This is a genomic window from Microbacterium sp. (assembly GCF_035687345.1).
Classification (GTDB): Bacteria; Actinomycetota; Actinomycetes; order Actinomycetales; family Microbacteriaceae; genus Microbacterium.
Genome location: NZ_DASRXZ010000004.1, coordinates 1 through 44398, shown reverse-complemented (window position 1 = coordinate 44398; position 44398 = coordinate 1). Strand labels below are relative to the sequence as shown.

37 protein-coding genes and 1 pseudogene are annotated in these 44398 nt (G+C 71.9%); 15 read left to right on the top strand and 23 right to left on the bottom strand.

Features of this window, described 5'->3' with window-relative positions; genetic code table 11:
• The 3 genes from VFF97_RS00580 to VFF97_RS00570 form a co-directional block, all read right to left on the bottom strand.
• Positions 1–611: histidine kinase N-terminal domain-containing protein (locus VFF97_RS00580; RefSeq protein ID WP_325031546.1), on the bottom strand; the 611-nt coding region annotated here is incomplete at its 3' end.
• A gap of 66 nt (positions 612–677) precedes the next feature.
• Positions 678–2063, bottom strand: coding sequence for an AAA family ATPase (locus VFF97_RS00575; protein WP_325031545.1), 1386 nt, complete (start codon positions 2061–2063; stop codon positions 678–680).
• On the bottom strand, positions 2060–2686 hold the full coding sequence (locus tag VFF97_RS00570; protein ID WP_325031544.1) for an SAF domain-containing protein: 627 nt from the start codon (positions 2684–2686) through the stop codon (positions 2060–2062). The genes VFF97_RS00575 and VFF97_RS00570 overlap by 4 nt, the downstream gene beginning before the upstream one ends.
• A gap of 100 nt (positions 2687–2786) precedes the next feature.
• Here VFF97_RS00570 and VFF97_RS00565 point away from each other — a divergent pair, with 100 nt between their 5' ends.
• Entirely contained in the window at positions 2787–3065 is a 279-nt protein-coding gene (locus VFF97_RS00565; protein ID WP_325031543.1) for a helix-turn-helix domain-containing protein, read from the top strand.
• A 13-nt stretch (positions 3066–3078) separates the two neighbouring features.
• On the opposite strand, the gene VFF97_RS00560 is transcribed toward VFF97_RS00565, so the two are convergent.
• Complete coding sequence (locus tag VFF97_RS00560) at positions 3079–3684, bottom strand: hypothetical protein (protein ID WP_325031542.1); 606 nt, start codon at positions 3682–3684, stop codon at positions 3079–3081.
• Between the two features lie 153 nt (positions 3685–3837).
• On the opposite strand from VFF97_RS00560, the gene VFF97_RS00555 reads away from it, so the two are divergent.
• Entirely contained in the window at positions 3838–4266 is a 429-nt protein-coding gene (locus VFF97_RS00555) for an Rv3235 family protein (protein WP_414684205.1), read from the top strand.
• A 43-nt stretch (positions 4267–4309) separates the two neighbouring features.
• On the opposite strand, the gene VFF97_RS00550 is transcribed toward VFF97_RS00555, so the two are convergent.
• The 3 genes from VFF97_RS00550 to secA form a co-directional block, all read right to left on the bottom strand.
• Complete coding sequence (locus VFF97_RS00550) at positions 4310–4657, bottom strand: hypothetical protein (protein WP_325031540.1); 348 nt, start codon at positions 4655–4657, stop codon at positions 4310–4312.
• 88 nt (positions 4658–4745) lie between these two features.
• Positions 4746–5969 carry a pyridoxal phosphate-dependent aminotransferase gene (locus VFF97_RS00545; protein ID WP_325031539.1) on the bottom strand — a complete coding sequence of 408 codons (1224 nt, stop codon included), beginning with the start codon at positions 5967–5969 and terminating at the stop codon, positions 4746–4748.
• A gap of 87 nt (positions 5970–6056) precedes the next feature.
• Positions 6057–8888 (bottom strand): preprotein translocase subunit SecA, encoded by a 2832-nt coding sequence (gene secA / locus VFF97_RS00540; RefSeq protein WP_325031538.1) that lies wholly within the window; start codon positions 8886–8888, stop codon positions 6057–6059.
• A gap of 188 nt (positions 8889–9076) precedes the next feature.
• Between secA and VFF97_RS00535 the strand changes: the two genes are divergently transcribed.
• The 3 genes from VFF97_RS00535 to VFF97_RS00525 all read left to right on the top strand — a co-directional run bounded on the left by VFF97_RS00535 (position 9077) and on the right by VFF97_RS00525 (position 13004).
• A complete protein-coding gene (locus VFF97_RS00535) occupies positions 9077–9673 on the top strand; it encodes a PadR family transcriptional regulator (RefSeq protein ID WP_325031537.1) in 597 nt (198 codons plus the stop codon).
• A 58-nt stretch (positions 9674–9731) separates the two neighbouring features.
• Positions 9732–11573, top strand: a complete 1842-nt coding sequence (locus VFF97_RS00530) for a DEAD/DEAH box helicase (RefSeq protein WP_414684204.1) — start codon at positions 9732–9734, stop codon at positions 11571–11573.
• Between the two features lie 81 nt (positions 11574–11654).
• Positions 11655–13004 (top strand): hypothetical protein, encoded by a 1350-nt coding sequence (locus VFF97_RS00525; protein WP_325031536.1) that lies wholly within the window; start codon positions 11655–11657, stop codon positions 13002–13004.
• Positions 13005–13042: 38 nt separating this feature from the next.
• Here the strand turns inward: VFF97_RS00525 and VFF97_RS00520 are convergent, their stop codons facing one another.
• From VFF97_RS00520 to mtrA, 6 genes are all read right to left on the bottom strand, one after another.
• A complete protein-coding gene (locus tag VFF97_RS00520; RefSeq protein ID WP_325031535.1) occupies positions 13043–14263 on the bottom strand; it encodes an MFS transporter in 1221 nt (406 codons plus the stop codon).
• An 8-nt stretch (positions 14264–14271) separates the two neighbouring features.
• Positions 14272–14925 carry a ribosome hibernation-promoting factor, HPF/YfiA family gene (gene hpf, locus VFF97_RS00515; RefSeq protein WP_325031534.1) on the bottom strand — a complete coding sequence of 218 codons (654 nt, stop codon included), beginning with the start codon at positions 14923–14925 and terminating at the stop codon, positions 14272–14274.
• A gap of 117 nt (positions 14926–15042) precedes the next feature.
• Positions 15043–15711: a ComF family protein gene (locus VFF97_RS00510; protein ID WP_325031533.1), complete on the bottom strand. Its 669-nt coding sequence runs from the start codon at positions 15709–15711 to the stop codon at positions 15043–15045.
• 113 nt (positions 15712–15824) lie between these two features.
• A complete protein-coding gene (locus VFF97_RS00505) occupies positions 15825–17537 on the bottom strand; it encodes an LpqB family beta-propeller domain-containing protein (RefSeq protein WP_325031532.1) in 1713 nt (570 codons plus the stop codon).
• Positions 17534–19285 carry an MtrAB system histidine kinase MtrB gene (mtrB, locus tag VFF97_RS00500; RefSeq protein WP_414684203.1) on the bottom strand — a complete coding sequence of 584 codons (1752 nt, stop codon included), beginning with the start codon at positions 19283–19285 and terminating at the stop codon, positions 17534–17536. Before mtrB ends, VFF97_RS00505 begins: the two co-directional genes overlap by 4 nt.
• A 7-nt stretch (positions 19286–19292) precedes the next feature.
• Positions 19293–19973, bottom strand: coding sequence for an MtrAB system response regulator MtrA (gene mtrA / locus VFF97_RS00495; protein WP_325031531.1), 681 nt, complete (start codon positions 19971–19973; stop codon positions 19293–19295).
• Positions 19974–20154: 181 nt separating this feature from the next.
• Between mtrA and VFF97_RS00490 the strand changes: the two genes are divergently transcribed.
• From VFF97_RS00490 to aqpZ, 6 genes are all read left to right on the top strand, one after another.
• Complete coding sequence (locus VFF97_RS00490) at positions 20155–21618, top strand: hypothetical protein (protein ID WP_325031530.1); 1464 nt, start codon at positions 20155–20157, stop codon at positions 21616–21618.
• On the top strand, positions 21609–22301 hold the full coding sequence (locus tag VFF97_RS00485) for a DUF4129 domain-containing protein (RefSeq protein ID WP_325031529.1): 693 nt from the start codon (positions 21609–21611) through the stop codon (positions 22299–22301). Before VFF97_RS00490 ends, VFF97_RS00485 begins: the two co-directional genes overlap by 10 nt.
• Entirely contained in the window at positions 22298–23497 is a 1200-nt protein-coding gene (locus tag VFF97_RS00480; protein ID WP_325031528.1) for a DUF4350 domain-containing protein, read from the top strand. Before VFF97_RS00485 ends, VFF97_RS00480 begins: the two co-directional genes overlap by 4 nt.
• On the top strand, positions 23494–24474 hold the full coding sequence (locus tag VFF97_RS00475; RefSeq protein WP_325031527.1) for an AAA family ATPase: 981 nt from the start codon (positions 23494–23496) through the stop codon (positions 24472–24474). Before VFF97_RS00480 ends, VFF97_RS00475 begins: the two co-directional genes overlap by 4 nt.
• A 20-nt stretch (positions 24475–24494) precedes the next feature.
• The gene (locus VFF97_RS00470) at positions 24495–25808 is read left to right on the top strand and encodes a DUF58 domain-containing protein (protein WP_325031526.1); all 1314 of its coding nucleotides are present in this window, start codon (positions 24495–24497) and stop codon (positions 25806–25808) included.
• A 121-nt stretch (positions 25809–25929) separates the two neighbouring features.
• Positions 25930–26718 carry an aquaporin Z gene (gene aqpZ, locus VFF97_RS00465; protein WP_325031525.1) on the top strand — a complete coding sequence of 263 codons (789 nt, stop codon included), beginning with the start codon at positions 25930–25932 and terminating at the stop codon, positions 26716–26718.
• Between the two features lie 88 nt (positions 26719–26806).
• On the opposite strand, the gene katG is transcribed toward aqpZ, so the two are convergent.
• From katG to VFF97_RS00450, 3 genes are all read right to left on the bottom strand, one after another.
• Complete coding sequence (gene katG / locus VFF97_RS00460) at positions 26807–29086, bottom strand: catalase/peroxidase HPI (RefSeq protein WP_325031524.1); 2280 nt, start codon at positions 29084–29086, stop codon at positions 26807–26809.
• A gap of 46 nt (positions 29087–29132) precedes the next feature.
• The gene (locus tag VFF97_RS00455) at positions 29133–29573 is read right to left on the bottom strand and encodes a Fur family transcriptional regulator (RefSeq protein WP_325031523.1); all 441 of its coding nucleotides are present in this window, start codon (positions 29571–29573) and stop codon (positions 29133–29135) included.
• 61 nt (positions 29574–29634) lie between these two features.
• Positions 29635–30630 (bottom strand): stage II sporulation protein M, encoded by a 996-nt coding sequence (locus tag VFF97_RS00450; RefSeq protein WP_325031522.1) that lies wholly within the window; start codon positions 30628–30630, stop codon positions 29635–29637.
• Positions 30631–30648: 18 nt separating this feature from the next.
• Between VFF97_RS00450 and VFF97_RS00445 the strand changes: the two genes are divergently transcribed.
• Positions 30649–31512, top strand: a complete 864-nt coding sequence (locus VFF97_RS00445) for an RDD family protein (RefSeq protein ID WP_325031521.1) — start codon at positions 30649–30651, stop codon at positions 31510–31512.
• 122 nt (positions 31513–31634) lie between these two features.
• Here VFF97_RS00445 and ahcY read toward each other — a convergent pair whose 3' ends face one another.
• From ahcY to manA, 7 genes are all read right to left on the bottom strand, one after another.
• Positions 31635–33227: an adenosylhomocysteinase gene (gene ahcY, locus VFF97_RS00440; protein ID WP_325031520.1), complete on the bottom strand. Its 1593-nt coding sequence runs from the start codon at positions 33225–33227 to the stop codon at positions 31635–31637.
• 43 nt (positions 33228–33270) lie between these two features.
• On the bottom strand, positions 33271–33477 hold the full coding sequence (locus VFF97_RS00435) for a DUF3499 family protein (RefSeq protein ID WP_325031519.1): 207 nt from the start codon (positions 33475–33477) through the stop codon (positions 33271–33273).
• A 143-nt stretch (positions 33478–33620) separates the two neighbouring features.
• Entirely contained in the window at positions 33621–34052 is a 432-nt protein-coding gene (locus VFF97_RS00430; RefSeq protein WP_325031518.1) for a metallopeptidase family protein, read from the bottom strand.
• A 74-nt stretch (positions 34053–34126) separates the two neighbouring features.
• Complete coding sequence (locus VFF97_RS00425) at positions 34127–35509, bottom strand: DUF5719 family protein (protein ID WP_325031517.1); 1383 nt, start codon at positions 35507–35509, stop codon at positions 34127–34129.
• A 66-nt stretch (positions 35510–35575) separates the two neighbouring features.
• On the bottom strand, positions 35576–38638 hold the full coding sequence (locus VFF97_RS00420; RefSeq protein ID WP_325031516.1) for a glycosyltransferase: 3063 nt from the start codon (positions 38636–38638) through the stop codon (positions 35576–35578).
• A gap of 167 nt (positions 38639–38805) precedes the next feature.
• Positions 38806–39135, bottom strand: coding sequence for a WhiB family transcriptional regulator (locus tag VFF97_RS00415; protein WP_325031547.1), 330 nt, complete (start codon positions 39133–39135; stop codon positions 38806–38808).
• 186 nt (positions 39136–39321) lie between these two features.
• Positions 39322–40479, bottom strand: coding sequence for a mannose-6-phosphate isomerase, class I (manA, locus tag VFF97_RS00410; protein ID WP_325031515.1), 1158 nt, complete (start codon positions 40477–40479; stop codon positions 39322–39324).
• Between the two features lie 47 nt (positions 40480–40526).
• On the opposite strand from manA, the gene VFF97_RS00405 reads away from it, so the two are divergent.
• The 3 genes and pseudogenes from VFF97_RS00405 to VFF97_RS00395 all read left to right on the top strand — a co-directional run.
• Positions 40527–41930: an O-antigen ligase family protein gene (locus VFF97_RS00405; RefSeq protein ID WP_325031514.1), complete on the top strand. Its 1404-nt coding sequence runs from the start codon at positions 40527–40529 to the stop codon at positions 41928–41930.
• Complete coding sequence (locus VFF97_RS00400) at positions 41927–43252, top strand: O-antigen ligase family protein (RefSeq protein WP_325031513.1); 1326 nt, start codon at positions 41927–41929, stop codon at positions 43250–43252. Before VFF97_RS00405 ends, VFF97_RS00400 begins: the two co-directional genes overlap by 4 nt.
• Positions 43253–43336: 84 nt before the next feature.
• Positions 43337–44398: pseudogene (locus tag VFF97_RS00395) on the top strand (glycosyltransferase); the annotation flags it as partial.

Here is a 44398-nt window from a genome sequence, read left to right as displayed (position 1 = left end):
GCCGAGAGCGCGTTCGGGCTCGCGAAGGTCGTGATGCCGTCGACGTCGAGGCGGATGAGCCCGTCCGACGCGCGCGGCGCACCGCGACGCGGGCCGGTCGGCGCCGACAGGTCGGGAAAATCGCCCGTCGCGATCATGCCGAACAGGTCGTCGGCGCAGTCGTTGAACGTGATCTGCTGACGCGACGGCGTGCGCGTCTCGCCGAGGTTCGTGTGTCGCGTGAGCACGCCGATGACCTTCGGCTCCTCACCCGACTGGGTGGGCTCGCGCACGATCGGCACGGCGCGCACGCGCGTCGGAGTCTCTTCGAACCAGTCGGGCGACGCGGAGTCGACGATTCGCACGGTCGTGAACGCGTCGCGCACCTGGGTGCGCCACTGCGGCCGCACACGGTCGCCGACGATGTCGCGGTAGAAGAGCGTCGCGGCGCTGCTCGGGCGCGTGTGCGCGACGGCGATGAACGAGTCGTCCGCGGTGGGCGCCCAGATCACGATGTCGGCGAAGGCGAGGTCGGCGAGCAGCTGACCGTCCCCGGCGAGGCGGTGCAGCCATTCGACATCCGCTTCGCTCGACAGGCCTTGGGCGTACACGAGATCGCTGAGCGTCGACACCCGTCCAGCCTAGAGGCGAGGGGCGGATGCCGCGTTCCGCGGCCCTTGCGGCCGCACGACGGAGGCTCAGCCCGCGACCGCTGCGTCCCGCTGTCGGCGTGGGCGACGAGGCGCGCGCCGCGCCGCCGGCGCCACGGGCGGGAGGACCGCCTCGCCCACGAACCGCCGCAGCGCGAGCGTGAACGGCGATCGCCGAGCGACCTCGGCGATCGGACGCGCGGCGAGGAGCGAGGCATCCGCCGCCTTGGGATCGGACGGCACGAACCACACGTCCTCGATCCCGGCGAACCGGTCGAGCGTGCGCCGGACCTGACCGCGGGCGTCGATCCCGAGCGTGCCGCCGCGAAGCCGGTTCGCGACGACCGCGACGGGCGTCGCGCCGATCGTCGAGCGCAGGTCGGGGTAGGCGCGAAGGAACCGGGACACGCCGACCGGGTCGGCGCCGACGACGGCGATCACGAGGTCGGCGCTGCGCAGCGCGGCGAGTGTCGCGGCGTTGCGTCGGGGCCCCGCGAGGTCGCTCACGATCTCCTCGTCGCGCTCGAGCGGGGCCGCGACGTCGACCACGGTGTGATCCGCCCAGTCGCGGCACGCCGCGAGTGCGCCCGCGACTCGCGTGTCGCTCAGCTCGGGCCACCGCGACGGGCGGTTGATGCCGGTGAGCACGTCGACGCCGGATCGACCGAGCGGAGTCGCGATGCGTGTGAGCTCGCGCGCGTCGAGCCCGCCGAGCTCGGCCTGGCGGCACGCGGCGGCGAAGCCGGGCCCCTCATCGGCGAGCCCGAGCACGAGCGCGAGCGACGGCGCGTGCGAGTCCGCGTCGACGAGACCGACGTGCCGGCCGCCCCGCGCCAGCTCGAGAGCCAGGTCGATCGCGACGGTCGTGCGACCCGGTGAACCCGCCGGACCCCACACGACGATCAGTCGTGGCGCGTCCGGACCGACGGTGAGCCCTGCACCCTCGGGCTCGGCAGGCCACGCCTCGACGTGCGGGACCGCCGGCGGAAGAACGTCTTCGGCGTGCGAGGCGCCTCGGACAGCCCGCGGTGCGGGCTCGACTCGCGCGGACGCGAGCCGCGGTGTCTCGAGGGTCTCGGCGAGGCGCCACGGCTCGACGTCGACGGGCATCGCCGGAGGGAGGCCGAACAGCCCCGCGACCCGCTCGTCACCCGCTGCCGCGCTCAGCGGAGCGATCCGCACGCCACGGCGGTCGCACAGCGCGACGACGTCAGCAGTGAGCGTCTCGCGCGATGCCTGCAGCACCACGACGTCGACGTCGTGGAGGAGGTCGCCGGTCGACCCGACGTCGTCGGCGGTGAACGCGGTGGGTCCGCCTGCGGCGAGCGACAGGGCGGATGCGGGGACGACCGCCGCCACCTCGACACCCTCGCGCTCGAGCCCCGCGGCGAGGCCCTCGGACCACGGCTCGTCGACCGCGACGAGGATCCTCATCGCGCCGCCGCCGCGGGGACGATCGACAGCGCCGAGTCATCGGACATGGCCGCGAGGAGGTCCGCGACGTCGGCGCGGGGGACGACGAGCTCGAGAGCGGCGGATGCCCCGCCGATGACCCCCTCGTCGCGCGTGACCGACACGACCGACGCGTCGGCCACGAGAATGCGCGGCGTCTCGTAGCGACCGCGCTCGATGAGCGGCGCGGCCCAGACCTCGACGAGCGAACCGGTGCGCACCGACTCGGGCACGTCGACGGCGCTGCGCACGACGACGTTCGTCGTGTCGGAGCGCGCCGCGTCACCCACGGCGCTCAGCGGCACGAGCTCGCCGGACTCGATCGTGCGCGTCGCGATGACCCCGTCGGCCAGCTCGTCGGGCGCGAGGTACGCGTCGACGGTGCGCCCGAGCGCGACATCGATCGTGCGGACGTCGTCGGCGCTGACTGCCTGGCCCGCCACGATCGTGCGGGCCGCGGCGAGCACCGGAGCGGTCTGACGCGAGGCCGAGACGACGAACCACACACCCGCGATCGACGCGACGACCAGGACCACGCCGATGAGGAAACGGGCGTCGGACCAGAACGGCTTCGGGCGTGGTCGGGTGGCGTCGATCGCGGTCATGCCAACCATCGTGACGCAGGCCGTCGAGCACCCTTCTCGGTTATCCACAGACCGGGATCCGACATGCCGCACACCCCGCGTGGCCACGATAATCGGAGACATGTCCGCGACCCCGTCCGACTCCCGGCTGCTCGCCCCGGCGCAGGTCGCCGAGCTTCTCGGCGTCTCGGTCGACGAGGTCGTCGAGCTCGTCCGGACGGCCCGCATCCGCGGCGTGCGGATCGGATCGGCCTCGCAGCTGCGCATCTTCGCCCGCAGCGTCAACGAGTACCTCGACGATCTCGTCGAAGAAGAGCGGCTCGCCGCCCTGTGGCGCGAGTCGAACGAGGCGAGCTTCCCCGAGCTGTGGGGCACCGGCGTCGTCCGCAACGCCGACTGAGGCATCCGTCCCGTCAGATCACGCCGGCGGGCGCATCGAGGCGCACCCACGCGATCGACGAGAACGGGATCAGGCGGTAGCCGATGACGTCCGACGCGCGTCGCGGCGCACCCGCCTCATGCAGAGCGAGGTCGAGGTGGTCGGCCCCGGCGCGGTCGATCGTGCCGGTGAGCGCCCGGCCCGTGGCGAGGTGCACCGCAACCCCGGCACGGCGGCGCACGAGATCGCGCAGGACGAAGCCGAGCGTCATCCGGTCGGTGAGCGACGAACGGGCCTCGACCGGACGCGCGCTGCGCAGGATGTCGGCGTGGCCGGCGCCGATCGCCACGATCGACGCGAGAGGCACGAGCACGGCGCCCGCACGCGAATCGACGGGATCGAGTGCGACCCAATCGGCCCCGATGCTGGAGACCTCGGCGGCGATCACCGCGCCGTCCGTGAACTCGAACGACGGCGCAGTCCCGGTCCGCTCACGGCCCCGGAGGGCCGCGACGCGATCGCGCAGGGGTACGCGCGACAAGCGCAGGCGCTCGGCCTCGGTGTCGAGCGCGGCGCGCTCCGCCTCCCACTCCGAGGCGAACTGCGCCTCGAGGTCGTCGAAGAAGCGATCCCAGCGCACCACGCGAGCGTAGGACACGCACCGCGGCCCACTCGCAGTTATCCACAGCGTCCCGAACCTGAATTTCTCCTGAGAGTTCGTTCGTGTTCTACTGAGGACACCCCCCTCCCGATCGACATCCCCCCACGTCGAGATAGGTCACGCATGGCAACGATGCCCGCGGGCGCCGCCCGCGCATACCCAAGAGACGATCCGTTTGACATCACCCGGCACTTCGCACCCCAGCGAACCTCGACCGCGGCGCTCCCAGACCCGGCGCCGCTCCTGCGCAACCTCACGGTCGGCGTACTCGAGGTGTTCGCCGGCGTACGCGACGTCGACCAGCTCGCGCGCTGGCTGAGCGAAGACGCGTACCGCAAACTGGTGACGCGCTCGAACCTCGCCGCCCGCGCACGAAGCGCACGCGGCGTGCCCGCGACGCGACCGGTCCACGCGATCCTGTCCGTGCATCACTCCTCCCCCGCCGACGGCATCGTCGAGGGCGTGGTGATCGTCGCCGGACCCGCGCGCACCCGCGCGGTGGCGATGCGGCTCGAGGGCACCGACCGGCGCTGGCGCGCGACGTCGCTCGCGCTGCTGTGAGAACCGAGGGCTGAGTCCCGCCCGCTGTGGGCGCCGGCGGGCCTCAGTCCTCGTCGATCAGCTCGAGCAGCTTCTTGAGCGCGTCGCGGATCTCCGTGTGGTCGTACTGACCGGCGCGGCTCTCCGCCGAGATGACGCCCGACCGGTGCACCTTGCGGAAGTCGCCGAACGGGAACGAGTACGCCTGCTTCGTCTCGCGGTTCTCGGACTTGTCGATGCCGAGGTGCCAGTGCGAGAACTCGGTCCACCCCTCGCGCTCGATGAAGGCGTTCTCCTCATCGGCGGTGGGCGCGGCTTCCGACCAGTCGTCCCGCTCATCCTTGACGACCTTTCCCTCGCGGATGAGCGCGCGGGCGTGCTTCAGTGCGGGTTGGTTCAGTTCGATGGCCATGCGCGCGACGTTACGTCGCCCACGCGGCCATCGGCAGGGTCTTGACGGATGCTCCGCCCCCCGTTCTCGCGGGGCACCGCATCCGCGATCACTGCTCGTACGAAGCGAGGAAGTTGCCCAGCCGCTCGATCGCCTCGGTGAGCACCCGCGCCTCGGGGAGCGTCACGATGCGCAGGTGATCGGGCGTCGGCCAGTTGAAGCCTGTCCCCTGCACGAGCAGGACGTGCTCCGCGACGAGGAAGTCGTAGACGAGCTTGGCGTCGTCGCGGATCTCGTACACCTCGGGGTCGAGGCGCGGGAACGCATAGAGCGCGCCCTCCGGGCGGTGGCACGACACTCCGGGGATGGATTCGAGCGTGCGCCACGCGGCATCGCGCTGCTCGTGCAGGCGCCCGGAGGGCGCGATGAGCGCGTCGATCGACTGGACGCCCGACAGCGCGGCCTGGACGGCGTGCTGAGCCGGCACGTTCGGGCACAGGCGCGTGGAGGCGAGCAGCTGGATGCCCTCGAGGAACCCGGCCGCGTGCTTCTTCGGGCCTGTGATGACGAGCCACCCCGACCGGTATCCCGCAACACGGTAGGTCTTCGACAGGCCGTTGAAGGTCAGGCACAGCAAGTCGGGCGCGAGCGTCGCGAGCGGAATGTGCTCGGCGTCGTCGTACAGGATGCGGTCGTAGATCTCGTCGGACAGCAGCAGCAGCGAGTGCTCGCGCGCGATCTCGACGATCCCCTCGAGCACTTCGCGCGTGTACACCGCGCCGGTGGGGTTGTTCGGGTTGATCACCACGATCGCTTTGGTTCGCGGAGTGATCTTGGACCGGATGTCTTCGAGGTCGGGCTGCCACCCGTTCTGGCCGTCGCACAGGTAGTGCACCGGTGTACCGTCGGCGAGGCTCGTCATCGCCGTCCACAGTGGATAGTCCGGCGCCGGGATGAGCACCTCGTCGCCCTCGTCGAGCAGCGCCTGCATCGTCATCGTGATGAGCTCGGACACGCCGTTGCCGAGGTAGACGTCGTCGGGGTCGAACAGCGGGAACCCGGGGACCTGCTCGTACCGCGACACGACGGCGCGTCGCGCGGACATGATGCCACGGCTGTCGCTGTAGCCGTGGGCGTGCGGCATCGCCTCGATCATGTCGCGCACGATCTGGAACGGCGCCTCGAAGCCGAACGTCGCGGGGTTGCCCGTATTGAGCTTGAGGATCGTGTGGCCCTCCGACTCGAGCCGGTCGGCCTCCACCAGTGCCTGCCCGCGGATCTCGTAGAGAACGCCCTTGAGCTTGCTGGACTGATCGAGGGGACGGAGGGTCATCGTCTCAGGATATCCGCGAGGTCAGAGGTCCAATCGACGGAAGGTGGCCCGGGGCGTCCGCCCCGGGCCACCCGTCGAGACTGTTGCTCAGCGCTTGCGCTCGGCGGCGCGGCGCTGCGCGCGGTTCATCGGCGCCTGCTGCGAAGCGGGCTGATCGGAACCGTCGGTGCGCTGGCCGAAGGCGCCGCGCGGGGCCTCGGCGGCGGGAGCCTGCGGCTGCTGCGCGGGGGCCTGAGCGGCCGCGGCGGCCGCACGGCGCAGACGCGTCGCCGCCTGCTGCACCTGTCCGCGATCGTTGCGCACCTCGACCTCGCCCGCGTCGTTCGCGGCGGTGTACTGCAGGCGCTGGCCGTCGACGGTCGGTGCACTGAGCCCCTTCGCCTCGACCTGCGTCGCCTGCTCGCCCTCACCGGCGCGACGGACCTCGACCTCGAGGTTGTAGAGGTAGCCGACCGACTCCTCCTTGATCTGGCCCATCATCGCCTGGAACATCTGGTAACCCTCGCGCTGGTACTCGATGAGCGGGTCGCGCTGGGCCATCGCGCGCAGGCCGATGCCGTCCTTGAGGTAGTCCATCTCGTAGAGGTGGTCGCGCCAGCGACGGTCGAGCACCTGCAGCACGACGCGGCGCTCGAGCTCGCGCATCGCGGCCGATCCGAGCTGCTCCTCGCGCTTCTGGTAGGCGATCTTCGCGTCGGAGAGGATCTCGCGCTTGAGCCCCTCGGCGGTGATGCCTCCCTTGCGGCCCGCGGCCTCGGCGACGACCTCGTCGATCGTGACGCCGACGGGGTACAGGGTCTTCAGCTCGGTCCACAGCGCATCGAAGTCCCAGTTCTCGCTGTGACCCGACCCCGTGTGGTCGTCGATGATCGCGTTGATCGCATCCTCGATGAAGTGCTGCACGCGGTCGGCGATGTCGTCGCCCTGCAGGATGTGCCGGCGGTCGGAGTAGATCGCCTCGCGCTGCCGGTTGAGGACGTCGTCGTACTTGAGGACGTTCTTGCGGATCTCGGCGTTGCGCGCCTCGACCTGCGCCTGCGCGCTCTTGATGGCGCGCGTGACCATGCCCGACTCGATCGCGACGTCGTCGGGGAAGTTCGTTCGGGCGAGGATCGCCTCGGCGGCACCCGACTGGAACAGGCGCATGAGGTCGTCGGTGAGCGAGAGGTAGAAGCGACTCTCACCCGGGTCGCCCTGACGGCCGGAGCGACCGCGCAGCTGGTTGTCGATGCGGCGGGACTCGTGGCGTTCGGTGCCGAGCACGTACAGGCCGCCGACCTGGACGACCTTCTCCGCCTCGGCGGCCACCTTGTCGCGCACGTCGGCGTAGACGGCGTCCCACTCGGCTTCGTACTCCTCGGGCGTCTCGACGGGGTCGAGACCGCGCGCCTTCATCTCCTGCACCGCGAGGAACTCGGCGTTCCCGCCGAGCATGATGTCGGTACCGCGACCGGCCATGTTCGTCGCGACTGTGACGGCGCCCAGGCGACCGGCGCGGGCGACGATCTCGGCCTCACGCGCGTGGTTCTTCGCGTTGAGGACCTCGTGCTTGATGCCCTTCTTCGCGAGCAGGCGCGAGAGGTACTCGCTCTTCTCGACGCTGACCGTGCCGACGAGCACGGGCTGGCCGGTCTCGTGGCGACGGGCGATGTCTTCGACGACCTGCGCGAACTTCGCCTCCTCGTTCTTGTACACGAGGTCGGGCATGTCCTTGCGGATCATGGGCTTGTTCGTCGGAATCTGGACGACGCCGAGCTTGTACGTCGACATGAACTCGGCCGCCTCGGTCTCGGCGGTGCCGGTCATGCCCGAGAGCTTCTCGTACAGACGGAAGTAGTTCTGCAGAGTCACGGTCGCGAGCGTCTGGTTCTCGGCCTTGACGGGCACGCCCTCCTTGGCCTCGATCGCCTGGTGGACGCCCTCGTTGTAGCGCCGGCCGACGAGGATGCGGCCGGTGTGCTCGTCGACGATCATGACCTCGTCGTTCATCACGACGTAGTCGGTGTCGCGCTTGAACAGCGCGAGCGCCTTGAGCGAGTTGTTGAGGAACGAGATGAGCGGCGTGTTCGCCGACTCGTACAGGTTGTCGATGCCGAGGTAGTCCTCGACCTTCTCGATGCCGGGCTCGAGCACGCCGACGGTGCGCTTCTTCTCGTCGACCTCATAGTCGACGCCGGGCTCGAGCGTGCGCGCGATCTTCGCGAACTCGACGAACCAGCGGTTCGCCTCACCCGACGACGGACCGGAGATGATCAGCGGCGTGCGCGCCTCGTCGATGAGGATCGAGTCGACCTCGTCGACGATCGCGAAGAAGTGGCCGCGCTGGACGAGGTCCTCCTTGCGCCAGGCCATGTTGTCGCGCAGGTAGTCGAAGCCGAACTCGTTGTTCGTGCCGTAGGTGATATCGGCGTTGTACTGCTCACGGCGGACCTCGGGCGTCTGCCCGGCGACAATCGTGCCGGTCGTCATGCCGAGCGCGCGGTAGATGCGGCCCATGAGGTCGGACTGGTACGACGCGAGGAAGTCGTTGACCGTGACGATGTGCACGCCCTTGCCGGCGATCGCGTTGAGGTACGCGGGGAGCGTCGCGACGAGCGTCTTTCCTTCACCGGTCTTCATCTCGGCGATGTTGCCGAGGTGCAGAGCCGCGCCGCCCATGATCTGGACGTCGTAGTGGCGCTGGCCGATCGTGCGCTTGGCCGCCTCGCGCACGGCAGCGAAGGCCTCGGGCATGAGGCGGTCGAGCGATTCGCCGCCGTCGTAGCGCGCGCGGAGCTCCGCGGTCTCGCCGCGCAGCTCCTCGTCGGTGAGCTGCGCGTAGTCCTCTTCGAGGGCGTTGACGGCCTTCACCACCTGCTGAAGCCGGCGGAGGAGGCGTCCTTCACCGGCGCGGAGCAGTTTCTCGAGAGGGTTGGCCACGGAGTGTCTCCATCTGTCGGGCTGTGCGGCGACCGCCGCTCCCGCGCGCACGCCGTCGGGCGCCCCGCGGGCATACCTGCCTATGTTATCCGCCCGTGACCTTGGTGTGCGCTGGGTGTGGAGGGCGGGGTAATCATATACTCGGCAATCACATACGCGGTATGCACGCGTGACGGATGGGAGAGCGCATGTCGGTGCGGCAGAGCCTCTTGGCGATCCTCGATCAGGGGCCCTGCTACGGCTACCAGCTGCGGGCAGAGTTCGACCGGCGCACGGGGTCGACGTGGCCGCTCAATGTGGGACAGATCTACAACACGCTCGACCGGCTCGAGCGCGACGGGCTCGTCGAGAAGGGCGCGCCGGATGAGCACGGCCACGTGTACTGGCAGATCACGGATGCCGGTTCCGCCGCCGTGCGGGAATGGCTGGCCTCCCCCGTCGAGCGCCCCGCGGGCACGCGCGACGAGCTCGCGATCAAGCTCGCAATGGCCGCGACCCTTCCGGGCGTCGACGTCGGCGGCATCGTCGATGTGCAGCGCCGAGCGTCCCGCACGCGTCTGGACGCGCTGCGCGCGGCGACCTATCCGGGAGGCGATGCCGAAGGGCCGGAGGGCATCGCGTGGTCGCTCGTGCGCGACGCGATGACGTTCCAGGCGGAGGCCGAGCTGCGCTGGCTCGATCACGCCGAGCGGCGCCTCGCGGAGCACCCCCACCACGCGATGGGGCTCGAGCTTTCGACGATCCGGCCGAAGCGCGGGCGGCCCGCGGCAACGGCCACCCGTTGAGCGAGCCGAGGTCGCAGGCGTCCTGTCGCTTCACAGGCGGCCCGCATTAGCCTGAACTGTGTCCACTGACCAGACCCCGATCGACGCCGAGGCCCCTGCCGAGCCCGCGCCGATGACGTTCTCAGAGCTCGCGCTGGGCGATGCGGTGCTCAAGGCGCTGCGCGATGTGGGGTACGAGACCCCTTCCGCCATCCAGGCCGCGACGATCCCCCCGCTGCTGGCCGGCCGCGATGTCGTGGGCCTCGCCCAGACCGGGACAGGCAAGACCGCCGCGTTCGCGCTGCCCATCATCGACCGGCTCGAGCTGTCGCAGAAGACCCCGCAGGCGCTCGTGCTCGCCCCGACGCGCGAGCTCGCGCTGCAGGTGTGCGAGGCGTTCGAGAAGTACGCGTCGCACCTGAAGGGCGTGCACGTCCTCCCGGTCTACGGCGGGCAGGGCTACGGCGTGCAGCTGTCGGCGCTGCGGCGCGGCGTGCACATCGTCGTCGGCACGCCGGGCCGCATCATCGACCACCTCGACAAGGGCACGCTGGACCTGTCGGAGCTCAAGTACCTCGTGCTCGACGAGGCCGACGAGATGCTCAAGATGGGCTTCGCCGAGGACGTCGAGACGATCCTCGCCGAGACCCCCGCGACGAAGCAGGTCGCCCTCTTCTCGGCGACGATGCCCGCGACGATCCGCCGCATGTCGCAGCAGTACCTGAACGACCCCGAAGAGATCACGGTCAAGGCGAAGACCAAGACGTCGGCGAACATCACGCAGCGCTATCTCGTCGTGCCGTGGCAGCAGAAGATGGACGCTCTGACGCGCATCCTCGAGGTCGAGAACTTCGACGGCATGATCGTGTTCGGCCGCACGAAGAACGTCACGGAGGAGATCGCCGAGAAGCTTCGCGCCCGCGGCTACTCGGCCGCCGCGATCAACGGCGACATCGCGCAGCCGCAGCGCGAGCGCACGGTGAACCAGCTGAAGTCCGGCAAGCTCGACATCCTGGTGGCGACGGATGTCGCGGCGCGCGGCCTCGACGTCGACCGCATCTCGCACGTGGTGAACTACGACATCCCGACCGACGCCGAGTCGTACGTGCACCGCATCGGCCGGACGGGCCGCGCGGGCCGCACCGGCGACGCGATCAGCTTCGTCACGCCGCGCGAGCGCGGGCTCGTGCGCATGATCGAGCGCGCGACGCGTCAGGAGCTGACCGAGATGCCGCTGCCGAGCGTGGACGAGGTCAACGTCACGCGCCTCGCGCGGTTCGACGACCGCATCACGGCGGCGCTCGCCGAGGCGGAGCGCATCGAGGGCTTCCGCGACATCATCGCCCACTACGTGCGCCACCACGATGTGCCCGAGGTCGACGTGGCCGCCGCCCTCGCGATCGTCGCGCAGGGTGAGGAGCGCCTGCTGCTCGAGCCCGACCCCGAGCCGCGCGCACGCCCGGAGCGCCGCGAGCGCGGCAGCCGGTTCGAGCGGGACGGCGAGCGCGAGAGCGCCCGAGGCGAGCGCCCCGACCGCGGGCCCCGCAAGCCGCGCGAGGGCTTCGCGACGTATCGCATCGCCGTCGGGCGCCGTCAGCGCGTCGAGCCGCGGCAGATCGTCGGCGCCCTCGCGAACGAGGGGGGCCTTCGCCGCGACGACTTCGGCGCGATCCAGATCCGCCCGGACTTCTCGCTCGTCGAGCTTCCGGCCGACCTGTCGCCCGAGACGCTCGACCGGCTGTCGGGCACGCGCATCTCGGGGCAGCTCATCCAGCTGCGCCTCGACACGGGCGGCCCGAGCCGGCGCTTCGACCGGTCGTCGGATCGCGGTCCCGGAGCGAAGGATCGTCGACCGTCGCGGCGCTTCGACGACGACCGGCCGCTGCGCAAGCCGCGCCACCGCTCCGACCGCGACGGCTGAGGAGAGGCATCCGTCTCGACCGCTCTCCACACCCCCGTCGCCCGCCCAGCCGCCTTCAAGCTTGGCCCGTAGGATCGAGATATGGCGGGATTCTGGGGCGCACGCAAGCGCGAAGAGAAGGCGGCGCTCGAGGCTCAGGACGCCGATCTCGCCCGCCGCGCCCGCAGCGCGCTCGTGTCCGCGGATGAGCGCATCCGGCTGACCACCGACGAGCTCGCGTTCGCCGAGGCCGAACTCGGCGCCGGTCCCACGAAAGACCTGCGCGAGGCGCTCGAGGCGGTGCGCACGCACATGCAGGAGGCGTTCCACCTCCACCAGCTCAACCACGACGACATCCCCGACACCCCCGAAGAGCTGCGCACGCGCAACGCGCGCATCGTGCAGCTGTGCGAGTGGGCGGAAGACCTGCTCGATGACCGGACGGCCGCGCTCGCCGAGCCGATCGCGCGGGCACGTCGCGCTCCCGAGATCATCGCCGGAGTGAGGGCGGATGCCGTGCGCCTCCGTTCCCGTCTCTCCGAGGCCCGTGCGACGATCGAGCGCCTCTCCGCCCGCTACTCGGCCGACGCCATGAAGCAGATCGAGGCGAACCCCGCCGAGGCCGAGCAGCTGCTGTCGTTCGCGGAGCACTCCGCGGGCGTGGCCGAGCGCCGCCGCGAGGCGGGCCAGCGCGAGCAGGCCAACCTCGCACTCGAGGCCTCCACCGAGGCCGTGCGCCGCGCGGCGACCCTCGTCGACGCGGTGGAGACGTTCGAGATCGAAGCGCTCCGCGCCGAGGCGACTCTCGCGGCGATCATCGAGGACTCGCGGGGCGACATCGCGGCCGCGCTCAAGGAGCCGCACACTCCCGCGGTGTCGAAGGCGATCGCGGATCTGCAGGAGGCGCTCGCGTCCCTTCCCGCGGCCGGCGTCAACACCGATCCGTTCACCCATCTGTCGCGCCTGCGCGAGGCGAACTCGGCACTCGATGCCGCGATCGCCGCTGCGCGCGAGCGCGCCGCCCGTCCGATTCCCCCGCTCGAGCACGTGCGCCACGCGATCGACGACGCCGACCGTCAGCTCGCCGTCGCGCGCGACGTCATCGCGGGGCACCGCGGCTGGATCGGCGCCGACGCCCGCACGCGCCTCGCCGAGGCGGAGCGCGTGCGCGTCGACCTCGACCGGTACCTCGGCACGTCGGCCGCCGCGGCGACCTCCATCGACGAGGACCACCGCGAGCAGGCGATGGCGATGGCCCGCCGCATCGCGTTCCTCGCCGGAGAGGCCCTTCAGCTCGCGCAGCGCGACATCGACGCCGCTCGCCCGCAGGAGATGACGCCCTGGGGCGCTCCGCAGCAGGGCTGGGGCGGCCGCCGCGGCGGCGGAGACCTCATGGGCGGAATCCTCGGCGGTCTCGTCATCGGCAGCATCCTCGACGGCATCTTCGACTGAGACGGATGCCGCGGCGGCGCCGCTCGCGCGGCATCCGGTCAGCCGGCCTTGTCGGGCACCGACGACCGCAGCGGTCGCGCGCCCGTGAGCCGCAGCGCGATGGCGCTCAGGATGCCGCCGCCGACGCACAGCGCGACGACGAGCCACATGACGGGCGCGAAGCCCGCGGCACCGGTCCCGGCGATGAGCGACGCGAACAGGGGCGGGCCGACCGTCGACCCGAGGTTGCCGAGCTGCGTCAGCACGCCGTTCGCGCGCGAGGTGACCGTCGGGTCGGTCGACAGCGACGGGATCAGCCCGAACGCCGCGCCCTGGATGAGGCCCGAGAAGAACATGAGCGCGAGCGGCACAAGCAGGATCGGGATCTCTCCCGCGAGCAGCGCCCACGTCGCGATGACGAGCACCGCGACGCCCGCGTAGCCGACGATGAGCACGACCGGCGGGGTCGTCGTGTACTGGCCCACGAAGCCCGCGACGATCGTGCCGATGATGCTCACGAGCGGCATCCACACGAGGAGGACACCCGCGATCGACGCGTCCTCGGCGAAGAGCGGCACGAACGTCACGAGCGGCACGTACATGAGCGTGTGGAAGATGAACACGACGCCCGGCAGGAACTGCCGTGGCGACCGGTACGCGTCGACGTGCGCACGGAAGAAGCCTTCGGCGTGCGCGTCGCGGTTCGGCTGCTCCCCCGGCACGTGCGGCAGCACGAGCAGCACCGCCGCGAGCAGCACCGCGAGCAGGATCGCGTGCCCGAGGAACACCGCGCCGACGCCGCCCGCGTGCTCGACGATCGGCGCGAGCCATCCCGCGAACGCGAACGCCAGTCCGAAGAACGCGCCCCACAGGCTCATCGCGAGCGACACGTGTCGCGGCGCGCTCAGAAGGATGATGAGCACGGGGCACGAGATGACGAGCCCGAGGTGGGCGATCCCTTCGAGCACCCGAGCGCCGAGGAAGACGGGAAGCGGCGGCAGGAACGACTGCACGAGCGACAGGATCGCGCCGATCGCGAGGCAGCCGACGATGACGCGGCGGAATCCGATGCGGGCGGCGAGCACGCTCGCCGTGAGCCCGAGCACCATCCCGACGATCGCGGGCGCCGAGACGAACAGCGCCGCGACCGTGTCGGGGGCGTCGAAGGCCGCAGCCACGGGCAGGAAGACGGCTGCGACCTTCGCGAACTGCATGCCCGCCGCTATCCCGACGACGACGAGCAGCGCGATCGGCACCCAGCGGGTGCGCGTGAGCGTCACCGGTGGTGCTACGAGGCGGCGCGCTCGGGAGCGGCCTGCGTCGTCAGCGAGATCACTCCGTAGTCCCAGCCCTTCCTGCGGTACACGACACTCGGGTGGTCGGTGCGCGCGTCGATGAAGAGGAAGAAGTCGTGCCCGACGAGTTCCATGCGGTCGACGGCCTCTTCGACGGTGAGCCACTCGGGCTCGAAGTTCTTGGTGCGGATGACGACCGGCGTGTATTCGCCCTCGCCGTCCTCTCCTGCGATGACGGGGATCTCGCCGGTCGCGACGGCGTGGAGCACGTCGGCGGACACGGGCTGGACGTCGATGCCCTGCAGGGATCCGTTCTGGAACTTCGCCCCGCGGGGGTGCTGACGGGCGTCGACCCGCTTCTCCTTCGCGCGACGGAGCTGCTGGCACAGCTTGTCGACGGCCATGTCGAGGGCGGCGAACTTGTCGCCGTCGGTCGCTTCGGCCCGCACGATGGGACCCTTGCCCGTGACCGTCAGCTCGACGGTGTCGTCTTCCATGCGTCCGTTCTTGTACGCCTGGTGCGTGACCTTGACGTCGAGGCGCTGTGCGCGCGGCGCGAGGTGCTCGATGCGGACGGCCTTCTCTTCGACCACGGTGCGGAAACGATCGGTGATACCGACACCCACGCCGACGATGCTGGTTTCCATCCTTGACCTCCTTGCTCCGGTCCCCCGGCCAAGGGCGGACCGGTCAGTCGCCTTGTTGACACCCACGCTATCCCGGTGCCGCCCGGGTGTCACGTGAGGAAAGTCCCGTCGAGCGACTTATGACGTCACCCGGGCGTGTCGCGGCGTGCGGGCGACGCACACACCGCCGACGACGTCCGCACCGGCCGTGCGCAGCGCGCGGGCGGCCTCGTCGAGCGTCGCGCCTGTCGTGACCACGTCGTCGAGCACGAGCACGCGGCGCGCGCCGATGTCCCGCGCGCGCATGCTCCCGCTGACGTTCGCGCGACGGGCCTCGATCCCGAGCCCGCGCTGGTCGGCGGTTCGCCGCGCGGGTGCCAGCAGTCGCTCGGTGCGCACGCCGGTGCGCCGCGCGACGAGCTCGGGCACGCGGAACCCGCGGCGTCGGTACGCCGCCCTCGAAGTCGGCACGGGGACGAGGGCATCGATTGCGCCGACGGTCGCCGCCGCCTCGATGAGAGCCCCGCGCAGCGGCACTGCGAGGGGACGCGCCAGGCCCGTGCGGCCCTCCTCCTTGAGGGCGCGGATGACGCGCGCCGCGACTCCCTGGAATGCGAGGCCACTCCACACCGCGAGCCCCGACGCGAGACGGTCGCGCGTCACGGTGGGTGCGAGCGCGCCGCGGCACGCGTCGCACAGCGCGACGTCGGGTTCGTCGCATCCGGCGCAACTCACCGGGAAGAGCACCGCCGACGCGTCGGCGAGCGATCGGGCCAGGAGATCGGCGAGCGGGTCCGGTGGAATCACTCCCCCAGGCTGACCGCACGCCAGCGCCGCGAGCGTGCGAGAGCGACGACCGGTGGATCGTCCGGGGTCGCGCCGTGCCGGGGAGGAGGCGACGCCTCAGCGCCCGCGCGGGATCAGCGCGGCCGGCCCTGCTGCGTCGCGAGCACGAGGACGCCCTGGGTCGTCTGCGCCCAGCTCGAGCCGCGCCGCACGTAGACCAGACCGTCGTCGGTGCGCAGGCGCACGGCCGCCGGCGAGTTGACGCCCGACACCGAGGATGCGGTGGTCGGGGCATCCGTCGTCGTCATCGTCCCGCCGACCACCACCTCGAACAGCGACACACCCCCACCCATGCCCGAGGCGAGCACACCCACCGTCGAGTCGTCGAGCCATGAGAGCGACAGGGCCTGTCCGGGAAGGCTCGCGATGCGCTCGTGCTCGCCGAGCCGCACGGGCACGCCCTGCGCGTCGCGTACGACGCCGGCGACCCACACCTCGCTGCTGCCGCCCGCGCTGACCGCCGCCGCGACGCGTGTGCCGTCGCGCGACACCGACATCGCGCGCACCTGGGTCGCGCCGGTCCACGCGTCGGCGACCGGGCGCACCGCTCCGTCGACTCCGACGACCTGCATCGCGGAGGGCGCGCCCGACGGAACGCTCCACACGTACCCGAGCGGATCGGCGCTGGGGTCGACGAGCCCCGACCGCGTGTCGGTCACGAGCACCCCCTGCTCCGCGTCGAGGCGCGCGACGGCGCCGTTCGCAAGTCGCGCCGCGGCGAAGTCGCGGTCCGGCGCCACCTGCAGCGCCGCCGGCTGCGTCTCGACGACGAGCTGCGACAGCCCGGGGAGCGGCGCGATCTCGCCTCCCGTGAGGAACCCGAACCCGTCCTCGGTGAGCACGAGCGGCTGCGCGACGACGCTCGTCGAGCGCGTCACCGCGGGCTCGGGGTCGAGCGGGGTCGTCTCGACGAAGAGGTCCGCGTGCGAGATGTTCGCCGTCTGCAGGCTCGCGTCGAGCTGCGCCTGGATGCGGCTGAGCGTCTCGGCGTCGAGGTCGAGCGCCTCGGACGAGAGCCCCACGTTCGCGACGCCGGACGACACGGGCACCGCCGCGGGCTCGAGGTGCACGCTGTCGGGCACGGCCGTCACGACCGACTCCGCAAGCCACGGACTCGGAGCGCCGTCGAGCAGGGCGCGGGAGATGCGTGTCGCGGCATTCGTGGCGAACCACCGCACGTCGGGCACGAGGTACGTCCACGTCGGGTCGAAGTACATGACCGCGTACTCGTGGAAGATGCTCGGGAAGACGTTGCGCGCCAGCACGATGCCGTCGGGCGCCTCGGTGATGCGCCACTCCCCGTCGTCCTGCTGCGCGAGACGGAACGGCAGCTCGGTCGTCGTGCCCTCGTCGAGCGAGTACGCGCCGTTCTCGTCGACGGTCGCGACCCGCACGAGGGCGGCCGACACCTGCCCCTCGGTCGGCGACGTGAACTCGCGCTCGCCGATGTCGACCGTGACGCTCGCCGTCGGGTCCCACTCGTCGCGCAGCGACGGCGCGAGGAACTCCCGGGCACGCTCCCACCCGCCCGCAGCGCCCGTGCCCGCGCGGATGAACCCGTCGACGATCTCCTCGGGCGACGCACCCGGCTGCGGGCCCGCCGGGATGAACGCGAACTCGGGAGCCGTCGCGACATCGCCCGCGGGGAGTCCCGGCTGCACCTGCCCCGTGGTCGGCAGCGATCCGCACGCGGTGAGGGCGAGCGCCGCAGCGACCGCGGCGATGACGGACCGGATGCCCCGCCGCACCGCGCGACCCGTCGACGGCGTTCCTGTGGCGGGCTTCACGAGCGGCCTCCTGCGGTCGGGGCATCCGCGTCGGACCTCGAGTCGGATGCCGCGGCGTCCGTCACCTGCACGTCGATCGGCTGCGTGAGGCCCAGGTCGTCGAGCGGCGCCGAGGCGTCGTCGCCGGGTTCGACCGGGACCGGCGATGTGCCGGTCAGCTGCCCGCCCGAGCGCGGGAGCATGAGCACGAAGTTCGATCCGCGGCCGGGCTCGGACCACACGGCGAGCTCACCGCCGTGCAGGCGGGCGTCGCCGAGGGCGATCGACAGGCCGAGGCCCGTGCCTCCGATCGTGCGGCTGCGCGAGGGGTCGGCGCGCCAGAAGCGGTCGAACACGTGCTCGACGTCCTCGGGACGCATGCCGATGCCGAAGTCCCGCACGCCGAGCGCGACCGTCTGCTGGTCGCTGTCGACCGTCACGACGATCGGGCGGCCCTCGCCGTGCTCGATCGCATTCCCGAGGAGGTTGCGCACGATGCGGCGCACGCGCCGCGGGTCGAGCTCGACCGGTGAGTACCCACCCGGTGCCACGAGCCGCACGTCGCTGCCGTGCTGCTCGGCGAGCGTGTGCATCGAGGCGATGACGTCCTCGGCGAGGTGCGCGAGGCTCGTGGGCTCGAGCTCGAGCTGCACCGAGCCCGCGTCGTAGCGGCTGATCTCGAGGAGGTCGGACAGCAGCGTCTCGAAGCGCTGCACCTGCGCGTTCAGCAGCTCGGCGGCGCGAGCGGTCGCGGGGTCGAACTCGTCGCGCCGGTCGTTGATCATGTCGGCCGCGAGGCGGATCGTGGTCAGCGGCGTGCGCAGCTCGTGCGACACGTCCGACACGAACCGCTGCTGCACAAGCGACAGGTCGGCGAGCTCCTTGATCTGCGACTCGATGCTGTCGGCCATCGCGTTGAACGAGCGGCCGAGCGTCGCGAACTCGTCCTCGCCGCGCACGGGGAGCCGCACGCCGAGCTCTCCGGCCGCGAGCCGTGCGCTCGTGTCGGCGGCCTCGCCGATGGGCGTGGTCACCGACCGCAGCACGAACCATGCGATCGCGCCGATGAGCAGCACGAGCCCCACGCCGACGACCCACAGCGTGAGCTGCACGAATCCGAGTGTCTGCTGCGCCGCGGCGAGGTCGTACGCGAGGTAGAGCTCGTACGTGCCGAGCTCGGGCACCTGAAGCTGCTGACCCACGACGATGCCGGGGACGGAGCGGTCGCCGACCTCGATGCTCACCGACTGCCACCACTGCCGCGAGGCATCCGCCTGCACCGCGGCGCGCATCGCCTCGCTCACCGTGACGTACGACTCGAACCCGCCCGACACGAGGTCGGGCGGCGCGATCGACGACGGCGTCTGGTCGGATCGCTTCATCGTGAACAGGTCCGTCTCGGACTGCTGCGCGATCGTTCCGCCCACCGCGAGGAGGAGGTTCTGGAGCTGCACCTCGCTGCCCTGCGGCTCTGCGGAGTCGAGCGTCGCCTGCGCCTCGACGCTCGCGCGCAGCGCATCGGCCTGCACCTGCCGCGCGCGCGAGTCGAAGAGGTCGTTCTGGATCGCGAGCGCCATCCACACGCACGCGACGAGGATCGCGAGCGCTGTCAGGGCGAGCGTGATCAGCACGGTGCGGAATCGCAGCGAGCGGCGCCACAGCAGCGCGACCTCGCCCGGCCACGCGCGCCAGTCGCGCACGCGGCTCATGGCGGGACGGGCAGCGGGCGCCTTCGTTCCGCCCGGTGCCTCGGCGCTGCCCCGGGCCATGAGTGCCTCAGACGACGGCGCCGGCGCGGTAGCCCACGCCGCGCACCGTCGTGACGATCTTCGGGTTGTCGGGGTCCTGCTCGACCTTCGCGCGCAGACGCTGCACGTGCACGTTCACGAGGCGCGTGTCGGCCTTGTAGTGGTAACCCCACACCTGCTCGAGCAGCATCTCGCGCGAGAACACCTGCTGCGGCTTCGAGGCGAGTGCGACGAGGAGCTCGAACTCGAGCGGTGTGAGCGCGATCACGGTGTCGCCGCGGCGCACCTCGTGCGCGGCGACGTCGACGGTCAGGTCACCGACGCGGAGCATCTCGCCGGCCGGCTGCGCCGCCGGCCGCAGGCGGGTGCGGATGCGGGCCACGAGCTCCTTCGGATTGAAGGGCTTCACGATGTAGTCGTCCGCGCCGGACTCGAGGCCCTTCACGACGTCGGCGGTGTCGGTGCGCGCCGTGAGCATGATGATGGGAACGCCGGACTCCGCGCGCACGAGCGTGCAGATCTCGATGCCGTCCATGCCGGGGAGCATGAGGTCGAGGAGGATCAGGTCGGGGCGCTCCGACCGCCACACGTCGACGGCTTTCGCGCCGTCGGCGCAGAAGACGGTGTCGAACCCTTCCGTGCGCAGCACGATTCCGATCATCTCGGCGAGGGCGGTGTCGTCGTCGACCACCAGAATTCGTGAAGTCATGTAACGCGTCGGTCCTTTGCGTCCGGCCCGGGTGCGGGTGCGGGCACGACGGTGGTGCACGTCCGCCGGGCGCTGTCGCCCAGCGTAATCCACACCACCTGAAGGCAGGCCGAGGGATCGCCGCGCGTATGACACGATAGGGATTCAGCCCGCGCAGGGCCGTGCATCGAGGAGGCGAACCGTGACCGCCTATCCGGCCTGGACACCGGCATCCCGGCCCGGGATCATCCCCCTGCATCCGCTGACGTTCGGGACGATCCTGGGCAAGTCGTTCGCCGCGCTGCGGCAGAACCCGCGTGTCCTGCTGGGCTTCGCGTTGTGCGTCCAGACGGGCGCCTATCTGCTGCTGCTCGTGGCCATCGGCGCCATCGCGTTCGCGTCGTTCTCGCGCCTCGACACGGTCCGGCCGGGCACCGACGAGTACGAGGCGATCGCCGCGGGGTCCACCGCGATCACGATCGTCGCGGGCGTCGTCCTGGCTCTCGCCGTCGGCGTGCTGAGCGTCATCGTGCAGGGCATCGTCGTGAGCGAGGTCGCGCACGCCGCGGTCGCCGAGAAGCTCACGCTCGGCGCGCTGTGGCGGCGCGTGCGCCCGGTCGTGTGGCGCCTCATCGGCTACACGCTGCTCCTGCTGCTGCTCACGCTCGCCGCCATCGCCGTCGTCGGCACCGTGCTCTTCGCGATCGGCACCGCTTCGCCGCCCGCGGCGGCCGCGCTCATCGTGCTCGTCGTGCTCGGGGCGATCCCGCTCGGTCTGTGGCTGTCGACGAAGCTGCTCCTCGCCCCCGCGGCGATCATCCTCGAGAAGGCGTCGGTGTTCGGCGCGATCGCCCGTTCCTGGACGCTGATCCGAGGACGCTTCTGGCCGGCGCTCGGCGTCATCGTGCTCATCTCGCTCGTGTTCGGCGTGGTCGGCCAGGTCGTCGGCATCCCGTTCACCGTCATCGCCGCGGGCCTGGGCACCGTGATCGCGCCGACGGGAGACCCGGGCCCCACGGGCATCGTCGCGATCATCGTGACCGGACTGCTGACCCAGGCGGTCACGCTGCTCATCCAGTCGATGGCGCTCATCGTGCAGGCGACGGCGGCGGCCCTCATCTACATCGACTGCCGCATGCGCCGCGAGGGCCTCGACCTCGACCTGCTCGCGTACGTGGAGCACCGTGACGCGGGCGCGAGCGGCCTCCCCGACCCGTACGCGCAGGGCATCGGGCGCTCGTTCGTGCGTCCGGCTCCAACCGGCGTGCCCTACGGGGCTCCCGCATACGGCCCTCCTGCCGGGTACCCGTACCTGCCCCAGAACACGCCGGGCACGTACGGCGCACCGCCCGCTCCGGGCACGTACGGCGCACCGCCCGCTCCAGGCGCGTACGCACCGGCACAGGGCGGCTACCCGCCTTCGCCGAGCGCCTATCCGCAGCCCCACGGCGGCTACGCGCCGGCGCCGGGCGGCTATCCTCCCCCTCCCGCGACGCCGCCGTACGCGGCCTACCCGCCGCCTCCCGGAGCGACCCCCGCGCCGCCTGTACCGCCGACCCCTGCCGAGGCGACGGGCGCTCCCGGCCCGAACGCACCTCAGCCCACCCAGTGGGCCGCCCCGGGCCAGACGGCGGGTGACGCCGACCGCGAGAGTCCGTGGTCCTGATCGGCTCGCTCGCGGCGCGTGCGGCGGTGCTCGTCTCGAGCGCGCCGCCGCTCACGCCCGACGGCGACGAGGCACGCGAGTGGGCTGAGCGCGAATTGGCCGACCCGGTCTACGAGGCCGCCGAGCCCACCCTGTTCGACCGCATGGCGCGCGCGATCGGCGACTTCTTCGCGAGCCTCTTCGACGTCCAGCTCGGCGGCGGGTGGGGCTCGGCGATCGCGATCATCGCGGCGATCGTCTTCGCGGCGGTCGTGGTCGCCGCACTGCTTGTGTGGGGCGTCCCCCGGGCGACCCGGCGCGCGACGACCGGCGTCGGGGAGCTCTTCGGCGAGACCGAGGGGCGCAGCGCGGCCGAGTTGCGGCGCGCCGCCGCGCAGCACGCGGATGCCGGCGAGTGGGATGCCGCCGTCATCGTCCGCTTCCGTGCGCTGGCGCGCGGACTCATCGAGCGCGACGTCGTCGACGTCCCGCCCGGTGCGACCGTCCACGCCTTCGCGAGAGCCGCCGCGCGCGCCTTCCCCGCCCGCGCCGACGACCTCGAGCGCGCCGCCGGCGCGTTCGACGACGTCCGCTACCTGCGCCGTCCCGGCACGCGTGAGCTGTACCGTCTCGTGGCCGGCGCCGATGACGCCGTCGCCTCCGAACGTCCCATCCTTGTCGACCGGCTGGGGGCGCTCGCATGACCCTCACGGCCGCGCCGACGGAGGCGCCCACGACGTCTCCGCCCACCGCGAAGCGGGCGCGTGGTGCGATCACGTGGATCGTCATCGTGATCGTGCTGCTCGTCGCGGCGGGCTTCGGCGTGGTGCTCTCGGGCATCGGGCAGTGGGCCGAGCGCGGCATGCTCGACCCCGAGTCCGCGGGCCCGACGGGAACGCGTGCGATCGTCGAGGTCCTGCGCGACCACGGGGTCGAGGTCACGGTGGCGCGCGACCGCGCGACCGCCGCGCGTGAGCTCGCAGAGGGCCCTGCGACGCTCGTGCTGCCCGATGCGCCGGCGTTGTCGGACGACGCGATCGAAGAGCTGGCGGATGCCGCATCCGACGTCGTCCTCATCGACCCGCGCACGCGCACCCTGCGCCTTGCGTTCGAGGGCGCGGGGCCGGCGGGCGCCGCGGGCGCCGACCCCATCGAGCCGCGGTGCGGCCTCCCCGAGGCGCAACGGGCGGGGCGCGTCGCTCCGGGCGCGGTGTTCCTCGCGGGCGACGCCGACGAGGCGTGCTACCCGTCGGGCGACGGCTTCGGGCTGCTGTCGGGTCCGCACGAGGACGGCGGCCGCATCTCGGCGGTCGATGGGCGCGTTCTCTTCACGAACGAACGCCTCGCCGCCGACGGCAACGCCGCCCTCGCCGCGAACCTCATGGGCCGGCACCCCCATCTCGTCTGGTACGTGCCGAGCCCGGCCGACTCCGACCTCGCCGACGCGAACCCGTCGCTCGGCGAGCTGACCCCGCCGTGGGTGAGTCCCGTCATCGTGCTGCTCATCGTCGCGGGGGTCACCGCAGCGATCTGGCGCGGCCGCCGATTCGGCCCCCTCGTGACGGAGCGCCTGCCGGTCACCGTGCGTGCGTCCGAGACGACGGAGGGCCGCGCGCGGCTCTACGCGCAGTCGCGCGACGCGACCCACGCGCTCGACCAGCTGCGGATCGGCGCGCTCGAGCGCATCTCGCACCTCCTCGGCCTCGGCCGAGCCGCATCCGCACCCGAGATCTGCGACGCCGCCGCCGCGCGCGTGGGCGTCGACCGCGCGATCGTGCGCGGCACCCTCATCGACCAGATCCCCGCAGACGACGCCGAGCTCGTCGCGCTGGCCCAGCGCATCCGGCAGCTCGAACAGGCCGTGCGGGCCGCCGTCCGTCCCGAAAGGAACACGCCATGACCGACGCCGCGACACACACCTTCGACGACGCCGCCCTGCGCGAGGCGATGAACCGCGTCCGCCTCGAGGTGGGCAAGGCCGTGATCGGGCAGGACGGCACCGTGACCGGCCTGCTCATCGCGCTCCTCGCCCGCGGACATGTGCTGCTCGAAGGTGTGCCCGGTGTGGCCAAGACCCTTCTGGTCCGCGCATTCAGCACGGCGCTCGGGCTCGAGACGAAGCGCATCCAGTTCACGCCCGACCTCATGCCCGGCGACGTGTCGGGGTCGCTCGTGTACGACGCGAGGAGCGGCGAGTTCGAGTTCCGCGCGGGCCCCGTCTTCACGAACATCGTGCTCGCCGACGAGATCAACCGCACGCCGCCGAAGACGCAGGCGGCGCTCCTCGAGGCGATGGAGGAGCGGCAGGTCTCGACCGACGGCGTCACGCGTCCGCTCCCGGAGCCCTTCCTCGTCGCAGCGACCCAGAACCCCATCGAACACGAGGGCACGTACACGCTCCCCGAGGCGCAGCTCGACCGGTTCCTCCTCAAGCTCATCGTCGACGTGCCGCCCCGCGATGCCGAGCTCGCGGTGCTGCGCCGCCACGCGAGCGGATTCGATCCGCACGACCTCGCTGCGGCGGGGCTCGTGCCGGCGGCCGGGGCCGACGAGATCCGGGCGGCGCAGCAGGCCGCGGCATCCGTCACCGTCGCCGACGACGTCCTCGGCTACGTCGTCGACCTCGCGCAGGCCACCCGCCGCAGCCCCTCGGTGCAGCTGGGCGTGAGCCCCCGCGCGGCGACCGCGCTGCTCGCCGCGGCCAAGGCGTGGGCATGGCTCGGCGGCTACCCCGCGATCACACCCGACCACGTGCAGACGATGCTCGTGCCGACGTGGCGCCACCGCATCCGCCTGCGGCCCGACGCCGAGCTCGAGGGCGTCTCGGTCGACGCCGTGCTCGGTGCGGTGCTCCAGCAGACCCGCGTGCCGATCTGACGCCGGAGTCACGACGCCCGATGTACCTCACCTTCCGCACTCCCCTGCTCGTCGCCACCGGCGTCGTGCCCGTCGTGCTGCTGTCGCTCGCGGGCGTCGACGCGTGGCTCGCGACGGCGGCGTGGGTCGTGCTGGTCGCGATCCTGGTGCTCGCGGATGTCGCGGCCGCCCCCGACCCGCGGGCGATCCGCGTCGAGCGCCGCGGCGCCCGACGCACGCTCCTTGGCCAGCCGGTCACGACGGAGCTCGTGCTCGCGAACGCCGGAGCTCGCACCGTGCGGGCGCGCGTGCGCGACGCGTGGCAGCCGACCGCGGGCGCTCCGGCGGAGAGGCGCCGCGTCGTGCTTCCTCCCGGCGAGCGTCGCCGCATCGCGGTTGGGCTGCTGCCGCGCCGTCGGGGCGAGCTCGTGTCGGAGTTCGTCGTGATCCGGTCGGAGGGTCCGCTCCGGCTCGCGGGCCGCCAGGCGCGCATCGCGTCGCGCGGCGCGATCCGCGTGCTGCCGCCGTTCACCGCACGGCGCCACCTGCCGTCGCGCCTCGCCCGCCTGCGCGAGCTCGACGGCAACACGAGCGTGCAGGTGCGCGGTCAAGGCACGGAGTTCGACAGCCTGCGCGAGTACGTGCGCGGCGACGATGTGCGCTCGATCGACTGGCGGGCGACCGCGCGCGCGACGACGACGATGCTGCGCACGTGGCGGCCGGAGCGCGATCGGCACGTCGTGATCGTCGTCGACACGGGCCGCACCGCGGCGGCGCGCGTGCGCGACGGGGTGCGGCTCGACGCCGCGATGGAGGCGGCGCTCCTGCTGGCGGCGCTCGCGAACCGTGCGGGCGACCACACCCACCTGCTGATGTTCGACCGGGTGACGCGTGCGCGTGTCACGCGCGTCGACGGACCCGCGCTCCTGCCCGCGATGGTCGACGCGATGGCGAGCGTCCAGCCCCAGCTCGTCGACACCGATTGGGATGCGGCGATCGCCGAGATGCGCACGCTGACGTCGCGCCCGTCGCTCGTCGTGCTCCTCACGGCCCAGGACGCGCCGGAGTCCGCGCGGGGCTTCCTGGGATCCCTTCCGGCTCTCACACGGCGCGCGCACGTGCTCGTCGGAACGGTCTCCGACTCCCCCGACTCGCTGCCCGCCGACCGCGAGTCCCGCCCGGATGCGGCCGACGTCTACCGGGCGGCCGCTGTCGAGCGTGCCGAGCGCGACGCCGCGCGGGTGGCGGCCGCCGTCGCGCGGGCGGGGGCCGAGGCGATCTCGGCAGGACCCGACGACCTCCCGCCGAAGATCGCCGACCGCTACCTCGCGCTCAAGGCCGCAGGGCGCCTCTAGGCGCGACACCGCCGGCGCAGCATCCGCCGACACCCCTCGTGGGTCGCGGACACGCCCGGAGCGGTGCGATACGCGCGACACGCCCGAGCGCTACGCTCGCGCTCGAAAGGAAGGAGTCCGCATGTCGGATGCCACCGCGAGCGCCCCCAGTACCGCGACGAAACTCGTCGCCGAGGCGCTCGGTACGTTCCTGCTCGTGTTCGGTTCCCTCGGGGCTGCCCTCTTCGCGACGAACGCCGGCGTCAGCGCCGAAGGCTCGCCGCTCGGAATCGGGTACCTCGGGGTCGCGCTCGCCTTCGGCCTCACGGTCATGGCGGGCATCTACGCGTGGGGCCCGGTATCGGGCGGCCACTTCAACCCCGCCGTCACGTTCGGACTCGCCGCGGCCGGCCGCTTCGAGTGGCGCAACGTCGCCGGCTACGTCATCGCGCAGATCGTCGGCGGCGCCGTCGGCACGACCCTGCTCGTGCTCATCGGACTGTTCGGGCCGAACGGCTGGCTGTCGGCGGCGCAGGACGCCGGCTTCGCGAGCAACGGCTTCGACGAGCACTCGCCCGGCGGCTTCGGCCTCGGCGCGGCGATCATCGCCGAGATCCTGTTCACGGCGATCTTCGTGCTCGTGATCCTCGGCGTGACGCACCCGCAGCGCGGCACCGCCGGGTTCGCGGGACTGGTCATCGGCCTCACGCTGACGTTCATCCACCTCGCGTCGATCCCGATCGACAACACGTCGGTCAACCCGGCGCGGTCGATCGCCGCCGCGATCTACGGCGGACCCGACGCACTCATCCAGCTGTGGGTGTTCATCGTGTTCCCGCTCGTCGGAGGCGTGCTCGCCGGGTTCCTGCACCGCGCGCTCTTCGAGAAGCAGCCCGTGGCGCCCGCGCAGCGCGAGGCGCGTACGCGCTGATCACCTGCGAAGCGCTCGCGAACGCGGAAGCCCGCCCCCACAGTCGGGGGCGGGCTTCTGCGTTGCGGCGCGGATCAGCGCGCGCGGATCACGCGTGCAGATCGAAGCGGTCGAGCTCCGTGACCTTGCCCCACGCCGCGGCGAAATCGCGCACGAACTTCTCACGGGCGTCGTCCGAGGCGTACACCTCGGCGAGCGCACGCAGCTCCGAGTTCGAGCCGAACACGAGGTCGACGCGCGTGCCGCGGCCGACGAGCTCGCCCGAGCCGTCCTTGCGGCCCTCGAACGCGTGCGAACCCGGGTCGAGCGGCTTCCAGGTCGTGCCGAGGTCGAGCAGGTTGACGAAGAAGTCGTTCGTCAGCACACCCGGGCGGTCGGTGAACACGCCGTACTCCGAGCCGTCCCAGTTCGCGCCGAGGACGCGCAGTCCGCCGACGAGCACGGTCATCTCGGGCGCCGTCAGCGTGAGCAGGTTGGCCTTGTCGATGAGGTGGTACTCGGCGGGCAGCTCGGCGAGCGGTCCCTGGTAGTTGCGGAAGCCGTCGGCGACGGGTTCGAGGTACTGGAACGACTCGACGTCGGTCTGCTCCTGCGACGCATCCGTGCGACCCGGGTGGAACTCCACCTCGACGTCGACGCCCGCGTCCTTCGCCGCCTTCTCGACGGCCGCATTGCCCGCGAGCACGATGAGGTCGGCGAGCGAGACCTTCTTGCCGTCGGTCTGCGCGGCGTTGAAGTCGCGCTGGATGCCGCCGAGCGTCGACAGCACCATCGCGAGCTGGGCGGGGTTGTTGACCTCCCAGTCCTTCTGCGGGGCGAGACGGATGCGGGCGCCGTTGACGCCGCCGCGCTTGTCGCTGCCGCGGAAGGTCGAGGCCGCCGCCCACGTGGCCGACACGAGCTGCGAGATCGTGAGGCCCGACTCGAGCACCTTCTGCTTGAGCGCCGCGGCGTCGGCCGCGTCGATGAGCGGGTGGTCGACCGGCGGGACGCGGTCCTGCCAGATGAGCTCCTCGCTGGGCACCTCGGAGCCGAGGTAGCGCTCGATCGGGCCCATGTCGCGGTGGGTCAGCTTGAACCATGCGCGCGCGAATGCGTCGGCGAACGCATCCGGGTCGTCCTTGAAGCGCCGCGAGATCTTGTCGTACTCCGGGTCGAACCGCAGTGCGAGGTCGGTCGTGAGCATGCGCGGCTCGCGCTTGCCCTCGGAGTGCGCGAGCGGCACCATGTCCTGGCCCATGCCGTTCTTCGGACGCCACTGGTGCGCACCGGCGGGGCTCTCCATGAGCTCCCACTCGTACGCGTAGAGGATGTGGAAGAACTCGTTGTCCCAGCGGGTGGGGTGGTACGTCCAGGTGACCTCGAGGCCCGACGTGATCGTGTCGTCGCCCTTGCCGGTGCCGTGGTTGTTCTTCCAGCCGAGACCCTGCATCTCGAGGCCCGCGGCCTCGGGGTTGTCCTCGAGGTTCGAGTCGGATGCCGCACCGTGCGTCTTGCCGAAGGTGTGGCCGCCCGCGATGAGCGCGACGGTCTCCTCGTCGTTCATCGCCATGCGGCCGAACGTCTCGCGGATGTCGCGCGCGGCGGCGATCGGGTCGGGGTTGCCGTTCGGGCCTTCGGGGTTGACGTAGATGAGGCCCATCTGCACAGCAGCCAGCGGCTTCTCGAGCTCACGGTCGCCCTTGTAGCGCTCGTCGCCGAGCCACGTGGTCTCGGGGCCCCAGTACACGTCGTCGTCCGGCTCCCACACGTCGGGGCGGCCACCGGCGAAGCCGAACGTCTTGAAGCCCATCGTCTCGAGCGCCACGTTGCCGGCGAGGATCATGAGATCGGCCCACGACAGCTTCTGGCCGTACTTCTTCTTGACCGGCCACAGGATGCGGCGGGCCTTGTCGAGGTTGACGTTGTCGGGCCAGCTGTTCAGCGGTGCGAAGCGCTGCTGGCCCGCGCCGCCGCCGCCGCGGCCGTCGGTCACGCGGTACGTGCCCGCGCTGTGCCACGCCATGCGGATGATGAGCGGCCCGTAGTGGCCGAAATCGGCGGGCCACCAGTCCTGCGACGTCGTGAGCGTCTCGGCGATGTCCTTCTTCACCTCGGCGAGGTCGAGGCTGAGGAAGGCCGCCTTGTAGTCGAACTCCTCGCCCAGCGGGTTACGCTCCGCCGGGTTCTTCGCGAGGATCTTGAGGTTCAGCTGGTTCGGCCACCACACGCGGTTCGCCGAGCCCGTGGTGGGGTGCGGCTGCTTGTGGATCACCGGGCACGTCTCGGCCTGCTCCGCGTAGGCCTCCTCGGTGTCGGTGACGGTGACGGACTGGTCGATGTCGGTCGGGTTCTCGCCGATGCCGCTGGTGTCATCGATCTGTGTCATGGATGTTCCTTCCTCGGGAGCGGGTGGACGGACAGGCGATCGCGGTTCAGGCGACCGCGTCGGTCGAGCACGCGGGGCACACGCCCCAGAATGTGACCTCGGCGACTTCGAGCGCGAAGCCGTGCGCATCGGACGGCTGCAGACAGGGCGCTTCGCCGTGCACGCAGTCGACGTCTTCGATCGCACCGCACGAGCGGCACACGATGTGGTGGTGGTTGTCGGCGACGCGCAGCTCGAAGAGCCCCGCGCGGCCTGCGGGCTCGATGCGGCGCACGAGGCCCGCGCCCACGAAGTCGTTGAGCGCGTTGTACACCGACTGCAGGCTCGTGCCCGGCACGGTCGGGACGACCTGCGCGAACACGTCTTCGGCGCTCGCGTGCGGGTGCTCGCGCAGTGCCTCGTAGACGGCGCGGCGGGACTCTGTGACGCGAAGCCCGGCGCCGCGGATCGCGGTCTCGGCTTCGGGGTGGGAGTCGGCGATCGTCACGCCTCCCACTCTACCGTTGTTTTGAACAATCCAAAAAAGCTGGACCCAGTCAGTGGGATCCTCAGCCCACCGTGAGCGTCGGCGTGCCCGTCTCGTACTCCGTGAGGTCGCCCGTCTCGCCCGCGCGGTACGCACGCCCGCCGACGAGGAGCATGTAGACGAGGAACAGCGCGAGCGCGCCCGCCCCGATGCCGATCTTGACCGCCCACGGCCACGGCTGGCCCGTCACGAAGCCCTCGATCGCACCCGACACGGCGAGCACGAACACGAGCCCGATCGCGACGGTCGCAAGCGACCGGCCGGCGGAGGCCAACGCCTCCCCGCGCCTGCGCGGACCCGGAGCGATCCACGCCCAGAAGATGTGCAGCCCCGCGGCGGCCGCGACGAAGACGGCCGTGAGCTCGAGCAGACCGTGCGGGAGGATGTACAGCACGAAGACGTCGGCACGGTCGAAAGCGATCATGACGGCTGCGGCGGTGCCCACGCCGACGGCGTTCTGAACGAGCACCATGATCGGCCACAGGCCCGTGATGCCGAACAGCACGCACTGCGCGGCGATCCACGCGTTGTTCGTCCACACCGTGCCCGCGAACACCGCCGCGGGGTTCTCGGTGTAGTAGTCGGTGAACTCGTTCTCGGCGTACTGCTCGAGCTGCGCCCGGTCGCCGAGGCTCGCGACGAGCGCCGGGTCAGACGACACCCACGCGGCCACGATCGTCGTGACGGCCACGAACCCGAGGGCGATCGCGAGCGTCGTCCACCGCACCCGGTACAGCGCTGCGGGAAGCTGCAGCACGAAGAACCGCGGGATCTGCCGCAGCACGTTCTCGGGAGCGCCCGTCAGCCGCAGGCGGGCGCGTGCCAGCATCGTCGACACGTGGTCGCCGTGCGCCGTGCGCCCCGCCGAGGTCTTGATGTCGGCGAGATCGGCGGATGCCGCGCGATAGCGCGTCACGAGCTCGTCGACCTCGGCGCCGGTGAGGTGCCGCGCGCGGCTCAGCTCGTCGAGCCGGGCCCACTCCTCGCGGCGGGCGGCGGCGAGGGCGTCGAGATCCATTTGCTGTTTACTGTACCCATGCCCGATCCCGCCCCCTCCCCCGGCCCGGGGGTCTCGGTGGTGCAGCTTCACCAGGACGAGATCCTCACCGGCGAGGCCGTCGCCCTCGACGTGCAGCCCCTCGGGTACTTCCTGCGCGCGCTGGGCACCCTGATCGACATCCTGGTGGGCGTCCTGGTGCTCATCCTCTTCGCGCTGGTGGCGTCGTGGCTCCTCGCGCAGGGCGTGATCGACCAGAACGTCGTGCCGATCCTCTCGATCGCTGTGCTCGTGCTCGTGATGGTCGTGATCCCGACCGTCGTCGAGACGACGACGCGCGGACGCAGCCTCGGCCGCCTCGCGGTGGGCGGGCGCATCGTGCGGGCCGACGGCGGGGCATCCGGATTCCGCCAGGCGTTCATCCGCGCCCTCGTCGGCGTCATCGAGCTGTGGCTCACGTTCGGCGCCGTCGCCGCGATCGTGGGGGCGTTCACTCCGCGATCGCAGCGGCTCGGCGACCTCGTCGCGGGCACCTACTCCGAGCGCACGCGCACGCCCCGCCTGCCCGAGCCGTCTCCGGGAGTGCCGCCGTCGCTCGCGGCGTGGGCCGCAACCGCCGATGTCGCGCGGCTTCCGGACACACTCGCGCGGCGCATCGCGCGCTTCGCGCAGAGCGCCGATCGGCTCGACGCGCCCGCCCGCATCCGGCTCGCCACGACCCTCGCACAGGAGACGCGCCCGTTCGTGTCACCGGTGCCCGCGGCCGATCCCGAGACGTTCCTGCGCGGTGTCGCCGCGGTGCGGCGCGAGCGGGAGCTGCGCGCGCTGACCCTCGAGGCGCTGCGAGTCGACACCCTCACCGCGGCGAGCCCGGCGGCACCGCGCGGGTTCCCTTCGCGGTAGCGCTTCGTCTCGGTCGCTCCGCTCCCTCGCTCAGCGCCCGGCGCACCCTGCGTCCGGTCGCTGAGCGATCGCAGGAATGACACCCGGTCGCTGAGCGAGCGCAGCGAGACGAAGCGCCCGCGTCAGTACCGGTAGTGGTCGAGCTTGTACGGCCCCTCGACCGGCACGCCGAGGTACGCCGCCTGCTCGGGCGTGAGCTCGGTCAGCTTCGCACCGAGCGCGGGCAGGTGCAGACGCGCGACCTTCTCATCGAGCGTCTTCGGGAGCGTGTAGACACCCGTCGGGTACTGCGCCCGCCGCGTGAACAGCTCGATCTGCGCGAGGACCTGGTTCGCGAACGACGCGCTCATGACGAAAGACGGATGCCCCGTGGCGTTGCCCAGGTTGAGCAGGCGCCCCTCGCTCAGCACGAGCACACTGCGCCCGTTCGGCAGCCGCCACTCGTGCACCTGCGGCTTGATCTCGACCTTCTCGACGCCGGGGAGCGCCTCGAGGCCGGCCATGTCGATCTCGTCGTCGAAGTGCCCGACGTTGCCGACGATCGCGAGGTGCTTGAGCCCGAGGAGGTGCTCGACGGTCACGACGCGCGTGTTGCCCGTGCCCGTGATGACGATGTCGACCTCGCCGATCACGTCGTCCAGGCGCGCGACCTGATAGCCGTCCATCGCGGCCTGCAGCGCGCAGATCGGGTCGATCTCGCCCACGATGACGCGCGCGCCCTGGCCGCGCAGCGCCTCGGCGGCGCCCTTGCCCACGTCGCCGTAGCCTGCCACGAACGCGACCTTGCCGCCGATGAGGACGTCGGTCGCGCGGTTGATGCCGTCGGGCAGCGAGTGGCGGATGCCGTAGATGTTGTCGAACTTCGACTTGGTCACAGAGTCGTTGACGTTGATCGCGGGGAACAGCAGCTCCCCCTTCGCGGAGAGCTCGTACAGGCGGTGCACACCGGTCGTGGTCTCCTCGGTGACGCCGATGAGCTGCTTCGCGATGCGCGTGAAGCGCTGCGGATCGCGCGCGAGGCTCGCGCGCAGCGTGTCGAGGATGACGCGGTACTCGGCCGACACTTCGCCGCTTGCTGAGCCCGTCCCGGTCCCTGAGCCCGTCCCGGTCCCTGAGCCCGTCGCGGTCCCTGAGCCCGTCGCGGTCCCTGAGCCCGTCGAAGGGTCCGGCACCGCCCCAGCCTTCTCGAACTCGACTCCCTTGTGCACGAGCAGAGTCGCGTCGCCGCCGTCGTCGAGGATCAGGTTCGGCCCATCGAATCCCTCGGCCGACCAGTCGAAGATGCGGTCGGCGAGGCGCCAGTACTCCTCGAGAGTCTCGCCCTTCCATGCGAACACGGGGACGCCCGCGGGGGCCTCCACGGTTCCGTTCGGGCCGACGACGACGGCGGCCGCGGCCTCGTCCTGCGTCGAGAAGATGTTGCAGCTCGCCCAGCGCACCTGCGCGCCGAGCGCGACGAGGGTCTCGATGAGCACGGCGGTCTGCACCGTCATGTGCAGCGAGCCGGCGATGCGCGCCCCCTTGAGAGGCTGCGTCGGACCGAACTCCTCACGCAGGGCCATGAGCCCCGGCATCTCGTTCTCGGCGAGGCGGATCTGGTGGCGGCCTGCCTCGGCGAGCGACAGGTCGGCGACCTCGTAGTCGAGGCGACGGGCGGATGCCGCGGCGGCAGCGTCGGTCGAGGCGGCGGAGCGAGGCGAGACGTCGATCGGCATCCGGCCATTCTCCCACGCCCTGCCGGGCGTCGCCTGGACGGCTTCAGACCTGCAGCGTCTCGTGCCGCACGACGACCCAGCCCTTCGGCACGGAGAGCCGCTCGGTGTGGATCGCGCACAGGTCGTGCGCGTGCGGATCGAGCTTGCCGGCCAGGGGGCCGATCGCGGCCATCTGGTCGCCGTAGTCGTGCGTGAGGGTCGACACCGCCTCGCGGGCGCACCCGACCTTGGAGCAGAGTCTGTCGCGCATCGCCGCCACGCTACCGGCGACACGGATGCACCGGGAGGGGGCGCGCCGGACGACCGGTCGTTGCGCGCCGCGCGACCCGGCCGCTGAGCGAGCGAAGCGAGACGAAGCGCGGCACGCGCCTTCGCCGGAGGCTCCGGCTCGCGTCAGAAGTACCGGAACCTCTCCGGCCCGAGGTCCCACGGGTCGCGGTCGAGGTACTCGGCGGCGGCACGGAACACACAGCTCTCCACCATCATGCGGCGATGCAGGTCGTCGTTGCGGTGCAGGTGGCTCAGCCGCTCGATGGGGAGGCGGTAGAGGATGATGCGCTTCTCGTCCGCGAGCACCTTCCAGCGCGGGATGCCCTCGGCGTCGGCCGCGGGCGGCATGTCGGCGACCTCGAATCGCACATCGCGCAGCTCCGGCCACGCCGAGCGCAGGAACTCCGCGGCGGTCGCGACCGCGAGATCGAACCGGTCGATGCGCGTGTCGAGCGGGGGCAGCGGCGGTCGCACCACGGGGCTGCGGCCTTCGCGCCCGTGACGGCCGTGCCGCGCGGGCCGCCGCACGGCGCTCCGGGTTCTGCGCCACGCCATGCGCCCCATCCTAGGCGGGACGCACACGGCGGGCGCCGGCCCAGCGAAGCCGCGTACGGCTGCCGCGAGTGGACTCAGGGATAGACGACGACGGCTTCGGATCCCGTGTCGGCGGGCCACACCGGGAAGCCCGCGAGCGCGCCGTCGCCCGTGAGCGAGAGGCTCGCGTGCAGCGGGGCCGTCGTCTCCAGGGTCACGAGACCCTGCGTGGCGACACGAACGACCGTGGAGCCGAGCGGCGGAACAGCGGTCTGCGAGGACTGCGTGCCGTCGCTCACACTCACGAGCGCCTCCGCGTCGCCGCGGTTCACAAGTGTCAGCGTGCGCGGCGGCCCGGGCGGGACGGCGAGCATCGTGGTGCCCTCGAACTCGGGCGCGGGCGTGTACCACGCGAAGTCGGCGCCGGGCGAGAAGCCCGTCGTCTGCCATACGGCGGCGAGGATCGGGACATCCGCGGTCACCTCGACCGTGTAGTCGCCCGGCTCGAGCCCGCCGAGGTCGACCTCGAGCGGCAGCCCCGCCGAGAGCTCGAGCGGCTGCGGCTCGCGCGCCGGTGCGCCGTTTCGCGCGTTGACGACGGTGAGGGTCGCTGTGCCGGCGGCCGTGGGCGACAGCACGCGCGCGATGGTCGCGACCTGGCCCTCGCCCGCCGCGCCCGCCATGACCGGGACTCCGGCGATCACCTGGACGGTATCGGGGCCCGCGACCGCGTCGACCTGATCGACTCCCCCTGTCGCCAGGGTGCGCGTGATGCTCGTCTGCAGAGACGCCGTCACGGGAGCGCCCCTCGCGCTGACTCGAACGATCGGGCTGGCCTCGCCGCGCGCGATGCCCGACAGCGGGACGACATGCTGCTGGCCGGAGGGGATGACGATCGCGGCGCCGCCGGGAGGCACGACGGGGCCGGTGGCCCCGAACACCGTCAGTTCCACCGTCGCCGCGACGCGCCCCGGGTTGGAGATCACGACGATGTCGGCCGCACCCGTCTCGCCCGAGCCTCCGACAAGCCACGACTCGATGAGCGGCGGACGACAGGCCGAAGCGGCATAGCCGCGCAGGAAGGGCGCGTCGGCCGTCGCTGCTCCGGACGCGGCCACCATGAAGCGCCGCGAACCGTCGGGCTCCTTGCTGTACGCCAGCGGCGCACCCGGGCCGCCGAGCACGAACTCGGCCATCGCCCCGTCCTCGGCCCCGGCGACAACCGACTGCGACGCGGCGACCACCACCTGATCGGGGTCTTCGACGATCTGCCCGAGGGCGAGGATGTCGCCCGAGCACACGAGCATCGACGCCGACGGCACGGGCACGGCGGTCAGTTCGACCGGGCGACGCTCGTAAGTCGGCCACGGAACGCCGACGGCGGTCACCACGGCGACGACGAACCCCACGGCGACGACCGTGCCCGCGATGACGCGTGCGCCCGAGGTGGCCCAGCGGAAGATCCGCCTATCGCTCATTCGATCGCCCCCTTCGGGCGATCGGTGCGCTGCGCGCACCGGACTCGTAGCGCGTACCACTCATGCTCATCGCCCCTCCTGCCAGTGCGGGCCGACGACGCGCGAAGTGTGACGCGCGGCGCGCCGCGACGCCGCGGTCGGGATCGCGAGCAGCACCGCGATGCCGAGGACGACGAGCTGCACCGCCGCGATGAGGCCCACGAAAGTCGTCGCGGACGCGGGGGCCGCCGGTCGGGGCGCGACGTCGCCCGTCACGCGCCACAGAGAGCCCTTCGCGGTCTCGCCGACGGCGACGAGACCGTCGCGCTGGTCGAGCGACGTCGCGGCGCCGAGACGCAGGGCGCGCGCGGCATCCGACTCGGGCGGATCGCTCGGCGCGAGCAGCACGAAGCCGATGCCGTCCTCGGCGAGCCGCGCCACGACGTCGGTCGCGGCGGGCGTCACGAGGTCTGCCGTGAGCTCGGCGAGGTCGCGGTCCGCATCCGTCGCGCGGGGACGGGTCGAGACGATCGTCGCCTGTCCGCCGAGGGTCTCGCTCGCGCCCCACACGACGCGGGCGGCGACGCCGCCTTCGTTCTGGGGGCGCAGCACGATCGTGCCGACATCCGGGTTCTCACGTCCTTCCGCCGCGACGAACGCCGGCAGCGTGCTCTGATCGCCCGGGCCGATGAGGGCGGTTCCGCGCGTGAGCGCCGTGAGACTCGGTACCGCGAGCACGGCGATCGCGACCATGACCAGGAGCGCGAGTCCCGAGCGGGCGGCCGCGAGGCGCCGCGCGAGCACGGGCGATGCGACGTGCCCGACGCCGGGCTCGCGGCCGGATCCGATGGCGGCGTCGAGCGTGACGAGAGCACCGCCGAGCGCGCCCAGCCACGCGAGGCTCAGGCCGGTGCCGGGCCAGAGCGGGACCGACTCTGACTGCGTGAACGCGACCGAGATGCCGACCGCGGCGAACGCCGTCGCGAGCCCGAGCGCGCCGACGACCAGCAGCACCGCGCCCGCAGCCCACCGCTGCGTGAGCGGCGCGATGAGGGCGAGCACCGCGACGGGCGCCGCCAGCAGCGGGACCCACCACAGGTCGGCGCCGGGGAGCATCGTCGCCCATCCGGCGAGGTCGCCGGTCGGCAGGCCCGCCGCGAGCGACGCGCGGCCCGAGGCATCCGCCGCGACCTGAGGCCCTGCCCACACCGCGCCGGGGTCGGAGAGCAGGCCGAGGGCCGAGCCGTTGCGCAACTGGTACCAGACGAGCGGCGCGGCGAAGACGACCGCCGGGACGACGAGCCACACGAGCCGGCCCACGCCACGGCCGCCGCGCAGGATGATGTCGAGCGCGAGTGCGCCGACCCAGATGACGACGAACGCGGGCGCCAGTGCGGGCGCGCACGCGACGCACAGCGCGAGGAGGATCGAAGCCGCTCCCGCCGGCACCCACGCGCGGTGCGCGACCGACCCCGCATAGAACAGCCACGGCAGCAGCAGGTGCAACAGCACGGCGGACGGCCTGCCCTGGATGAGCGCGGCGAGGAACGTCGGCGCGAGCGCCCACACCACACCGCCCGTGAACCGCAGCACGGGGCGATCGCTCACGCGCGTCGCGGCGAACCACCCTCCAAGCGCCGCGAGCGGGATCGCGAGCACCCACAGCACCACGAGCGCGCGAGACGGCGCGATCGGCCACAGCGACCCGATCACGGCGACGAGCGCGGCGAACGGGTCGGCGGGCCCGACGGTGTCGAGGCCGATCGCGCGGGAGCCGTAGGCGGTGTCGGCCCAGAGCTGTCCGAGAACCGGATGCAGCGGCAGCATGCCCCCGCCGCCGAGGACGGGCCACGCGAGGAGTGCGGGGAAGGCCGCGATCGACACGACGAGCGCGCCGAGCACGAGCCACGCGCCGCCGCCGGTGAAGAAGCGCAGTTCGCCGCGTGCGGGCGCCGTCGTCGGCGCATCCGGTTCCTCTTCGAGCCGCTCGCGCAGCTCGACCTGCGAGATGCGCAGCGGTGCGAGCTGCGACCACGGCACCTTGCGGGTCTCGCGGATGCGGCGGCGCGAGCGCGCGATCGCGCGAAGGCGCACGAGCGCGACGACCGCCGCGCCCCACTCCGGCGCCACGAGTCCCGGCTGCTTCGCGGCCAGGCGCCGGATCGTGCGCCACAGCGCGAGCGGGAGGATCGCGAGCCACTGGAACGGCAGCGCGGCCGGAGGCGCGTACGCGAGGCGGCGGTGCAGCTGCGCCGTGCGCGTCGCATACGCGATGTGGCGCCGCCGGACCGCGTCGACCGGGGTCGGGAGGCCGGCGACACCGTCGCCCGCGACGGCGATGAGCGCCTGCGACGCGAACGTCACGCGGTGGCCGGCGAGTCGCGCGCGCACGCCGAGGTCGAGTCCCTCGTCGGCGCCGGCGAGCGCCCGGTCGAGACCGCCGAGCTCGCGCCACACGTCGCCGCGCACGAGGATCCCGCGCACATCGGAGCCGAGGACGTCCTCCACGATGTCGTGCTGCCCCTGGTCGAGTTCGCCGTCGGCGAGGCCGACCGTGCGACCGTAGCGGGTCATCGTCACACCGAGCGACACGAGCTCGCCGCGGTCATCCCAGCGAACGAGCTTGGGCGCCGCGAATGCCGCCGTCGGCGCGACCTCGAGCGCACCGGCGAGCCGCTCGAGCGCGGCTGGCTCCGGCGCCGTGTCCTGCGCGAGCAGCCACACCGCGTCGCCCCCGCGGCGGGCGGGCGGCTCGGCGGGCGCGGTCGGGGCGGCGGCTGCATCGCGGGACGCCTCGTCGCCGAGCCACGCGACCGCGTCGACGGTGCCGGACGCCACGGCCGACGTCTCGGTCGCCGGCAGGATCTGCACGGTGCGGGTGGCGAGCTCGACGGCATCCGCGAAGGAGGTGCCCGCAGGGGCGCGCAGGATCGCGGGCCTCCCGTCCGATCCGGTCTCGACCTCCGAGCCGGCGGCCGCGACGCCGACGGCCTCGAGCGTCCGGGGATCGTCGCCGCACAGCACGACGGTCACGTCATCGGGCAGCCGCGTCTGACGGTCGAGCGCCGCGAGCGTGCGTCGTGCGTGGAACGGGGCCGCCGGGTGACCGTCGGCGCGCACGACGAGTATGGCGTGGACTCTGGCGGGCATGACGTCGTCAGCCTAGGCGGACGATCCGGCCACACCCGGCGCCACGCGCCGGTAGACCCCGGATCGTGACGGGGAGTCGGGCGAGGCCGCGAATCTGCTCGTATACGTGCGATTCGCGAGACCTCCCGGGCGCCGCACCCCCGCGCGGCACCTGCCCGTGACCCTCTTCAGCCGGCGCGGCGCTTGAGCTTGCGCCGCTCGCGCTCGCTCAGCCCGCCCCAGATCCCGAAGCGCTCGTCGTTCTGCAGCGCGTACTCGAGGCACTCCGAACGCACCTCGCATGACGCACAGATGCGCTTGGCGTCACGAGTCGACCCGCCCTTCTCAGGAAAGAAGGCCTCCGGATCGGTCTGCGCGCACAGCGCATCGGTCTGCCAGGCCAGAGGATTGTCTTCATCGCCCTCAACGGGCCGACGCACCCCCGGAACACCGAGCTGGACCGGATCGACGAACCAATTGTCGGGAACGCCTGAACGGTACTGCGAAGCCCCCGTCATCTCGTTCTCCACCCTGTATTTCCCCCCACACACGCTGTTGCGTGATGGTTGTAATTACACCGGTGTAGTTCGCGGCGGTCAAGTCGGCAATCGTAAAGCCTCAACCGCCGGATGAACCTTAGGGACGCGCCGATGGCGTGTCACGATTCTGATACGGAGTCCATCTACCGCCCGTCGAAGGGCGCGTCACTCCCCCGGCTCGGCGATGAAGACCTCGCCCGAGCCCGACAGCACCAGCCGATCGACACCCGCCGCGAGCGCCGCGCGGCCGGGCCCGAGGACCACGCTCTCCCCCGTCTCCGGGTCGGCGACGGTGACGGGTCCGGCCACCGCGAGCGCGATCGCGGTGCCGCGCAGCGCGACCGAGGCATCCGCCCCATCGGCGACGCGGGCCCGCACGAGCGCGAAATCGGGCACACCGGGGGCGTAGAGGTCGACACCGGATGCCACCGTGCGCGGCTCGAGCACAGGCGGGGGTCCCGGCGTCGGGTCGAGGACCTCGAGGAGTCCCGGGACGTCGATGTGCTTGGGCGTGAGGCCGCCGCGCAGGACGTTGTCGCTCGCCGCCATGATCTCGACCCCGAGGCCCTCGACGTAGGCGTGGAGGACGCCCGCGTCGACGAACAGCGCCTCCCCGCGCCGCAGGGTGACGAGGTTCATGAGGAGGGCGACCACGAGTCCGGGGTCGCCCGGGAACTCCGCGCCGAAGCGACGGATGAACCCGAACTCCTGCGCGAACTCGTGAGAATCGGCGACGGATGCCGCGCCCACCACCGCCCCGACCTCCGCGCTCGCCTCGCCCGAGAGGAGCCACGCGATCGTGTCGCGGACGGCGGAGGCATCCGTTTCGCCCTCCAGCCGCTGAGAGATCGCGCGACCCGCCTCGCCCAGCTCGGCGAGGAGTCTGCGGGTCGCTGCGAGGTCGCGAACACCCGCGAGCGCGGTGAACGTGTCGCTCACCGCGACGATGAGCTCCGGCTTGTGATTGTCGTCGCGGAAGACGCGGTGCGGGGCGTCGACGGGGACGCCCGCCGCCTCCTCGCGTTCGAACCCGGCGCGCGCCTGCTCCTTCGACGGGTGCGACTGGATCGACAGCGGCGAAGCGGCCGCGAGGAGCTTGAGGAGGTACGGCAGGCGATCGGGGGCTCCGGATGCCGCGCCCTCTTCACGCAGCCACCGATCGAGCGTGCGACCGTCGGGGGTCTTCGCAGGGCTGCCGGGATGATCCCCGAACCACACCTCGGCCTCGCGCGCACCGGAGGGCTCGCGCCCCTCCAGCTCGGCGATGAGCGTCGTCGACCCCCACGCATAGTCGCGCGGCACGTTCGAGAGCGGGAGCAGCACGCCCCCAGCCTAGATCGGGGCGTTCCGCGCGGTAGCCTGAGTGCGCGATGGCCATCCACACGAAGCATCCGGCGTCGGCCCCGCCGGTTGCGCCGCCGCGGGAGAAGACGAGGCACCACCTGCTGCGGGGCTGGTGCATCCTGGTGCTGTTCATGGCCCTCTCGGGCGTCGCGTGGGTCAACGCCTTCGGCACCGAGGCGACCGCAGCCCTCACCATCGTGGCGGCCGGCGTGTCGCTCATCGTCTGGGTGCTCGTGCGACCGGCGTATCAGTGGCGTCGCCTCCCCTGGTACGCGACCGGCTACGTGCTGTGGGCGGCGCTGTCGATCGCGTGGTCGGCATGGCCCGCGGTATCCGCGATCACGTGGCTCCTGCTCGCGATCACGACGTTCCAGGCCCTGTTCGTCGGCGCGATGCTCACATGGAAGGAGCTCGTGCGCGCGATCGCATCCGCCCTCAAGTGGGTCGTCTCGCTCTCGCTGCTGTTCGAGCTGTGGGTGTCGATCTTCATCGGCGGTCCGATCCTGCCGCGCTTCGTCATCCCGTCCGAGCCCGCCGACGACCCGATCGTCTACTGGTCGCGCGACAACCTCTTCGACGGCGGACGCATCCAGGGCATCATGGGCAACGCCAACCTGCTCGGCCCGGTCGCGCTGCTGGCGATCATCGTCTTCGCGATCCGGCTGGCGTCCGGCGCACCCCGCAAGGTCATGCTGTGGATCTGGATCGGGATCTCGGCGTACCTGTTCGTGCGCGCGTCGTCCGCGACCGCCTACGTGGCCGCGGGGGCCGTCGTGCTCGTGCTCGCAACCGTGCTGCTCATGCGCACGGCCAAGCGCCCGGGCGAACGGACGAAGTACTACATCGCCTACGCCGCGATCGGGCTCGGCAGCGCGCTCGCGCTGTGGCTGCTGCGCGACCGCATCTTCGAAGCCCTCGGGCGCAGCTCCGACCTCACGGGGCGCGAGGCAATCTGGCAGGCGGTCCTCGAACGCGCGGCGGAGCGCCCGATCGCGGGATGGGGCTTCGCGACGCCCTGGATCCCCTCCGAGCCGGCGTTCGACGGCTGGATCATCGACCACGGGCAGACCGTGATGCAGGCGCACAACATGTGGCTCGACGTGTACCTGCAGCTCGGCATCGTCGGCGTGGTGCTCATCGCGATCACGTTCTTCGCCTTCATCTGGCGCTCGTGGTTCTTCGCCGTCGACCGGCCGCGGTGGGACCTGCGTGCCGACCGGCCGTACTCGCCGCTGTCGCTGCTGCCCACGCTCGTCGGCGCCATCCTGCTGGTGCAGGGGCTCGCCGAGTCCACGCCCCTCCTGCTGTGGGGATGGCTGTTCCTCGTGATGCTCGGCGCCAAGATCAAGCAGGCACCCCACATCGGCGTCGGGCCGGCGGAGCAGTCGCTCGCGATCGAGCGGGGCGAGCCGACCAAGCGGGTGCCGTGAGCGACGCGCCGCGCCGGAGAGCCCCCACGTGGCTCGGCGCGCTCCTGGCATCCGCCGAATTCGCCCGCGCCTACACGTTCGCTGTGCTCGGGGCGGTCTTCGCCGCCTTCGCGATCGAGCGCGTCGCGGGCCGCGTGACGTATGCGACGATCGTCGCCGCGCTGTGCGTCATCGGAGTCGGCGTGCTCATCAGTCGCCGGCGCGAGATCTCGTTTCTGCGCCTCGTACCCACGACCCTCCTCGTCCTGCTCGCGTGGATGCTCGCGAGCGCGTTCTGGAGCTCCGACCCGACGATGTCGTTCTGGAGCTGGGTCTACACGCTCGCCGTCGCGTTCCTCGCGGTCGTGATCGGGCACATCCGCGACACGCTGCAGACGGCGCGCGCCCTCGGCGACGTGCTGCGGATGCTGCTGTCGGTCTCGCTCGGCATCGAGGTGCTCTCCGGCATCCTCATCGACACGCCCCTCGAGTTCCTCGGGGTGCAGGGGAACATCGCGTCGTTCGGCCCCATCCAGGGCATCTTCGGCACCCGCAACGCGCTGGGCTTCGTCGCGGTGATCGCGCTCATCACGTTCCTCATCGAATACCGCACGCAGTCCGTGCGGCCCGGCCTGTCGCTGTACTCCGTCGTCCTGGCAGGCGTCCTCGCCGCGCTGAGCGACTCCCCCACGGTCGTCGTGCTCGCGGCCGCGGTGGGCCTCGCGACCGGCGTGCTCGCCCTCGTGCGGCACACGCGGCCGGAGCGCCGCTCCGCGCTGCAATGGACGATCGGGATCGTCGTGGTCCTCGGGCTCGCGATCGCGTATCTCGCGCGAGGTCCGATCATCTCCCTCCTCGGCGCGCGCACCGACCTCGCGATGCGCACCGAGCTGTGGGTCGACATCATCGGCTACGTGCGGTTCCGTCCCGTGCAGGGGTGGGGCTGGTTCGGGCCGTGGGTGCAGACGGAGTTCCCCTTCAACGGCCTCAACTACTGGCTGCAGCAGAACCACGCGAGCGCGCTCAACGCGTACTTCGACGTGCTCCTGCAGCTCGGGTGGGTCGGGCTCGTGCTGTTCGCGGGGCTCGCCGGCGCGGCCCTCGTGCGCTCGTGGCTCGACGCGAGCGAGCGGCGGGCGGTCGTGTACGCGTGGACGCCGCTCATCCTCGTCGCCCTGCTCGTCGACTCGATCTTCGAGAGCTTCACGCTCTTCGGCCTCGGGTGGCTCATGCTCGTGCTGTGCGCCGTGCGCGCGGGGCAGTCCCGCTCGTGGCGCGAGCGGTTCCGAGAGGGCCCGGTCGACGACGTCGCCGAGGGCGCGGGGCTGCCGCACGAGGTGTGAGCACGCAGGGAACCCACGATCGCGCAGGGTAGGATCGTCACTCGGCTCGACGACTCGCGCCCGCCGCCAACCTCGGAGACTTTGGTGCCTCACGTCCTGCAGAACGTCGTCTTCCCCCTCGACCGCGACCCCGACCTCCTCCCCCTCTATGTCGACCCCGAAACGTGGTCCGTCATCGACGAGGAGCCCGTCCGCGTCTCGAACCGCGCGCAGCTCGGGCACATCCTCGACCGGCACCGCGCACGCATCGTCGCCGGTCGCCGCGTGTCGTTCGGCACGTACTTCAACGCCTTCCCCGCGTCGTACTGGCAGCACTGGACGCCGGTCCGCGACGTGAGGCTGACCGTCCGCACGAGCGGCCCCGCCACGATCCTGGTGTACCGCTCGAACGGCTCGGGCGTGCGTCAGCGACTCGAGACCCGCGAGGTCGACGGCGAGGCGACCTCGACGTTCGACCTCGTGCTCGACCAGTACAGCGACGGCGGCTGGATCTGGTTCGACATCGTCGCCGACGACAGCACCGCGATCTTCAACGGCGCCGAGTGGACGACCGAGACCGCGCCGACGCGCGAAGGCAAGGCGTCGATCGGGATCACGACCTACAACAAGCCCGACTACTGCATCTGGACGCTCAAGAACCTCGCCGACTCGCCCGAGGTGCTCGAGCTGCTCGATCGCATCTTCGTCATCGACCAGGGCGACCGGCGCGTCGACGCCGAGTCGATGTTCCCCGACGTCTCGGCCGCTCTCGGTGAGACCCTGCAGATCGTGACGCAGCCGAACCTCGGCGGCTCGGGCGGCTTCGCACGCGCCATGGCCGAGACGCTCAAGCGTCCGGAGAGCGAATTCGTCCAACTGCTCGACGACGACGTGCGCATCGAGCCCGAGTCGGTGCGGCGCTCGATCGTCTTCGGGCGCTTCGCGACCGTCCCCACGATCGTCGGCGCGCACATGTTCGACCTCCTCGACCGCCCCAAGCTGCACGCGTGGGCGGAGGTCGTCGATGACGTGCCCTTCATGTGGCGCACCCTCTATCAGGAGAAGATGCCGCACGACTTCAGCGCGGCGAACCTGCGCCAGTCGCCCATGCTCCACATGCGGCTCGACGCCGACTACAACGGCTGGTGGATGTGCCTCATCCCGGTC

Excerpts from the sequence above, each read along its gene's own strand:
- VFF97_RS00575 (WP_325031545.1), bottom strand. The coding sequence starts at position 2,063 with ATGAGGATCCTCGTCGCGGTCGACGAGCCGTGGTCCGAGGGCCTCGCC.
- VFF97_RS00570 (WP_325031544.1), bottom strand. The coding sequence starts at position 2,686 with ATGACCGCGATCGACGCCACCCGACCACGCCCGAAGCCGTTCTGGTCC.
- VFF97_RS00565 (WP_325031543.1), top strand. The coding sequence starts at position 2,787 with ATGTCCGCGACCCCGTCCGACTCCCGGCTGCTCGCCCCGGCGCAGGTC.
- VFF97_RS00555 (WP_414684205.1), top strand. The coding sequence starts at position 3,838 with ATGCCCGCGGGCGCCGCCCGCGCATACCCAAGAGACGATCCGTTTGAC.
- VFF97_RS00550 (WP_325031540.1), bottom strand. The coding sequence starts at position 4,657 with ATGGCCATCGAACTGAACCAACCCGCACTGAAGCACGCCCGCGCGCTC.
- VFF97_RS00545 (WP_325031539.1), bottom strand. The coding sequence starts at position 5,969 with ATGACCCTCCGTCCCCTCGATCAGTCCAGCAAGCTCAAGGGCGTTCTC.
- VFF97_RS00535 (WP_325031537.1), top strand. The coding sequence starts at position 9,077 with ATGTCGGTGCGGCAGAGCCTCTTGGCGATCCTCGATCAGGGGCCCTGC.
- VFF97_RS00525 (WP_325031536.1), top strand. The coding sequence starts at position 11,655 with ATGGCGGGATTCTGGGGCGCACGCAAGCGCGAAGAGAAGGCGGCGCTC.
- hpf (WP_325031534.1), bottom strand. The coding sequence starts at position 14,925 with ATGGAAACCAGCATCGTCGGCGTGGGTGTCGGTATCACCGATCGTTTC.
- mtrB (WP_414684203.1), bottom strand. The coding sequence starts at position 19,285 with ATGGCCCGGGGCAGCGCCGAGGCACCGGGCGGAACGAAGGCGCCCGCT.
- mtrA (WP_325031531.1), bottom strand. The coding sequence starts at position 19,973 with ATGACTTCACGAATTCTGGTGGTCGACGACGACACCGCCCTCGCCGAG.
- VFF97_RS00480 (WP_325031528.1), top strand. The coding sequence starts at position 22,298 with ATGACCCTCACGGCCGCGCCGACGGAGGCGCCCACGACGTCTCCGCCC.
- VFF97_RS00475 (WP_325031527.1), top strand. The coding sequence starts at position 23,494 with ATGACCGACGCCGCGACACACACCTTCGACGACGCCGCCCTGCGCGAG.
- VFF97_RS00470 (WP_325031526.1), top strand. The coding sequence starts at position 24,495 with ATGTACCTCACCTTCCGCACTCCCCTGCTCGTCGCCACCGGCGTCGTG.
- aqpZ (WP_325031525.1), top strand. The coding sequence starts at position 25,930 with ATGTCGGATGCCACCGCGAGCGCCCCCAGTACCGCGACGAAACTCGTC.
- katG (WP_325031524.1), bottom strand. The coding sequence starts at position 29,086 with ATGACACAGATCGATGACACCAGCGGCATCGGCGAGAACCCGACCGAC.
- VFF97_RS00450 (WP_325031522.1), bottom strand. The coding sequence starts at position 30,630 with ATGGATCTCGACGCCCTCGCCGCCGCCCGCCGCGAGGAGTGGGCCCGG.
- VFF97_RS00445 (WP_325031521.1), top strand. The coding sequence starts at position 30,649 with ATGCCCGATCCCGCCCCCTCCCCCGGCCCGGGGGTCTCGGTGGTGCAG.
- ahcY (WP_325031520.1), bottom strand. The coding sequence starts at position 33,227 with ATGCCGATCGACGTCTCGCCTCGCTCCGCCGCCTCGACCGACGCTGCC.
- VFF97_RS00435 (WP_325031519.1), bottom strand. The coding sequence starts at position 33,477 with ATGCGCGACAGACTCTGCTCCAAGGTCGGGTGCGCCCGCGAGGCGGTG.
- VFF97_RS00430 (WP_325031518.1), bottom strand. The coding sequence starts at position 34,052 with ATGGCGTGGCGCAGAACCCGGAGCGCCGTGCGGCGGCCCGCGCGGCAC.
- VFF97_RS00425 (WP_325031517.1), bottom strand. The coding sequence starts at position 35,509 with ATGAGCGATAGGCGGATCTTCCGCTGGGCCACCTCGGGCGCACGCGTC.
- VFF97_RS00420 (WP_325031516.1), bottom strand. The coding sequence starts at position 38,638 with ATGCCCGCCAGAGTCCACGCCATACTCGTCGTGCGCGCCGACGGTCAC.
- VFF97_RS00415 (WP_325031547.1), bottom strand. The coding sequence starts at position 39,135 with ATGACGGGGGCTTCGCAGTACCGTTCAGGCGTTCCCGACAATTGGTTC.
- VFF97_RS00405 (WP_325031514.1), top strand. The coding sequence starts at position 40,527 with ATGGCCATCCACACGAAGCATCCGGCGTCGGCCCCGCCGGTTGCGCCG.